This is a genomic window from Crenobacter sp. CS_VA4 (genome assembly GCF_055597485.1).
The window spans coordinates 55,684-111,631 of record NZ_JBVMAE010000006.1; the positions used below are offsets into that span (position 1 = coordinate 55,684).

The 55,948-nt window shown below is 65.9% G+C and carries 49 protein-coding genes, 1 tRNA gene and 2 pseudogenes (2 of these 52 running past the window's edge); 21 read left to right on the plus strand and 31 right to left on the minus strand.

Annotated features, from left to right (window positions below; all coding sequences use genetic code 11):
* The 4 genes in view from recD to recC are tightly spaced (at most 23 nt apart) and all read right to left on the minus strand, a layout consistent with a single transcriptional unit that may run on beyond the window.
* A protein-coding gene (gene recD, locus ACZ2IA_RS07425) for an exodeoxyribonuclease V subunit alpha (RefSeq protein WP_470291935.1) crosses the window boundary here: on the minus strand, window positions 1-192 show its 5' portion. It extends 1,521 nt beyond the left edge of the window; 192 of the gene's 1,713 nt are visible here — the first part of the coding sequence; the start codon lies at window positions 190-192; its stop codon lies beyond the left edge, outside the window.
* The gene (gene pap, locus ACZ2IA_RS07430; protein ID WP_470291936.1) at window positions 185-1,669 is read right to left on the minus strand and encodes a polyphosphate:AMP phosphotransferase; all 1,485 of its coding nucleotides are present in this window, start codon (window positions 1,667-1,669) and stop codon (window positions 185-187) included. The genes recD and pap overlap by 8 nt, the downstream gene beginning before the upstream one ends.
* Window positions 1,670-1,692: 23 nt before the next feature.
* Window positions 1,693-5,268: an exodeoxyribonuclease V subunit beta gene (gene recB / locus ACZ2IA_RS07435; RefSeq protein WP_470291937.1), complete on the minus strand. Its 3,576-nt coding sequence runs from the start codon at window positions 5,266-5,268 to the stop codon at window positions 1,693-1,695.
* Window positions 5,265-8,480: an exodeoxyribonuclease V subunit gamma gene (recC, locus tag ACZ2IA_RS07440; RefSeq protein WP_470291938.1), complete on the minus strand. Its 3,216-nt coding sequence runs from the start codon at window positions 8,478-8,480 to the stop codon at window positions 5,265-5,267. The genes recB and recC overlap by 4 nt, the downstream gene beginning before the upstream one ends.
* 116 nt (window positions 8,481-8,596) lie before the next feature.
* Here recC and ACZ2IA_RS07445 point away from each other — a divergent pair, with 116 nt between their 5' ends.
* From ACZ2IA_RS07445 to ACZ2IA_RS07455, 3 genes are all read left to right on the plus strand, one after another.
* Window positions 8,597-9,760 carry a low temperature requirement protein A gene (locus ACZ2IA_RS07445; protein ID WP_470291939.1) on the plus strand — a complete coding sequence of 388 codons (1,164 nt, stop codon included), beginning with the start codon at window positions 8,597-8,599 and terminating at the stop codon, window positions 9,758-9,760.
* A 202-nt stretch (window positions 9,761-9,962) separates the two neighbouring features.
* Entirely contained in the window at window positions 9,963-10,343 is a 381-nt protein-coding gene (locus ACZ2IA_RS07450; protein WP_470291940.1) for a SirB2 family protein, read from the plus strand.
* Between the two features lie 106 nt (window positions 10,344-10,449).
* The gene (locus ACZ2IA_RS07455; RefSeq protein ID WP_470291941.1) at window positions 10,450-10,935 is read left to right on the plus strand and encodes a hypothetical protein; all 486 of its coding nucleotides are present in this window, start codon (window positions 10,450-10,452) and stop codon (window positions 10,933-10,935) included.
* A gap of 830 nt (window positions 10,936-11,765) precedes the next feature.
* Here the strand turns inward: ACZ2IA_RS07455 and ACZ2IA_RS07460 are convergent.
* Window positions 11,766-12,278 carry a GNAT family N-acetyltransferase gene (locus ACZ2IA_RS07460; protein ID WP_470291942.1) on the minus strand — a complete coding sequence of 171 codons (513 nt, stop codon included), beginning with the start codon at window positions 12,276-12,278 and terminating at the stop codon, window positions 11,766-11,768.
* 40 nt (window positions 12,279-12,318) lie between these two features.
* On the opposite strand from ACZ2IA_RS07460, the gene ACZ2IA_RS07465 reads away from it, so the two are divergent.
* Complete coding sequence (locus ACZ2IA_RS07465; RefSeq protein WP_470291943.1) at window positions 12,319-12,609, plus strand: N-acetyltransferase; 291 nt, start codon at window positions 12,319-12,321, stop codon at window positions 12,607-12,609.
* A 75-nt stretch (window positions 12,610-12,684) separates the two neighbouring features.
* On the opposite strand, the gene ACZ2IA_RS07470 is transcribed toward ACZ2IA_RS07465, so the two are convergent.
* Together ACZ2IA_RS07470 and ACZ2IA_RS07475 are read right to left on the minus strand one after the other, a co-directional pair.
* Window positions 12,685-13,974: an NAD(P)/FAD-dependent oxidoreductase gene (locus ACZ2IA_RS07470; protein ID WP_470291944.1), complete on the minus strand. Its 1,290-nt coding sequence runs from the start codon at window positions 13,972-13,974 to the stop codon at window positions 12,685-12,687.
* Window positions 13,975-14,102: 128 nt separating this feature from the next.
* The gene (locus tag ACZ2IA_RS07475; RefSeq protein WP_470291945.1) at window positions 14,103-15,068 is read right to left on the minus strand and encodes a LysR family transcriptional regulator; all 966 of its coding nucleotides are present in this window, start codon (window positions 15,066-15,068) and stop codon (window positions 14,103-14,105) included.
* Window positions 15,069-15,462: 394 nt separating this feature from the next.
* Here ACZ2IA_RS07475 and ACZ2IA_RS07480 point away from each other — a divergent pair, with 394 nt between their 5' ends.
* A complete protein-coding gene (locus tag ACZ2IA_RS07480) occupies window positions 15,463-15,684 on the plus strand; it encodes a hypothetical protein (protein ID WP_470291946.1) in 222 nt (73 codons plus the stop codon).
* Window positions 15,685-15,943: 259 nt separating this feature from the next.
* Here the strand turns inward: ACZ2IA_RS07480 and ACZ2IA_RS07485 are convergent, their stop codons facing one another.
* Window positions 15,944-16,180, minus strand: a complete 237-nt coding sequence (locus ACZ2IA_RS07485) for a hypothetical protein (RefSeq protein WP_470291947.1) — start codon at window positions 16,178-16,180, stop codon at window positions 15,944-15,946.
* A 118-nt stretch (window positions 16,181-16,298) separates the two neighbouring features.
* On the minus strand, window positions 16,299-16,478 hold the full coding sequence (locus ACZ2IA_RS07490; RefSeq protein WP_470291948.1) for a hypothetical protein: 180 nt from the start codon (window positions 16,476-16,478) through the stop codon (window positions 16,299-16,301).
* Window positions 16,479-16,570: 92 nt separating this feature from the next.
* Between ACZ2IA_RS07490 and ACZ2IA_RS07495 the strand changes: the two genes are divergently transcribed.
* The 3 genes from ACZ2IA_RS07495 to ACZ2IA_RS07505 all read left to right on the plus strand — a co-directional run bounded on the left by ACZ2IA_RS07495 (window position 16,571) and on the right by ACZ2IA_RS07505 (window position 20,114).
* Window positions 16,571-17,812: an ATP-binding protein gene (locus ACZ2IA_RS07495; protein ID WP_470291949.1), complete on the plus strand. Its 1,242-nt coding sequence runs from the start codon at window positions 16,571-16,573 to the stop codon at window positions 17,810-17,812.
* The gene (locus tag ACZ2IA_RS07500; RefSeq protein ID WP_470291950.1) at window positions 17,812-18,339 is read left to right on the plus strand and encodes a response regulator transcription factor; all 528 of its coding nucleotides are present in this window, start codon (window positions 17,812-17,814) and stop codon (window positions 18,337-18,339) included. The genes ACZ2IA_RS07495 and ACZ2IA_RS07500 overlap by 1 nt, the downstream gene beginning before the upstream one ends.
* A gap of 143 nt (window positions 18,340-18,482) precedes the next feature.
* Window positions 18,483-20,114 (plus strand): 3-(methylthio)propionyl-CoA ligase, encoded by a 1,632-nt coding sequence (locus tag ACZ2IA_RS07505; RefSeq protein ID WP_470291951.1) that lies wholly within the window; start codon window positions 18,483-18,485, stop codon window positions 20,112-20,114.
* On the opposite strand, the gene ACZ2IA_RS07510 is transcribed toward ACZ2IA_RS07505, so the two are convergent.
* Window positions 20,083-20,457, minus strand: coding sequence for a hypothetical protein (locus ACZ2IA_RS07510; RefSeq protein WP_470291952.1), 375 nt, complete (start codon window positions 20,455-20,457; stop codon window positions 20,083-20,085). The two genes, ACZ2IA_RS07505 and ACZ2IA_RS07510, sit on opposite strands and share 32 nt — an antisense overlap.
* Before the next feature lie 964 nt (window positions 20,458-21,421).
* On the opposite strand from ACZ2IA_RS07510, the gene ACZ2IA_RS07515 reads away from it, so the two are divergent.
* The gene (locus ACZ2IA_RS07515) at window positions 21,422-23,299 is read left to right on the plus strand and encodes a methyl-accepting chemotaxis protein (protein WP_470291953.1); all 1,878 of its coding nucleotides are present in this window, start codon (window positions 21,422-21,424) and stop codon (window positions 23,297-23,299) included.
* Window positions 23,300-23,359: 60 nt separating this feature from the next.
* Here ACZ2IA_RS07515 and ACZ2IA_RS07520 read toward each other — a convergent pair whose 3' ends face one another.
* The 14 genes and pseudogenes from ACZ2IA_RS07520 to ACZ2IA_RS07585 form a co-directional block, all read right to left on the minus strand.
* Window positions 23,360-24,745 carry an FAD-binding oxidoreductase gene (locus tag ACZ2IA_RS07520; protein ID WP_470291954.1) on the minus strand — a complete coding sequence of 462 codons (1,386 nt, stop codon included), beginning with the start codon at window positions 24,743-24,745 and terminating at the stop codon, window positions 23,360-23,362.
* Window positions 24,742-25,383, minus strand: coding sequence for a glutathione S-transferase family protein (locus ACZ2IA_RS07525; RefSeq protein WP_470291955.1), 642 nt, complete (start codon window positions 25,381-25,383; stop codon window positions 24,742-24,744). The genes ACZ2IA_RS07520 and ACZ2IA_RS07525 overlap by 4 nt, the downstream gene beginning before the upstream one ends.
* 18 nt (window positions 25,384-25,401) lie before the next feature.
* Window positions 25,402-26,895, minus strand: a complete 1,494-nt coding sequence (locus tag ACZ2IA_RS07530) for a sodium:solute symporter family transporter (RefSeq protein ID WP_470291956.1) — start codon at window positions 26,893-26,895, stop codon at window positions 25,402-25,404.
* The gene (locus tag ACZ2IA_RS07535; protein WP_470291957.1) at window positions 26,892-27,104 is read right to left on the minus strand and encodes a DUF485 domain-containing protein; all 213 of its coding nucleotides are present in this window, start codon (window positions 27,102-27,104) and stop codon (window positions 26,892-26,894) included. Before ACZ2IA_RS07535 ends, ACZ2IA_RS07530 begins: the two co-directional genes overlap by 4 nt.
* Before the next feature lie 33 nt (window positions 27,105-27,137).
* Window positions 27,138-28,493 (minus strand): aldehyde dehydrogenase family protein, encoded by a 1,356-nt coding sequence (locus tag ACZ2IA_RS07540; protein ID WP_470292096.1) that lies wholly within the window; start codon window positions 28,491-28,493, stop codon window positions 27,138-27,140.
* A gap of 987 nt (window positions 28,494-29,480) precedes the next feature.
* Entirely contained in the window at window positions 29,481-30,659 is a 1,179-nt protein-coding gene (locus ACZ2IA_RS07545; protein ID WP_470291958.1) for an NAD(P)H-dependent flavin oxidoreductase, read from the minus strand.
* 155 nt (window positions 30,660-30,814) lie between these two features.
* Window positions 30,815-30,913 carry a cytochrome bd-I oxidase subunit CydX gene (gene cydX, locus ACZ2IA_RS07550; RefSeq protein WP_470291959.1) on the minus strand — a complete coding sequence of 33 codons (99 nt, stop codon included), beginning with the start codon at window positions 30,911-30,913 and terminating at the stop codon, window positions 30,815-30,817.
* 15 nt (window positions 30,914-30,928) lie between these two features.
* Window positions 30,929-31,696: pseudogene (locus ACZ2IA_RS07555) on the minus strand (cytochrome ubiquinol oxidase subunit I); the annotation flags it as partial.
* A 111-nt stretch (window positions 31,697-31,807) separates the two neighbouring features.
* Window positions 31,808-33,166 (minus strand): quorum sensing histidine kinase QseC, encoded by a 1,359-nt coding sequence (gene qseC, locus ACZ2IA_RS07560; protein WP_470291960.1) that lies wholly within the window; start codon window positions 33,164-33,166, stop codon window positions 31,808-31,810.
* Entirely contained in the window at window positions 33,163-33,825 is a 663-nt protein-coding gene (locus tag ACZ2IA_RS07565) for a response regulator (protein WP_470291961.1), read from the minus strand. The genes qseC and ACZ2IA_RS07565 overlap by 4 nt, the downstream gene beginning before the upstream one ends.
* A gap of 22 nt (window positions 33,826-33,847) precedes the next feature.
* On the minus strand, window positions 33,848-34,249 hold the full coding sequence (locus ACZ2IA_RS07570) for a hypothetical protein (protein WP_470291962.1): 402 nt from the start codon (window positions 34,247-34,249) through the stop codon (window positions 33,848-33,850).
* A gap of 6 nt (window positions 34,250-34,255) precedes the next feature.
* Window positions 34,256-34,531 carry a PepSY domain-containing protein gene (locus ACZ2IA_RS07575; protein WP_470291963.1) on the minus strand — a complete coding sequence of 92 codons (276 nt, stop codon included), beginning with the start codon at window positions 34,529-34,531 and terminating at the stop codon, window positions 34,256-34,258.
* An 82-nt stretch (window positions 34,532-34,613) separates the two neighbouring features.
* A complete protein-coding gene (xth, locus tag ACZ2IA_RS07580) occupies window positions 34,614-35,396 on the minus strand; it encodes an exodeoxyribonuclease III (protein WP_470291964.1) in 783 nt (260 codons plus the stop codon).
* Window positions 35,397-35,781: 385 nt separating this feature from the next.
* Entirely contained in the window at window positions 35,782-37,827 is a 2,046-nt protein-coding gene (locus tag ACZ2IA_RS07585) for a M3 family metallopeptidase (RefSeq protein ID WP_470291965.1), read from the minus strand.
* 92 nt (window positions 37,828-37,919) lie between these two features.
* Here ACZ2IA_RS07585 and ACZ2IA_RS07590 point away from each other — a divergent pair, with 92 nt between their 5' ends.
* Window positions 37,920-38,468: a gamma carbonic anhydrase family protein gene (locus ACZ2IA_RS07590; protein ID WP_470291966.1), complete on the plus strand. Its 549-nt coding sequence runs from the start codon at window positions 37,920-37,922 to the stop codon at window positions 38,466-38,468.
* 72 nt (window positions 38,469-38,540) lie between these two features.
* On the opposite strand, the gene tpx is transcribed toward ACZ2IA_RS07590, so the two are convergent.
* Together tpx and ACZ2IA_RS07600 are read right to left on the minus strand one after the other, a co-directional pair.
* Window positions 38,541-39,038, minus strand: coding sequence for a thiol peroxidase (gene tpx, locus ACZ2IA_RS07595; RefSeq protein WP_470291967.1), 498 nt, complete (start codon window positions 39,036-39,038; stop codon window positions 38,541-38,543).
* A 275-nt stretch (window positions 39,039-39,313) separates the two neighbouring features.
* Window positions 39,314-39,709: a carboxymuconolactone decarboxylase family protein gene (locus tag ACZ2IA_RS07600; RefSeq protein ID WP_470291968.1), complete on the minus strand. Its 396-nt coding sequence runs from the start codon at window positions 39,707-39,709 to the stop codon at window positions 39,314-39,316.
* Between the two features lie 217 nt (window positions 39,710-39,926).
* On the opposite strand from ACZ2IA_RS07600, the gene ACZ2IA_RS07605 reads away from it, so the two are divergent.
* Window positions 39,927-40,700 (plus strand): CDGSH iron-sulfur domain-containing protein, encoded by a 774-nt coding sequence (locus tag ACZ2IA_RS07605; RefSeq protein ID WP_470291969.1) that lies wholly within the window; start codon window positions 39,927-39,929, stop codon window positions 40,698-40,700.
* Window positions 40,701-40,931: 231 nt separating this feature from the next.
* Entirely contained in the window at window positions 40,932-41,624 is a 693-nt protein-coding gene (locus ACZ2IA_RS07610; protein ID WP_470291970.1) for a hypothetical protein, read from the plus strand.
* A gap of 41 nt (window positions 41,625-41,665) precedes the next feature.
* On the opposite strand, the gene obgE is transcribed toward ACZ2IA_RS07610, so the two are convergent.
* From obgE to rplU, 3 genes are all read right to left on the minus strand, one after another.
* A complete protein-coding gene (gene obgE, locus ACZ2IA_RS07615; RefSeq protein WP_470291971.1) occupies window positions 41,666-42,835 on the minus strand; it encodes a GTPase ObgE in 1,170 nt (389 codons plus the stop codon).
* 127 nt (window positions 42,836-42,962) lie between these two features.
* Entirely contained in the window at window positions 42,963-43,238 is a 276-nt protein-coding gene (gene rpmA, locus ACZ2IA_RS07620; protein ID WP_470291972.1) for a 50S ribosomal protein L27, read from the minus strand.
* 13 nt (window positions 43,239-43,251) lie between these two features.
* Window positions 43,252-43,563 (minus strand): 50S ribosomal protein L21, encoded by a 312-nt coding sequence (rplU, locus tag ACZ2IA_RS07625; RefSeq protein ID WP_470291973.1) that lies wholly within the window; start codon window positions 43,561-43,563, stop codon window positions 43,252-43,254.
* 190 nt (window positions 43,564-43,753) lie between these two features.
* Here rplU and ispB point away from each other — a divergent pair, with 190 nt between their 5' ends.
* The 9 genes from ispB (at window position 43,754) to ACZ2IA_RS07670 (ending at window position 54,685) form a co-directional block, all read left to right on the plus strand.
* The gene (gene ispB / locus ACZ2IA_RS07630; protein WP_470291974.1) at window positions 43,754-44,725 is read left to right on the plus strand and encodes an octaprenyl diphosphate synthase; all 972 of its coding nucleotides are present in this window, start codon (window positions 43,754-43,756) and stop codon (window positions 44,723-44,725) included.
* An 8-nt stretch (window positions 44,726-44,733) separates the two neighbouring features.
* A tRNA-Arg gene (locus ACZ2IA_RS07635) sits at window positions 44,734-44,808 on the plus strand.
* 168 nt (window positions 44,809-44,976) lie between these two features.
* Window positions 44,977-46,356 (plus strand): type I restriction-modification system subunit M, encoded by a 1,380-nt coding sequence (locus ACZ2IA_RS07640; RefSeq protein WP_470291975.1) that lies wholly within the window; start codon window positions 44,977-44,979, stop codon window positions 46,354-46,356.
* A gap of 110 nt (window positions 46,357-46,466) precedes the next feature.
* On the plus strand, window positions 46,467-47,663 hold the full coding sequence (locus tag ACZ2IA_RS07645; RefSeq protein WP_470291976.1) for a restriction endonuclease subunit S: 1,197 nt from the start codon (window positions 46,467-46,469) through the stop codon (window positions 47,661-47,663).
* Window positions 47,657-48,385 carry a DUF6933 domain-containing protein gene (locus ACZ2IA_RS07650; protein WP_470291977.1) on the plus strand — a complete coding sequence of 243 codons (729 nt, stop codon included), beginning with the start codon at window positions 47,657-47,659 and terminating at the stop codon, window positions 48,383-48,385. Before ACZ2IA_RS07645 ends, ACZ2IA_RS07650 begins: the two co-directional genes overlap by 7 nt.
* Window positions 48,386-48,460: 75 nt before the next feature.
* Entirely contained in the window at window positions 48,461-49,834 is a 1,374-nt protein-coding gene (locus tag ACZ2IA_RS07655) for an AAA family ATPase (RefSeq protein ID WP_470291978.1), read from the plus strand.
* On the plus strand, window positions 49,818-50,489 hold the full coding sequence (locus ACZ2IA_RS07660; RefSeq protein WP_470291979.1) for a retron system putative HNH endonuclease: 672 nt from the start codon (window positions 49,818-49,820) through the stop codon (window positions 50,487-50,489). The genes ACZ2IA_RS07655 and ACZ2IA_RS07660 overlap by 17 nt, the downstream gene beginning before the upstream one ends.
* A gap of 156 nt (window positions 50,490-50,645) precedes the next feature.
* A complete protein-coding gene (locus tag ACZ2IA_RS07665; protein ID WP_470291980.1) occupies window positions 50,646-53,936 on the plus strand; it encodes a type I restriction endonuclease subunit R in 3,291 nt (1,096 codons plus the stop codon).
* On the plus strand, window positions 53,933-54,685 hold the full coding sequence (locus ACZ2IA_RS07670; protein WP_470291981.1) for a M48 family metallopeptidase: 753 nt from the start codon (window positions 53,933-53,935) through the stop codon (window positions 54,683-54,685). The genes ACZ2IA_RS07665 and ACZ2IA_RS07670 overlap by 4 nt, the downstream gene beginning before the upstream one ends.
* Before the next feature lie 73 nt (window positions 54,686-54,758).
* Here the strand turns inward: ACZ2IA_RS07670 and ACZ2IA_RS07675 are convergent.
* A pseudogene (locus ACZ2IA_RS07675) lies at window positions 54,759-54,843 on the minus strand (IS5/IS1182 family transposase); the annotation flags it as partial.
* 628 nt (window positions 54,844-55,471) lie between these two features.
* Window positions 55,472-55,948, minus strand: partial view of a cellulose biosynthesis protein BcsS gene (gene bcsS / locus ACZ2IA_RS07680; protein ID WP_470291982.1) — the 3' portion only. Its footprint extends 249 nt past the window's final position; the window shows 477 of its 726 coding nt (coding positions 250-726); the start codon falls outside the window, past its right edge; the stop codon is at window positions 55,472-55,474.

Genomic DNA, 55,948 nt, shown 5'->3' on the forward strand with positions numbered 1-55,948 from the left:
GGGCCGGCCGACCAGAGGGCGCGCCTGGGCGAGCGCGCGCGCCTCGCCGGGCGGCAGCGTCAGGCAGACGTGGCCGGCCTGGTTGGCCGCGACGAGGCGCGCGAGATACGGCGCGACCAGCGGCGCGGCGGCTGGCGCGAGCCGGGCGAACAGGCCGGCGAGCTTGTCCGGCAGCCGAGCCTGCTCAGCCATCGAGCGCCGCCTCGAGTGCGTCGCACACCGTCTGCAGCACCTTGAGGCGCGCGTAGTACTTGTTGTTCGCCTCGACCAGCGTCCACGGCACCCGGCTGGTGCTGGTGCGGTCGATCATGTCGGATACCGCCAGCTTGTAGTCGTCCCAACGATCGCGGTTGCGCCAGTCCTCGTCGGTGATCTTGAAGCGCTTGAAGCCGGTCTCCTCGCGCGCCTTGAAGCGCTCGAGCTGCTCGTCCTGGCTGATCGCGAGCCAGAACTTCACCAGCACCGCGCCGTTTTCGTGCAGCTGGTGCTCGAAGTCGTTGATCTCGTAGTAGGCGCGGCCCCAGTCGGCCTCGCTGGCGAAGCCCTCGACCCGTTCGACCAGCACCCGGCCGTACCAGCTGCGGTCGAACACGGTGATGCCGCCCTTGCGCGGCACCTGGCGCCAGAAGCGCCACAGCCACGGCTGCGCGCGTTCGACGTCGTTCGGTGCGGCGATCGGCACCACCCGGTACTGGCGGGCGTCGAGCGCCTGGGTGATCCGGCGGATGCTGCCGCCCTTGCCGGCCGCGTCGTTGCCCTCGAACACCAGCACCAGCGAACGCTCGGCGAAGCGCGGATCGCGGGTCAGCCGGTTGAGGCGCGCCTGCAGCTTCTTCAACTTGCCCTTGTAGCCGTCCTTGTCCTGCTTCTGGTCGAGCTTGAGCGTGTCGAGGAGCAGCTTGTTGTCGATCGGCGCGAGCGGCGGCGGCACGTCGCTGTGGACGAGCTGCGGCGCGTCGCTGTCGATCCGGCTACGCAAGGCGTTGAGGATGGCGCGCGCCACCGTCAGGTTGCGGTAGTACGGGTCTTCGCCCTCGACCACGATCCACGGCGCGTGCGCGGTGTTGGTCAGGCGCAGCATGTGCTCGCCGTGCTTGCGGATCTTGTCGTAGCGGTCGAAGTGCTTCCAGTCCAGATCGGTAACGCGCCAAGCGGTGTCCGGGTCGCTCTCAAGCGTCTTCAACCGCGCCAACTGCTTGCCTTTGGACAGGTGGAACCAGAACTTCAGCACCAGCGCGCCGTCGAGCGTCATCATCCGCTCGAAGCGCAGGATGTCGAAGATCTGCTTGTCGAAGGTGTCGCGGTCGTTCTTGCCGTAGACGCGCGGGAACAGCGCGTCCGAATAGTAGGACCCGAAGTACATGCCGATCCGGCCCCGGGCAGGCAGCTCGCGCCAGTAGCGCCACATCCACGGCCGCGCCTTCTCCTCGTCGTTCAGCCCGGAGAACGCGACGTTGTGGATCAGCCGCGGGTCGAGCCATTCGTTGATCAGGTTCATCGTGTCGCCGCGGCCGGCACCGTCGAGGCCGTGGATCAGGATCAGCACCGGAAAGCCGCCTTGCTCCTTCAGGTCGTACTGCGCATCGAGCAAGGCCTCGCGCAGCGCCGGCACCTCGTCCTGGTAGACCTTCTTGGCGATGGCGTGGCCGATTTCGGCGGATTCGAACATCGCGGGCTCCTTGTTGATCGTCGTTATTGGAACAGCTCGTCGAGCGCGGCGAGCAAGGCGTCCGACGGCGCGTCGCGCCACACCCCGCGGCCTTCGGCATCGAGGCCGCGCAGGAACAGGTAGCGCACCCCGCCGAAACGTTGGCCGAAGTCGATGCCGCGCGCGGCGAAATAGCGGTGCAGCGCCACCGTGTAGATCAGGTACTGCAGGTAATAATGCTCCCGGGCTATCGCCTCGGCCAAGTGGGCCTCGCCGTAGTCGTCGGGGCTATCGCCCAGATGGTTGGACTTGTAGTCGACCAGATAAAGCTTGCCGTCGACCTCGGCGACCAGGTCGATGAAGCCCTTGAGGTAGCCCTCGACGCTGCGAAAATCGAGCGTCGCCGCCGCGGCGCGGCAGGCCGGGTGCAGGCCGTGCGCCGGATCGCTCAGGATCGCGCGCAGGCGCTCCACCTTCAGCACGGACAGCGGCAGCAGGAACTCCAGCTCGACCAGCCGGCGCGCGTTCGGCACCGACGCGAGCGTGGCGCCGGGGGCCAGCGGCGCGGCCAGGGTGCGCGCGACGATGTCGCAGGCGGCGTCCTGCCACTCGGGGCCGAAGCCGCCGCGCGCCAGCTGCTCGGCGACCACCCGGGCGTGAGCGTCGGGGCTGTCGGTGAAGGCTATGTTCTCGAAGATCGCGTGCAGGCAGGTGCCGGGGCGCGCGCCGCGCGGGAAGCTGAAGCGGTCGAGGGCTGGTTCAAGGGGCTGCTCGACCGCTTCGGCCGCCGGCCGCTGCAGCCGGTCGTGGTCGGGCGCCTCGGCGGCGTGGCGGCTGCCGTGCTGCGCGAGACCGGTGAAGCTGGTGACCCGCCACGGCGTGTAGAGCGGCCGATCCAAGGTCGCCACGCGCAGCTCGGCGCGGCCGGCCTCGGCGCGCGGCAGCCAGGCCGGGGCCGGCGGCTCGCTGACGAGCCTCACCGCCGCCGGGTTGGCTCCAGCGAAGCGGTGCAGGTCAGCGACCAGCCGGTCGTGGCTCAGCTCGTCCTTCAGCTCGCGCAGGCTCTCGAGCGAATCGGCACCGGCGCCGTGCAGCAGCCAGGTCAGCGCGGCGGTCTCCATGCCGCTGGCGCGGGTCCAGCTGATGACTAATCTATGTTCGGCGCGGGTCAGCGCGACGTACAGGAGCCGCAGCTTTTCGGCCAGGGTTTCGCTGTCGCTCGCCAAGTGGTCGGCGGCGCCGGCCAGCTCGTCCGGCACCAGCCTTGTGGTGTCGCCGTCGCGGTAGCGCCAGAACGGCGTCTCCTTGCGCGACAGCGCGCCGTCCCACAGGAAGGGGCAGAACACCAGCGGGTACTGCAGGCCCTTGGACGCGTGGATGGTGACGATCTTCACCAGCGCCGCGTCGCTCTCCAGCCGCATCATCGCCTCCTCGCCGGACGGCGGGTTGGCGACGCAGGCCTCGAACCAGGCGAGCAACGGCACGGGACCTGCCACCTGCTCGGACTGCTGCTGGATCAGCTCGGTCAGCTGCGCCAGGTTGGTCAGCCGGCGCTCGCCGTCCGGCAAGGGCAGCAGGCGCTCGGCGATCCGTTCGCGCACGAAGGCCTGGCGCCAGGCGGCCATGAAGCCGGCGTCGCGCCAGCGCGCATGGTCGGCGGACAGCGCGCTCTGGCGCGTCTCCCAGCCGGTCTCGTCGTCGATCAAGGCGGCCAGCTCGGCGGCGGACAGGCCGATCAGCTCGGTCGCGAGCGCGGCGCGCAGCCGGCCCTCGTGCGCCGGATCGACCCAGGCGCGCAGCAGCGCCGCCAGCTCGCGCGCCTCGGCGCTGGCGAACACGCTCTCCTGCGTCAGCGCCACGCTGGCCACGCCGCGTTCGGCCAGCGCGGCGCGCACCAGCTCGCCCTGGCGGTGAGTGGACACCAGCACCGCCAGATCCCCGCCCTTCAGCGGCCGGCTGGCACCGTCCTTTGTCAGCGCCGCGCCGCCCTGCCCGGCCGCCACCAAGAGGCCGGCGATCGCATCGGCGGTCTGCGCGGCGGCGAGGGTCGCGGCGCGGTCCTTGGACAGCGGCTTGTCCTGCTCGGGCGACAGCCACTGCAGGGTCAACGGCGCGAGCGGTTCGGCCAAGGTCAGCGCGCCGCGCCCGCCGGCGCTCGCCACCGGCTGGTAGGGGATGTCGAGCAGGAAGGCCTGATCGCGCGCGAACAGCGCATTCACCGCCGCGACCAGCTGGTCGGTCGAGCGGTGGTTGGTCGACAGCGTGTAGCGCGCGCCGGCGTCGTCGCGGGCGGCGAGGTAGGCGAAGATGTCGGCGCCGCGGAAGCTGTAGATCGCCTGCTTCGGGTCGCCGACCAGGAACACCGGCCGGTGGCGCTCGATGAAGCCGGCGCGGAAGATCGCGTACTGCACCGGGTCGGTGTCCTGGAACTCGTCGATCAGCGCCAGCTGCCAGCTGCGCGCCATGTGTTCGGCCAGCAAGGGGCCCGACACCGGGTCCTGCAGGCCGCTCGCGAGATCGGTCAACAGGTCGTCGAAGCGGCGCTGCCGCGCGGCGCGGCGCCGTGCGGTGAGCTCCGTATCGATCCAGCCGATCAGCTCGATCTTCAGCCGCGCCACCTCCTGCGTCACCGCGTCCTGCCAGTTAAGCTCCGCCGCCAGCCAGTCGGCTATCCGCGCGAACAGCGGGTGCGCCGGCGGGGCCGCGCCCTTCTTCACCCCGTCGGCGAGGCCGTTCGGCGTCAGCCGCGCCAGCGCCTTCAAGGTGTCGCTGCCCAGCAGCGGCGGCGCGGTGTCGGGCAGCGCGCAGCCGGCGAGCCACGCGAACAGCCGCTGGTAGGTCGGCTGCTTGTAGAGATTGCCCTTGAGAACGCCGAAGCCGTCCCAGAACGCCGCGGCGCCGGCCGCTATGCTTTCAGGCTCGGCGCACAGCGCCTGCCAGGCCGAAAGTCTGGCCGCCTCGCGTTCGGCCAACTGGCCGGCCGGCGGCGTCACCAGCGTCAGATAGTCCTTGGCGAGGTACGGCTTCACCGCGGCGAGCCAGGCGTCCGGCGTGTCGCCGTGAGCGGCCAGCAGCCGCGCGTACAGCGGGTCGCCGAGCACCCGGCGGCGCCAGAAGTCGTCGGCCAGCTCCAAGAGCGGCGCCTCGTCGTCGGCGACCAGTTCGGCGTCGAACGGCTGGCCGGACTCGAAGGCCGCATCGGTCAGCACCCGCTGGCAGAAGCCGTGGATGGTGTAGATCGACGCGGCGTCGAAGCCGGTCAGCGCCGCGGTCAGCCGCGCGCGCGCCGCCGCGCACTGCTCGGGATCTTCGCGGTACGGCGCCAGCAGCTCGGCGAGGAAGCCGTCTTCGACCGACTCGGCGTCGAGCGCCGCCAGCGCTTCGGCGAGGCGGGCGCGCAGCCGCGAGCGCAGCTCGGCGGTGGCCGCCTTGGTGTAGGTGACCACCAGTATCTGCTCGACGCTGGCCGGCGCCTCCTCGCCCGGCTGCGCCTCCAAGAGCAGGCGCACGAACAGCGCGGCGATGTTCCAGGTCTTGCCGGTGCCGGCCGACGCCTCGACCAGGTTCACCCCGGTCAGCGGCGCGCTCAGCGGCGAGAAGGCGTGCAGGATGTCGCTCATGCTGAGCTCTCCTCTGCCGCCGCCAGCGCCGCCATCAGCGGCAACAGCAGCCGCTCGGCCCAGGCGAGAAACGCCGGGTCGGCCAGCGGGTCGAGATGGCGGAACGCCAGCGCCAGCGCCGGGTCGTCGCGCTGCGCGACCTTGCCGTTGCCGTCGAACGCCGGCGCCCACTCGTTGCGCGCGGCGACCAGCGCCGCCTCGCGGGCCAGCTTCGCGTCGGCGAGCGACGCGGCCGCCGCCCAGCTGGTGCGCGGGAAGAACGGCAGCGGCGACTCCTGGCCGGCCAGCCAGCCGTCCAGCCACGGCGCGAGCAAGGCCCGCGCCTCGGTCGTCGGCAGCGGCGCCAGGGTCAACCGGCCATCGTCGTCGAGCAGCGTCGACTCGGTCGCGACGCCGTCCGGCCTCACCGCGTTGAGCAGCAGGTGGTGCAGCCACAGCGAGATCTTCTCGCCGGCGTAGGCGCGCCGCACCCTGACCTGAAACAGGCCGTCGCGGCGCAGGCCGGCCAAGGTGCCGGTCAGGGTCAGCCCGGCGACGTCGAGCGAAAATGGCTGGGGCGGCAAGGGCGGCTCGAACAAGGCCGTCGGCAACTGGCGCAGCAGGCGGCGCGTGGCGTCCTGCTCGGCAGAAAGCCACGCCTCGCCGAGTTCTCCGGGCGGCAGGGCGCCGCCGGCGCGCAGCCGCGCCGCGGTGGCAGACGGTGCGGTTCCCGACAGCCGGCCTTCGAGCAAGGCGCCACGCACCCGCTCGCGGCCGTCGCGGTCGAGCGCGAACGGCTCGCGTTCGGGCAGCTCGTCCTCGTCGCGCGCGACGCGGATGCCGAGCCGGTCGGCGAGCCAGGCGCGCGCCGGGTTCTGCCAGAAGCGCAAGAGGTCCGGCCAGGGCAGCACGCGCGGCGTTTCGGCCAACGCTAGAGCTGTGGCGAACGGCGCCGGCGGATGGCGCTCGGCGGCGAGCGCGGCGGCGTAGGCCGGCTCGTAGCTGAACAGCGCCGGGTCGCTGCCGTCGTAGTAGCGCGGCGAGAACGGCTGCAGCGGGTGGGCGGTGACGAGGCGCGCACGCACCTTGTCGCCCGCCATCGCGGCGAAGGTGTCGAGCAGCTCGGACAAGAGCGCCGACGGCGGCAAGGGCTCGTCGCTGCGCGCGCTTCGACCAACGTAGGACAGATACAGCGCCTCGCGCGCCGACAGCAGCGCCTCGAGGAACAGGTAGCGGTCGTCGTAACGGCGCGAGCGGTCGCCGCGGCGCGGGTGGCGCGCGATCAGGTCGAAGCTGACCGGGCGCTCGTCGCGCGGGTAGACGCCGTCGTTCATGCCAACGAGACACAACACCCGGAACGGCAGGCTGCGCATCGGCACCATCGCGCAGAAGGTCACCCCGCCGGTCAGGAAACCCGAGTCGACCGACAGCGTCAGCCGCCGCGCCAGCCAGTCGCGCAGCACCGCGAGGCCGACCCTTCGCCCGAAGCCGGCGAGCTCGGCGTCGCCTGCCAGCTCCGCCAGCGCGTCGCGCAGCAGCGACAGCGCCGCCTCGTCCTCGTCGTCCGGCTCGAACAGCGCCTCGATCGCCGCATGGCAGCGCGCCACCCAGTCGGTAGGGCTGGCCGGCTCGGCCCAGCGTTCGGCCAAGCTCGCCAGCGTGTCGAACACGTCGGCGAGCGCGGCCAGCGTGCCGGTCAGGCCGCCGCTGGCGCCGGCGAGCGGCAGCAGGCCCTCGAACAGCGGCGCGTCGTCGCCGAGCAACTCCGGCGGCAGCACCGTGCCGAGCAGCAGCCGGTCTATCCCCTGGCGCCAGCTGAACGCCGGATCGGCAGGCAGGCCGAGGCTCGCCTTGTGAGCGGCGTCGCGCCCCCAACGAATCGCCGCATCGCGCACCCAGCGGCGGACGAACGGCAACTCGTCGGCGGTGAGACCGAAGCGGCGCAACAGTGCGGCGCAGTCGAACAGCGCCAAGAGCGCATCGGCCTCGAAGCGGCTGTCGGCGAGATCCAAGAGCGCGGCGAAGGTGGCGAGCAAGGGATGCTCGCGGCTGACGCGGCGGTCGGCGACGCTGTACGGCAGGCTCGGCGCGTCGTCGCGGCGGCCGAACACCGCGTGGATGAACGGCGCGTAAGTATTGATGTCCGGGGTCAGCACCGCCACGTCGGCCGGGGTCAGGGTCGGGTCGGCGGCGAAGCGGGCGAGCAGGCGGTCCTTGAGGATTTCCAGCTCGCGCATCGGACCGTGCGCGACGTGGACCTCGACCGAGTGGTCGTCGTCGCTGATCACCAATGGTTCGTAGTCGGGCGATTGCGGGTTGCTCAAGGTCAACAGGTCGTGCTGCAAGCGGCCGAGCAGGGTCGCCGGGGCCGGCTCGACGAACAGGTCTTTCAACTCGTTGGCGCACTCGGCGACCAGCAGGTCGAAGAAGTCGCGCCCCTGCTTGCCGAGCGAGGCGAGCAAGGGATGGCCGGCGGCGTCGGCCGGGTTCTCGCCCAGCGCCAGCGCGCGGCGCGCGTCGACGATGTCGCCCCAGGCCATCTCGGACGGGTTGAGCGCGAACATCAGCACGTCGGTGATCTCGGCGAGGCGCTTCACCAGCGCGAGATACATCGGCGCGAGGCTGGCGATGCCGAACAGCACCACCCGCTCGGGCACATGCTCGGGGCGCAGCCCGGCCAGCACCTCGTCGAGCATCCGCACCCGGTGGCGCGCGTCGTCGGCTTCGGCCAAGCGCTTCCACAGCGCGGCCTGCCAGGCCTCGTCGTCGCCGAGGTCGAGCAACTGGCCCTCTTCCCAGGCGCGGATCCAGTCGGGGCGGAACACCAGGTACTGGTCGTAAACGTCGGCGATCTTGCCGGCCAGCTCGAACGCGGCCGCCTCGCCACCGGCGAGGTAGCGCTGCAGCGGCGCGAACACCGGGTCATCCAAGCCCGGCAGCCACTCCATCAGCCGCCACGCGAGCACGTCGGGCGAGAAGAACGACTTCTTCGGCAGGCCGGGGATCACCTGCTGCATCAGCCGCCAGGCGAACGCCGCCGGCAGCACGAAGCGCAGGTTCGCCGCCACTCCGTTTTTCTTGGCCAGATCGAGGCTGATCCAGCGCCCCATGCCGCGGCTCTGCACGATCACCGTCTCGGCCTCGAACGGGTCGGACAGCGGCACCGCTTGGCTGAAGGCGGCGAGGAATTCGGACAGCGCTTCGAGTCGGTTGGACTGATAGAGGTACAGCATGGGCTCGGCCGCAAGGGTGGACGTCAGCGCAGTGTACCACCGGCCCCACACACCGCCTTTCCCGATCCCGTCGGGATATGCCATACCGCAAAGATACCGCCCGCTAAGGAGTGCCCATGCCCCGCTCGTTCCACCACCTGCTGCGCGCCCGCGACGGCCACGAGGCCAGCGTGTCCAACGCCGAGCTGTTCTTCGACCTGATCTACGTGTTCGCGGTGACGCAGTTGTCGCACCGCCTGCTCGGCGATTTGACCTTGCCCGGCGCGCTCGAGACGCTGCTGTTGTGGTTCGCGGTGTGGCTCGCCTGGCAGTACACCGCCTGGATGACCAACTGGTTCGACCCGGAGAGCAAGCCGGTCCGGCTCGTGCTGTTCGCGATCATGGCATTGGGGCTGGTGCTGGCGGCGGCGCTGCCGCAGGCCTTCGGTGCGCGCGCACTGGTGGTCGGCGCCTGCTTCGCCACCATCCAGATCAGCCGAACGCTGTGCATCCTGGTCTTTCTCGGCGGCTCGCATCAACTCACCGCCAACTACCGGCGCATCCTCGGCTGGCAGACGCTGTCGGCGCTCTTGTGGCTGGCCGGCGGCGTCAGCGGCGACCGCGCCCGGTTCTCGCTGTGGACGCTGGCGGTGTTGGCCGAGTACGTGGCGCCGATGGTCGGTTTCTGGCTGCCGGGGCTCGGCCGCTCCGACAGCCGGCGGGAGTGGACGATCGAGGGCGGCCACCTGGCCGAGCGCTGCCAGCTGTTCGTGATCGTGGCGCTGGGCGAGGCGATCCTGATCACCGGCGCCACCTTGAGCGGCCTGCCCGCCTGGGATACGCCGGTGCTGATCGCCACCCTGGTCGCCTTCGTCGGTAGCCTGGCGATGTGGTGGGTGTACTTCGACACCGGCTGCCGCGCCGCCACCGAGGCGATCGCCCACTCCGGCGACCCGGGCAAGATGGGCGCGCGCTTTCATTACGTGCACGTGGCGCTGGTCGGCGCGGTGATCGTCAACGCGGTCGGCAACGAGCTGGTGATCGCCCACCCGGACGGCCACATCGACCCGGCGTCCCAGATCGTGCTGATCGGCGGCCCGGCGCTCTATATCCTCGCCAACGCGATCTTCAAGAACCTGGTCTACCGCCGGCTGCCGCTGTCGCACCTGATCGGGCTGGGCCTGTTGGCGCTGCTGATTCCGTTCGCCCCGCACACCGACCTGTTGATGGTCGGCGGCCTGACCACGCTGATCCTGGTGGTGGTGGCGAGCTGGGAGAGCGTGTCGCGGGCCCGCGCTTAGAGCCGCCAACAAAACGAGGCATTGCCGAGTTTCTGCGTAGCTAAAACCCTCCCGGCGTTGTTGCCCTGCCTTGCCGTACTACTTGTACTGTCTGCGGCAGGGCGCCTAGCCGGGATTGCTTCGCTGGGTTTTGTCCGCGGCTCTTAATCATGACGTGGGAATCGCCGGTAGAATCGGGCTTCGGCCAACCTAGGACTCGCCCATGCCCGCCTACCCGATCCTGAAACACGCCCACGCCGGCTTCGCCTACCTGGCCGTGCTGTCGTTCGCCGCGCGCGGCGTGCTGATGGCGGCCAAGCCCGCCTGGCTCGCCGCCCGACCGGTGCGCATCGCGCCGCATATCATCGATACGCTGCTCTTGGCCTGTGCGATCGCGCTGTTGGTGGTCGGCCAGCTCAACCCGCTGCACATCCCGTGGCTGCAGGCGAAGATTGTCGGGCTGATTGTCTATGTCTGGCTGGGGACGGTGGCGCTCAAGCGCGGCAAGACGCCGACGGTACGCTGGGGGGCGTTCTTTGCGGCGCTGGCGACGGTGCTGTATATCATCGCGGTGGCGAAGACCAAGCTGGTGTGGCCGTTTTGAACCGGGCTTCGGTCGTTAGATCTACGCTCTCCCGCTCCACAATCTATTCTTGCGTGCCCTCGGCAGGAGATTTTCCATAATCTCGCCATTGTTAGGCATACATCCTATGCAAGCGATTACGCGTCACTCCATCACCGTCGCAACCGACGAAGCAGTCCGACTGTGGGCTCTCGCGAGCAGCGAGTATCCAAAGCGGCACGAACCATTGATCACGGCTTTGGTGACAAACATCATTGAAGTTGCGAGTAATTTCGCACTTAACGCCAGACGGGCAATGGAGGTTCTACCAAAAGGAATGAAGTTCAGCCTGAACTCACCACGCTGGAAATGGCAGCCTGCAACGGGTGAAAAGCTGATCGACGATCTGTGGGAGGCGACCAATAGAATTATCCATGCAAGACAACTTCTCGTCGGTCTGGAGTTGTTACCAAAACATCTCTCAGTGATCGAGGGAGAGGGGGTCTTCATTCCATACATCATGACCGAAACCGATCGGAAGCAACTTGCGTTCATCGATCCATTTGCAATGGCGCATGCATACTTATACGGTGCACTGCCTGAGCTTCAAACTCTCATGCAAAGTGGTCGCTGAGCCCTAACAACTTCCTTCGAGCGGACATGTCCCGGCACCGCTCATGTCAAACGTTGGGCCTTGATAATGAGATCACGCCATAGCCAGCATCAGTAGACACTGCGACTTTGTCGGTCTCGCCCGACCGGCGAGTTCCTTTTCTTGTCTCGCCAAGAAAAGGAACCAAAAGAAGGCGACCCCGATGCGCTGGCCTTCGACTTCCCTCACGCCTGCCAAGCGGCCAGGCGCCGCCGAACTCGCGGGCGGCTAACGTCCGCCCGCTCGAACAAGCGGCGGCTTAAAACCTGGCCGCTTGACGATCGCTCGGCAGCGCAAAGGGGGATGGGTAGGACGAATGTGACGTTACAGAAACGGCAAAATAAGGCGTCGTAAATCTGGGATGACTCGTTAACGTTGGCCGAAGACGACTTTCGTCGACTTGATCTAGCATCCGGTGCTTTCGGCCAACCTTGCGTTTATCCACAGCAAAGCGCCAACCATCGCTTTTATCCACAGCCAGCAACTACCCAAACAGTCCGCTGGTTTTTCAAACCCAATTCACGACCGCGACCAACGACCACCCATCCCCCTTCGACGCCGCCGAGGACGTCACGGCCAACGGGGGAAGTCGGCGAGCACTGTCCGAGTGCCGGCTTTAGCCGGCGCGAGTTGCGCAGCCGCCCGTTGGCCGGGGCGCCCGCAGAGCAGCCCGCAACGCGGGCCGGCGTCGTGGGGTCGCCTTTTCTTTGGGTACTTTCTTTGGCGAAGCAAAGAAAGTACCTCGCCGGTCGGGCGAGACCGACAAGGCAACAGTCCTCACCAACGTTGGCCGAAAGAGCAATGCCCCCCGTCTACCCCCCAAAAGCCGGGTGATACCCCACCTCGCCGCACGGCAACGGCATCTCGCTCAACGCCAGCACCATGAAGTACTCTGCCGGTACGCCGGGGTACGTCAGCTCCGGCCGGGCGCGGAAATCGAAGCGCTGATAGAACGCCGGCCAGCCCAGCACCACCAGCCCCGCCGCGCCCTGTTCGGCCATCAGCTCGCAAGCTCGGCGCATAAGTCCCGAGCCTATCCCCTGCTTCTGTTGCGCCGGCCGCACCGCGACCGGCCCCAGCCCGTACCAGCCGCAGTTTCGGCCGGCCACCGTCACCGGCGAGACGGCCAAGTGGCCGACCAGTTCGCCGTCCTGCTCGGCCACCAGCGACAACGTCAGTGCCCCCTGCTCGCGCAGTGCCTCGACGATGCCATCCTCGACCGGCTCGCTACCCGGCGCGTGGTGTGGGTGGTTGAGAAACGCCTGGTAGAGCAGCGCCGCGATCGCGGCTTCGTCACCGATGCGTTCGCTTCGGATCGTCAACATTGTGGTTCCTTAGTCTCTTAGCCATTTCGGCATCGCCGCCATGCTAGCCCAGACCATGTGTTTGGGGCAGCCACCCGCGCCGGCGCTGCTGATCCACCGGCTCTGCCTCACCCCCGCCTGCCAGGGCCGGGGACTCGCCCGGCCGCTTGCTCGAGTTGGCCGAAACGCAGGCCCGCACTCAGGGCCTGACGGTGCTGCGCACCGACGTGCACGCGACAACCCGGCGGCGCAGGCGGCGTTTGCGCGCCAGGGTTACCAGCGCCGCGGCGAGCTGTACTTCCCACGCCGCAGCGCGCCGTTCGTCTGCCTGGAAAAGACGCTGGCCGCCTGACCTCGATCATTCGGCCAACCTTGAAAACGACAACGCCGCGAAAAATCGCGGCGTTGTGCCATCAGCGTCGAGGACTCACACCCCGAGCTTGTCGCGCACCCCGTAGTACCAGGCGCCGGCGGTCAGCATCGGCACGCGCAGCAGCCGCCCGCCCGGGAACGAGTAGTGCGGCAGGCCGGCGAAGGCGTTGAAGCGTTCCGGCTTGCCGGCGATCGCCTCGGACAGCAGCCGACCGGCCAGATGCGTGTAGGTGACGCCGTGGCCGCTGCAGCCCTGCGAGTAGTAGATGTTGTCGGCGAGCTTGCCGACCTGCGGCAGCCGCGACAGCGTCAGCGAGAAGTTGCCGGTCCAGGTGAACTCGACCTTCACGTCCGCCAGTTGCGGGAACGTTTTGAGCATCTTCGGCCGGATCAGCCGCTCGATCTCGCCCGGGTCGCGCGCGCCGTAGACGGTGCCGCCGCCGTACAGCAGGCGGTTGTCGGCGGTGAGACGGTAGTAGTCGAGCAGGAAGTTGCAGTCCTCGACGCACATATCGGTCGGCAAGAGCTCGCTTGCCAGCGATGCCGGCAGCCGCTCGGTGGTCAGCACCTGGGTGCCGCAGGGCAGCGACTTCTCGGCCAGCTTCGGCACCAGCTCGCCGAGGTAGGCGTTGCCGGCCACCACCACGAAACGCGCGCTGACCTCGCCGTGGGCGGTCGACACCTTGGCCGGAGTGCCCTCGCCGATCTTCAGCACCGGCGACTGTTCAAAAATCTTGCCGCCGAGCGACTCGAACGCCGCCGCCTCGCCGAGCGCCAGGTTCAGCGGGTGGATGTGGCCGCCCCAGTGGTCGATCAGCGCGCCGACGTAGCGGTCGCTGCCGACGTGCCGGTGGATGCCGGTCGCATCGACCAGCTCCAGCGCGGTGTGGCCGTGGCGCTCCCACAACGCCTTCTTCTCTTCCAGCTCCGTCAGCTGCTTGTGCGTCATCGCGGCGAAGATATTGCTGTCCTTCAGGTCGCATTGAATGCCGTACTGCTTCACCCGCTCGCGGATGATCCGGCCACCCTCGAACGCCATGCTGCCGAGCGTCGCGGCGGCACCCTTGCCGTGCCTGCGCTCGATCACGTCCATGTCGCGGCTGTAGCTGTTGATGATCTGGCCGCCGTTGCGGCCGGACGCGCCCCAGCCGACCCTGGCCGCCTCGAGCACGATCACCGAATAACCCTGTTCGGCCAGGTGCAACGCGGTCGACAGGCCGGTGTAGCCGGCGCCGATCACGCAGACGTCGGCGCGGTGCGAACCGCTCAGCTCGGGACGTTCGGGCGCGGGGTTGGCCGAAGCGGCGTAGTAGGAGGTGGTGTGCGGAGTCTTTTGGGTAGCCATAACGTGGGTCCAGATCAATTCAGCCGACAAGGTGTCAATCATATTAAACACACGTCCCGGCTTTTGTCACACCGTGGGCACAAAAAAACCCGGCCGGGGCCGGGTTTGTGGCGACGAACGGTACTGAACTACACCTCGGAGGCGGCCAGTTCGCGGCGTTTGCCCGAGAAATCGATGCCCGGCAACTCGGCGACGATGTCCGGATGGTCGAACAGCCTCTCGACGATGAAGTCGACGAACGCCCGGGTACGCGGCGCGATGTGCTCGCGGTGCGGGAAGCAGATGGTGATGTTGCGCTGCAGCGACACGAACTCGGTCAGCACCACCTCCAGCTCACCGCTGCGCACGAACGGCATCACCTCGTGGCCGGGCAGCTGCGCGACGCCGAGACCGAGGCGCGCCAGCTCGCTGACCGCCTCGATGTCGTTGACGGTATAGGTGCCGGACACCTCGAGCGGCAGCCGCTCGCCGTCGCGGTCGAACTCCCACTTGTAGAGCCGCCCCGAGGTCGGGAACTGGAAGTTGATGCAGTCGTACTGCGCCAGCTCTTCCGGCTTGTTCGGCCGGCCGTGCTTGTCCCAGAATGCCGGGCTCGCCACCACGTACTGCGGGATCTGCGCCAGCGGCCGCGCCGCCATCCGGCTGTCCGGCAGCATGCCGACCCGCACGCCGACGTCGTAGCCGTCCTCGATCAGGTCGCTAAAGTGGTCGTCGAGGCCGAAGAACACCTTGATCTTCGGATACTGCTCGCAGAACTCGCCCATCAGCGGCAGGATGAAGCGGCGACCGAAGGAGTTGGGCAGGCTCACCCGCAGGTGGCCGGCCGGCTCGTCGCGGCTTTCCTTGAGCTGATTGATCGCGGTGTCCAGATGGGTCACCGGGCCGCGGCACTGCGCGTAGAAGCGCCGGCCATCCTCGGTCAGCGTCAGTTGGCGGGTGGTGCGGTTGAACAGCCGCACTTCCAGCTCCTGCTCCAGCCTGGCAATGCTCTGGCTGATCGCCGCGGGCGACACGCCGAGCTTGCGGGCGGCGTCGGAAAAACTGCCGTTTTCCGCCGTGGTCATGAAAACCAGTAGTGCTTTGAGTGTATCCATTGGCTCGTTCCAGGGTGGGGCGGGAAGACCCGGCCAGGATCCTTATAAATTTAGTAGCAATTTATAGTTTGTATTACAAAACGATACACGAATATGCGGGGCAATAGTAGAAGAAACCGATTTAGCAAAATGCCATTTTCACGATTCCGGCTTCGATTTTGCCCTGCCCATATTTCCTCCTGCTCCGCGCAAAGCCCCGCCGGATAAGGCTTGGCTCGGCTTTGCGACCAAGCGCTCGCTTGCCCCTAACGGGCTTTATTATTTTCACCATTATTACCTCGTTTCATGACGTGACGATGGTTATTTCATTGGCATCGACACCATCCGATGGCTGGAGCGATCGCCCCCCTGCCGGCCGGCGCTGACCAAAAAATTAAACAGCCAGGTCGCCGGCGTGGCCACGCTCTTTGCCGCCACCGATCGGCTGCTCGACCCGGGCCGACCATCGCTCGAGATCAAGCGCATCGAGGTGCGGCGGATCGACGCCGGCCTTTATCCGTATACCAAGCGCCTTCTCGGCAGTCTGCGCAACCACTTCCCGACCATCGGCGTGAACGGCGTCAACGATGATCCGCAACTTCAGCGCCGACGCCGACGGCATCACCAGCGACTGTGACTACGCCTTCGTCGCCGAGTTTCTCGAGCTTATCCGTGCGCGGAGGGTGGCGTTCCAGGAGGAAACCGGTACTTCGACAAGCTGGAAAAGAAAACGAAGTTTCTGCGAAGCATAAAGACCGCCCCTGCTGCGCTGGCCTTCGGCTTCCCCCGCCCACTCGTCGACGCGGTTGGCGAACAGCGCCAGCGAGCCGGTCAGCGCGTCGCCGCCGTACAGCAGGCCCAGGTCGAGCTGGTCGCTTTGCTCCGGCCGGACGTTCTTAATTGGCGCGGTTGCGCTCCCAGTAGTCGGGCGCGCGCTCGGTGTGGACGAAGCCGGCGTACGCGGTCAGCGCGCCGCGTTTTTCCTCGAAGCGGACGAAGCCGGCAGACAGCTCGTTGCGCGGCGTGCCGGGTTTCATCATGCCGGCCGGCTGCGGCCCGTACACCGCCCGGGTGCGATCCTGGCGCAGGCCGGCGATCAGCGTGCCGCTGCCGCGGTCGAACGCCGAGTGCACCTTGTTGCCGGCGCCGCCCTGATAGTCGCCGCCCTCGTTGTGGCTGCCGATCAGGCGCAGATAGCCCAGGGCCCGGCCGCGGCCCGCGTCGACATAGCCGTCGAGCCGGGGATGGTCTTCAGCAGGTCGGCGCCGTCGGCGGCGGGTCGCGCGGGTCGATGTCCTGCACCAGCAGCCGCACGCTCTTCGGCGCGGCGGCGATGATGGCCTCGCCCTGGTATTCGGGCAGCTCGGTGGCGACGGCTGGCCGGCGAAAGCGAGATAACAACGGTGCAGCGGCGACATGCGAGCCTGTCATACAAAAAGGCCGCCACCTTAACCCCGTCGGTAACAGGGAAATGCGACATAGTGTCGCAGCCGCCGCGTCCGCCCGGGTGGTAAAGTCGCGCCATGACTTCCGACCCCTCCACCGCCGCTTCGGCCAACCTGGCGCGCGCGCTCGCCGGCCTCGCCCGGCTGCGCTGGGCGATGCTGGCGTTCGCCGCACTGACGCTGGCGGCGCTGACGCTGTCCGGCTGGCAGCTGCCGTTGCCGGCGCTGGCCACCGCGCTGCTAGCGCTCGCCGCGTTCAATTGGCTAGGCGGCCGGCTGGCGATGCCGCCGCTCTGGACGCTGCGCTTCGGCCTCGCCGCCGACACGCTGGTGCTGTCCGCCCTGGTCGCGCTGACCGGCGGCGCCGCCAACCCGATCGCCTCGCTCTATCTCGGCCCGGTGCTGTTCGCCGCGCTGCTCTCGCCCGGCTGGTTCGCCTGGGCGCTGGCGCTGGCGGCGATGGCGGGCTACGGCACCTTGTTCTTCTGGCACGCGCCGTGGCCGCTGTTCGGCGACGACGCCGCCTACGCCTTCCACCTGCACCTGACCGGGATGTGGTTCACCTTCGCGCTGTCGGCGCTGTTGATCGCCGGGGTGGTCGCGCGGCTCGCGCGCGGCCTGTCCGAACGCGAGGCGGCGCTGGCGAGCGCGCGCGAGACGCAGCTGCGCAACGAGCAGCTGGTCGCGCTCGGCGTGCAGGCGGCCGGCGCGGCGCACGCGCTGTCGACCCCGCTCAATACGCTGACGCTGCTCGCCGACGAGCTGGCCGCCAGCCACCGCGACGACCCGGCGCTGGCCGACGACCTGGCGCTGATGCGCGCGCAGCTCGCCAGCTGCCGCGACGCGCTCGCGGCGCTGAAACGCGGCGGCGAGCCGGCCCCCGAGGCGGCGCCGCTATTCCCGACCCTGGCAGAACGCCTCGCCGCCTGGGCAACGCTGCGCCCGCAGGTGCAGCTGCAGCAGCGGCTGCCGTGCGCGCCGGGGCCCACGGTCGCGCTCGACGCCACCTTCTGGCCGGCGCTGTACAACCTGCTCGACAACGCCGCCGACGCCGGCGGCGGCCGGGTCGAGCTGGCCGCCACGCTCGCCGACGCCACGCTGACGCTCGCCATCGTCAACCCGAGCGGCAACCTGTCGGCCGAACAACTGGCGCGCGCCGGCCTCGCCGAACTGCCGTCGGAAAAACCGGCCGGGCTGGGCCTCGGCGTGCTGCTGACGCACGCGACGCTGTCACGGCTCGGCGGCCGCGTCACGCTGACCAATAGGCCGCAAGGCGGAGTGCACGCCGAGCTGACGCTACCGCTACCGAAGGACGCCTGATGGACAACACGCTGCTGATCATCGACGACGACGCGGCGTTCGCCGCGGTGCTCGCGCGTGCGCTGGCGCGGCGCGGCGTCGCCAGCCGCCACGCCGCGAACCCGGCCGCCGCACTCGCGGCGCTCGACCCGGCCCCGGCGCGCATCCTGCTCGATCTGAACCTCGCCGGCGACAGCGGCCTCGCGCTGCTGCCGCAGCTGAAGGCGCGCTGCCCGGGCAGCCGCATCGTGGTGCTGACCGGCTTCGCCAGCATCGCCACCGCGGTCGAGGCGGTGAAACTCGGCGCCACGCAGTATCTGGCCAAGCCGGCCGACGCCGACGCGATCCTCGCCGCCTTCGGCCAACTGGAGCCCGACCCGGCGCTGCCGGTCGCCGCGCAGCCGATGTCGGTGCGGCGGCTGACCTGGGAGCATGTGCAGCGGGTGCTGGCCGAGCACGAGGGCAACGTGTCGGCGACCGCCCGGGCGCTGAACATGCACCGCCGCACCCTGCAGCGGATGCTGGCGAAGAAGCCGGTGGCGCGTTAAGCAACGAGCTGTCTCCCTCCCCCTGCCGAATCAACACGGCGCACCGCCATCGCCCTGTCATTCCCCCCGCCGCTTTCCTACGATTCAGAGTCGGCGGCGCACCGGCGCCGACCGACTCGTCACGACAAGAAAAGGGGACACAGATGCTGGGACAGATGATGGACGCGCCGCTCTTGATCAGCGACCTGCTGCGCCACGCCGAGGCCTATCACGGCGACACCGAGATCGTGTCGCGCAGCGTCGAGGGACCGATCCACCGCTACAGCTACCGCGACGCCGCGCGGCGCGCCCGCCGGCTCGCCAACGCACTGACCCGGCTCGGCGTCGAACCCGGCCACACCGTTGGCACGCTGGCATGGAACGGCTACCGCCACTACGAGCTCTACTACGCGATCTCCGGCATGGGCGCGATCTGCCACACCGTCAATCCGCGGCTGTTCGCCGAGCAGATCGGCTACATCGTCAACCACGGCGAAGCCAGCGTGCTGTGCTTCGACGCAAGCTTCCTGCCGCTGGTCGAACAGCTGGCGCCGACGCTGGCCGGGGTGCGCCGCTACGTGCTGTTGACCGACCGCGCTCACATGCCGGCGACGAGCAGCCTAGCCGGCCTGCTCTGCTACGAGGAGCTACTCGCCGCCGAGGACGACGACTACGCCTGGCCGAGCTTCGACGAACAGACCGCGTCGAGCCTGTGCTATACATCGGGCACCACCGGCCACCCCAAGGGCGTGCTGTTCAGCCACCGCTCGACCGTGCTGCACGCGCTGTCGAGCTCGCTGCTGGACGCGTTCGGCGTGTCGGCCGACAGCTGCATCCTGCCCGTCGTCCCGATGTTCCACGTCAACGCCTGGGGGCTGCCGTATAGCGCCACCTTGAACGGCGCCAAGCTGGTGCTGCCGGGCCCCAAGCTCGACCCGGACAGCCTCTACGAGCTGATCGACGCCGAGGAGGTCACCGTCGCCGCCGGCGTGCCGACGGTGTGGCTGGCGCTGTTGCAGCACTGCGAGCAGCGCGGCCTGGCGCTCGCCTCGCTCGAGCGGGTGATCGTCGGCGGCTCGGCCGTGCCCGAGGCGATGATCGAGCAGTTCGCCTGTCACGGCGCCGAGCTGCGCCAGCTGTGGGGGATGACCGAGCTGTCGCCGGTCGGCACCACCAGCACGCCGAAGTTCAAGCACCGCCAGGCCGATGCGGCGACACGGCGCCGCCTGCAGCTGACGCAGGGCCGGCCGATCTACGGCGTGGCGCTGCGCATCGTCGACGCCGCAGGCCAGGCGCTGCCGCACGACGGCGTTGCGTTCGGCCGGCTGCAGGTCAAGAGCCCGTGGGTGCTGTCGCGCTACTTCCGCCGCGAGCGCGACGCCAGCCACAGCGACGACGGCTGGTTCGACACCGGCGACGTCGCGACGATCGACGCGGACGGCTATATGAAGATCACCGACCGCACCAAGGACGTGATCAAGTCGGGCGGCGAGTGGATCAGCTCGATCGAGCTGGAGAACATCCTGATCGGCCACCCGGCGGTGGCCGAGGCGGCGACGATCGGCGTGGCGCACCCGAAGTGGGACGAGCGGCCGCTGATGGTGGTGGTGCTGAGGCCGGGTGCGACCGCCAGCCGCGAGGAGCTGTTGGCGTTCTACGACGGCAAGATCGCCAAGTGGTGGACGCCAGACGATGTGGTGATCGTCGACGAGCTGCCGCACACCGCGACCGGCAAATTGCAGAAGATGACGCTGCGCGAGCGCTTTAGTGCTTATCGCTGGCCGGAAAGCGTTTAGAACCAAGAAGCCCTGTACAAATTAGAGCAATTACCTTAAATTGTGCCCCGCACAGAAACTGAAAGGTTTTTGTGGTGTTAGCCCCTCGAAACGTCGCTTCGCCTACCGGCGGACGATGTTTCTTCCTCGTGTTGGCCCCTGTCGGAATCCCGTCAGGGGATTTTTTTGGCTGGCGCTGACGGTTTCGCTCCGGCACTTCACGTCCCTCTCCTCCTTCATCCTTCGGCCGACCTCTTTCAATACCGAGTACAGGTTTATCGGCAACATGGGTGATGACTGCGGCCTTGTCGGTCTCGCCCGACGGGCGACTTCCTTTCTTTGCTTCGCCAAAGAAAGGAAGCAAAGAAAGGCGACCCCTGCTGCGCTGGCCTTCGGCTTCCCTCGCGCCTGCCAAGCGGCCAGACGCCGCCGAACTCGCCCCGCGCTAACGTCGCGGTGCTCGAACAAGCGGCGGCTTAAGACCTGGCCGCTTGACAATCACTCGGCAGCGCAAAGGGGACGGGCAGGATGATTGCGGCGGATGTGGATTCGGAAGATTAAACATGCAGGCCATCTTGCAGGCTCATTTACCAAGGTAGGCCGAAGTCGACCTTAGCCAGCTTGCTCAAGCATCAGCTCTTTCGGCCAACCTTGCCACTTATCCACAGCACCACCACCACCTGCGGTTTTATCCACAGCTACGGCCCCAACCCTCAAAACAGGGTTATCTGCCTGATTCACAACTGCCTCCCACGACCACCAAATCCCCTTCGACGCCGCCGAGGACGTCACGGCCAACGGGGGGTGTCGGCGAGCACTGTCCGAGTGCCGGCAACGCCGGCGCGAGTTGCGCAGCCGCCCGTTGGCCGTGGCGCCCGCAGGGCAGCCCGCGAAAGCGGGCCGGCGTCGTGGGGTCGCCTTTTTGCTTCGCAGAAACTCCGTTTTCTTTGGGTCCTTTCTTTTGGCGCGGCAAAAGAAAGTATCCCGCCCCGCCGGGTGAGACCGGCGCAGCTACAGCCCCCATCAACGTTGGCCGAAGAGAACCGATGGGTTACGGCATAGGCGCCTCCACCCATCCTACGAGCTACCGGCTGGCAAACCCGCAACACCTCCCGCCGCCCTAACGTTTACCCAAGCGACATTTTCTTCCACTTCCTCCCCACTACCCCGCTATCACCCTATCGAAATAAGCAAGCAATCTATTGAATGTTAATATGCCGATTTGCAATAAAAATACAAAAAACAGTCGACACAGTTAATACAGACGAATCCGCATGGCCGAACGGCCAGACGACGGAACAGAGAACGGAACCAAGGAGGAATCGGACGTGAAAACTCTCAGAAGCAGACTGATCGGCCTCACCATACTGATCACCGCACTATTCGGCCTGACGCTCGTCGCGTTTGCCTATGCCCATATGCGCAGCGAAATCCAGAAGGGCATCGAGCAGGAGTTCCAGAGCGTCCTGTCGGGCCAGGGCAGCGTGTTGCGTACCTGGCTGGATGAAAAACGCTTGCTGATCGCCAGCGAGACGGCGATAGTGCAGCGCCCCGACGCGCTCGAGTTCCTGAAGCAAGCGACGAAGGGCGGCCGCTTCTCCGATACGTACATCGGGTATGCGGACAAACGCACCCTCTTCTCCGACGGCTGGGTGCCCCCGGCCGACTACGTGGTCACCGAACGGCCCTGGTTCAAGCAGGCGCAAGCCGCCGGCAAGCCGGTGGTCACCGACCCCTATGTCGATGCCCAGAGCAAGAAACTGACCGTCACCGTCGCCGCGCCGTTCCAGACCGACGGGAAATTCGGCGGCGTGGCCGCCGGCGACGTGTTCGTCGACGATGTGGTCAAGTCCGTGCTGTCCCAGAAAGTCCGCGGCGACGGTTACCCGTTCATCATCGGCCGTGACGGCACCATCATCGCCCACCCGCAGGCCGACCTAACCTTGAAACCGATCACCCAGATTGCCCCGGCACTGTCGGTCGACGCGCTGGCCGCTCTCGCCAAGCAAGAGACACCCGGCGATGTGGATATCCAGGGCGAGGGGATGCTGGTTTCGCTGCAACCGATCGAGGGCACCAACTGGTATATCGGCGTGGCCGCTAAGAAGGCCGAGCTGATGGCGCCGCTGTCCACTCTGCTCTATACGCTGATCGGCATTTCGCTGCTCGCCTTCGTGCTGATGGCGGCACTGGCGAGCGTGGTGATCGGCCGCATGCTGCAGGGCCTGAACCGTCTGCGTGACGCGATGGCCGACATCGCGCAGGGCGACGGCGACTTGACCCTGCGCCTCAACGACCAAGGCAGCGACGAGATCGCCGCGACCGCGCGCGCGTTCAACCAGTTCGTCGGCCAGCTGCGCGGCCTGTTCGGCCAACTGCAGGGCGAGGCGCACACGCTGATCGGCGGAGTGCGCCAAGCGAGCGGGCAGCTTGCCAACCTGGCCGAGGGCTCGCGGCAGATGGCCGACGTGTCCTCTTCGAACGCCGCGACGCTGGAGGAGATCACCGTCAGCATCGCCCACATCGCCGACAGCGCCGGCCAGGCCGATCAGCTGGTCAAGACCACCCACGAGGAGCTCGCCGACAGCTCGACCAAGATGCAGCAGCTGTCCGACGGCATGGAGGGCACGGTGAGCGGGGTGCGCTCGCTGGAGAGCATGCTGGTATCGCTCGACCGTCGCTCGCAGGACATCAGCAGCATCACCAACGTGATCCGCGACATCGCCGACCAGACCAATCTGCTGGCGCTGAACGCCGCGATCGAGGCGGCACGCGCCGGCGAACAGGGCCGCGGCTTCGCGGTGGTCGCCGACGAGGTGCGCAAGCTCGCCGAGCGCACCGCGCAGGCGACGCTGGAGATCGCCCAGCAGGTCGACACGATCCGCAGCGAGACCGGCCGCGCGGTCGGCGACGTCAATCAGACGGTGCAATCGGTCGACAGCGGCGTCGCGCTGACCCAGCAGGCGGTCGGCGACATCCGGGCGATCCGCGCGTCGATGCAGTCGGTGGTCAGCAAGATGAACGACATCACGCTGTCGACCACCGAGCAGCACAACGCCTCGACGCTGATCGCGCAGAGCACCGAGGCGATCAACAGCCGGGTGCTGGAGAGCGACGACCAGCTGCAGAGCGTCAGCGGCACGCTGCAGGGCCTGGCCGAATCGGCGTCGCGGATGGACGCGGCGTTCGGGCGCTTCAAGCTCTGAGCCTGGCTTCAACCATGAAAAAAGCGCCCCGCGGGGCGCTTTTTGTTTCAGCCGACGAACTCAATAGAGCTTGCCCGGGTTCATCAAGCCCGCCGGGTCCAGCAGGCCCTTGATCCGGCGCATCAAGGCGAGCGCCGCCGGGTCCTTGTAGCGTTCCAGCCAATGCGCCTTCAGCTGGCCGATGCCGTGCTCGGCGGCGAGCGTGCCGCGCTGCGCGTACACCGCGTCGTAGACGATCGTATTGACGCGCTCCTCGTCGTCGAACAGCTCGGCGTTTCCGGGCCGGGTGAACGACACGTTGTAGTGCAGGCTGCCGTCGCCGACGTGACCGAAGGCGACGATCTGCACGCCCGGGAAGGCGGCCTCGAGCCGCGCCGCCGCGTCGCGCATGAACGCCGGGATCGCCGACACCGGCACCGCGATGTCGTGCTTGATGCTCGGCCCGACCGCCGCCTGCGCCTCGGAGATCGCCTCGCGCACCGCCCACAGCGCCAGCCGTTCGGCCTCCGACTGCGCGATCACGCCGTCGAGCATCGCCCGTTCGGCCAGCCAGCTAACCAGTCGCTCGTTCAGGTCGGCCGAATCGCCGCCGTCGGACAGCTCGATCAACAGCGCCCACGGCGTCGTGAACGGCACGCGCGCCTGCGGCTGGTATTGATCGACCAGCTCCAGGCAGCGCTGCGAGATCAACTCGAAGGTGGTTAAGCGATCGCCGAACGCCGCCTTCAGGTCGGCGAGCCAGCTTACCGACTCGGCCGAGTCGGCGATGCCGACCAGCGCGGTCGCCCGTGCGGTCGGCCGCGGGAACAGCTTCAGCGTCGCCGCGGTGATCAGGCCGAGCGTGCCCTCGGCGCCGATGAACAGCTGCTTAAGGTCGAGGCCGGTGGTGTCCTTGCGCAGGCCCGACAGCAGGTTCAGCACCTCGCCACTCGGCAGCACCACCTCCAGCCCCAGCGCCAGCTCGCGCATCGTGCCGTAACGCAGCACCGCGAGGCCGCCGGCGTTGGTCGACAGGTTGCCGCCGATCTGGCAGCTGCCCTCGCTCGCCAGCGACAGCGGGAACAGCCTATCGGCCGCGGCGGCCGCCTGCTGCGCCTCGGCCAGCGTGACGCCGGCCTCGACCGTCATCGTCGCGTTGGCCGCGTCGACCTCGCGCACCCTGTTTAGCCGCCGCATCGCGATGAGCAGCGCCTGGCCCGACTCGTCCGGCGTCGCCGCGCCGCAGGTGCCGGTGTTGCCACCCTGCGGCACGATCGGGATGCTGTTGGCCGCGCAGAACCGCACCAGCGCGGCGACCTCGGCGGTACTGCCCGGCAGCGCGACCGCCAGCGGCTGGCCTCGGTAGCGCTTGCGCCAGTCGAGGCAGAACGGCGCGACGTCGGACTCGGCGGTCAACAGGTGCGCGTCGCCGACGATGGCGGCCAGTTGCGCGAGCAGCGGGTTCATTCCTCGTCCTCTTCCTCTTCGGCCAAGTCCGGCGCCATCAGCGTGTCCGGATGCGTCCAGCCCGGCAGCGACTCGATCCGCGCGAGCCAGGCGGCCACGTTCGGCCAACGCTGCAGGTTCAGCCCGGCGTCGGGCAGCCACCACAGGTAAGCGGCGCAGGCGATGTCGGCCACCGTCGCGTGCTGGCCGACCAGCCACGACCGTTCGGCCAGGGTTGCATCGAGCAGGCTCAGGTCGTCGCGCAGTCGCGCCGCCAGCCAGTCGCACACTTCCTCGCCGGCACCGCCGAAGAGACGGATGTAGCGCAGGTTCGGCAGCGAGATGCCGATGCGGTTCGCCTCCCAACCTAGCCACTCGCGCACCGTCTGGCGTTCGCCCGGAGCGGCGGCGAGCACGCCCTCGCTTTCGGCCAGCCACTGCAGGATCGCGTTCGACTGCACCAGGGGCACGCCGTCGACCAGCAGCACCGGCACCTCGCCCCAGCGGCTGGCGGCGCGGAACTCGTCCGGACGGGCGCCGCGCGCGACGGCGAGGTCGACATGCTCGTAGTCGTGCGACAGGTCGCCCAGCATCAGCGCCAGGCGCACCTTGTAGCTGTGGCCGGAAAGACGGTTGCCGTAAAGCAGCAGGCGGGACATAGGCAGGACTTTCGAAAGTTAGGAAAACAGCGCGGCGCGCTGGCGCGAGCGGTCGGTCACCGAGGCGAACCAGGCGGCGGCAAACGCCAGGCTCACCGAGAACAGCGCCGGGTTGGCGTAAGGGAACAGCGGCGTCTTGAAACCCAGCACCGCCACCCACACCGCCGGACCTGCGACGATCAGGCCGACCGACGCGACGATGCCGGCGGCACCGCCGGCGATCACGCCGCGTGACGTCAGCTTAGGCCAGAACAGGGTCAGCAGCAGCAGCGGAAAATTGCTCGACGCGGCCAAGGCGAACGCGAGGCCCATCAGGAAGGCGATGTTCTGCTGTTGGAAACGCAGCGACAGCCCCACCGCCAGCACACCGAGCACGACGACCGACAGCCGCGCCAGCCGCAGCTCGGTCGCGGGCTTGGCCGCATCGCGGCGCAGCAGCCCGGCGTACAGGTCGTGGCTGATCACGCTCGCACCGGCGAGCGCGAGGCCGGCGACCACCGCCAGGATCGTCGCGAACGCCACCGCCGCGACGAAGCCGGCCAGCGCCTCGCCGCCGATCACCCGTGCCAGCTGCACCGCCGCCATATTGCTGCCGCCGAGCAGTTTGCCGGCTTTGTCGAACAGCTCGGCGTGCGGGGCGAGCAGCGCCACCGCGCCGTAGCCGAGCAGCAGGTTGATCACGAAGAACAGCGCGATCAGCCCGGTCGCCCACACCGCCGAGCCGCGCGCCGCGCGCGCGTCCGGAACGGTGAAGAAACGCATCAGCACGTGCGGCAGCCCCAACAGGCCCAGCGTCAGGCCAAGGCCGAGTGACCCCACCTCGACCGGGTCGGCCAGCGCGCGGCTCGGCAGGAAGATCGCCGCGCCCGCGCGAGACGCCGCGTCGGTGAACAGTCCACTCGCGCTGCCGCCGTGCGCGGCCAACACCCCGGCCGCCAGCGCGCCGCCGCAGCCGAACATCAGCACCGCCTTGATCATCTGCACCCAGCTGGTCGCGAGCATGCCGCCGAGGGCCGCGTACAGCACCATCAGCACGCCGACCACGCTGACCGCCGCCGCGTACGGCAGGCCGAACAGCAGCTCGATCAGCTTGCCGGCGCCGACCATCTGCACGATCAGGTAGAACAGCGTCACCGTCAGCGACGAGGCGGCGGTGAGCACCCGCACCGCCTGCGTGTCGAAGCGCTTCGCCAGCACTCCGGTCAAGGTGTACTCGCCCTCGGCGCGCAGCCGCTCGGCGAGCAGGATCAGCAGCAGCGGCCAGCCGAACAGGGTGCCGACCGCGTACACCGCCGAGTCGTAGCCGCTGGTGAAATAGAGCCCCGCCGCGCCGAGAAAGGCCGCCGCGGACAGATAGTCGCCGGCCAGCGCCAGGCCGTTCTGCCAGCCGGACAGCCGGCCGCCGGCCGTGTAGAACGCCGTCGCGGTCGTCCCCTGACGCCGTGCCGCCCAGCTCGTCACCGCCAGCGTCAATAGCACGAACAGCACGAAGAACAGCGCCGCCGGGCTCATCGTTCAGACTTTCGGCCAACATCGCTACGGTTGGCCGAAGCGGCGTACAGGATGGTGATCGCGAAGCCGAGCGCGAACAGCGCCAGCGTCAGCACGATCGACAGCGGCCAACCGGCCAGCGTACCGGCGAGGGCAGACGGCGCGAACGCGATCACGCCGTAGTAGCCGGCCACGGCGGCCAGCAACAGAACGAGGCAGAAACGGGTCATCGGAGACTCGGAAAAGGTCGGATTATTGACGGCTCACTTCTGCCAATAGGTCTTCACGTTGACGAATTCGTACAGGCCGAACTCGGACAGCTCGCGGCCGTAGCCGGACGCCTTCACCCCGCCGAACGGCAGGCGCAGGTCGGAGCTGGTATGGCGGTTCAGGAACACGCTGCCCGCCTCGATCTGGCGCGCCAGCTGCCAGCCGCGCTCGGTGTCGGCGGTGTAGATCGCCGCGCCGAGGCCGAACGGGGTGTCGTTGGCGAGGCGGATCGCGTCGGCTTCCGACTCGGCGCGCAGGATGCTCGCCACCGGGCCGAACACCTCCTCGTGGTAGACGCGGCAGGCCGGGTTCACGCGGTCGAGCACGGTGGCCGGGTAGAAGAAGCCGGCGCCGGCCGGCATCTGGCCGCCGAGCAGCACCGTGGCGCCGTTCGCCTGCGCGTCGAGCACCTGCGCGTGCAGCGCCTCGCGCAGGTCGGCGCGGGTCAGCGGCGCCAGCGTCGCGGCCGGGTCGCGCGGGTCGCCCGGCTGCAGCGCGGCCGCCTCGGCGAGAAAGGCCGCGACGAAGGCGTCGGCGATCTCCGGCACCACGATCAGCCGTTTCGCGGCGTTGCAGCTCTGGCCGGCGTCGCGGAAGCGCGAGTGGCACGCCTCCTTCGCCGCCGCGTCGATATCGGCATCACGCAGGACGATGAACGGATTGCTGCCGCCCAGCTCCAGCACGGTCTTCTTCAGGTGCCGGCCGGCCAGGCCGGCGATGTGGCGGCCGGTGCCGGTCGAGCCGGTGAACGCCACCGCGTCGCACAACCGGATCGCCTCCTCGACCTGCTCGTTGTCAAGCCAGCCGATGTCGAGCACCGCGAGGCCCGCCTGGTGCGCGAGCGCGAGCAAGGCGGCGCTCGCCTGCGGCACCGACGGCGCCGGCTTCACCAGACAAGCGTTGCCGGCGAACAGCGCCGGCACCGCGAAGCGCAGCACCTGCCAGATCGGGTAGTTCCACGGCATCACCGCCAGCACGATCCCCAACGGTTCGAACGCGACGCCGCTCTTGCTCGCGCCGGTGGCGATCGGCTGCGGCGCGAGCAAGCCCGGCGCCAGCTGCGCGTAGTAGCGGATCAGCTGCGCCGACTTGTCGATCTCGGCCAGGCACTCGGCGGTTCTGCGGCCGACCTCGAGCGTGACCAGGTCGGCGAGCCGCTCGCGCTCGGCTTCGAGCAGGTCGGCGAGCTTCAGCAGCGACGGGATGCGCTGTTCGACGGTCAGGCCGCGCCAGTCGCGCTGCGCATGCTGCAGCGCGGCGACCTGTTCAGACAGACGGGCGTCGGATTCGGTGGGGCGGGTGAAGACGACCTCGCCGGTGGCGGGGTTGCAGCTGGTGTAGGCGGTCATGTCCCAAGGGTAGCAAAAACGGGGGATGGGCGTCATGAGGGGTGATGTTTCCGATGGCGGGGTTTTGCGACGAATTGTTATGTGGTGGGGACAGGGGTTTGGTTGGGCGTGTCTGGGTGGGCGCGCAACCCGGTTCTCTGTAGGTAACACTCGTCAGCATTGTGGCTTTGTCGGTCTCGCCCGACAGGCGAGATCCTTTCTTTTGTCTCGCCAAAAGAAAGGACCCAAAGAAAAGGCGACCCCGATGCGCTGGCCTTCGGCTTCCCTCGCGCCTGCCAAGCGGTCAGCCGCCGCCGAACTCGCGGACGGCTACCGTCCGCCCACTCGAACAAGCGGCGGCTTAAAACCTGGCCGCTTGACGATCGCTCGGCAGCGCAAAGGGGGCGGGCAGGATGATTGCGACGGCAGTGGATTTGAAAGTTTAAAAAGCGACGGCAGGTTTGTGGGCTTGCTCGCCAACGTTGGCCGAAGCTCGCCTCATCCAGTGGGATCACGCATCAGGCGCGTTCGGCCAACCTTGAGGTTATCCACAGCAGAACATCGGCAAACGACCTCATCCACAGTCACTAACTGGTCTAGCAACCTACTGATTTTCCAGACTCATTCACGACGGCCACCTACAACCTCCCATCCCCCTTCGACGCCGCCGAGGACGGCACGGCCAACGGGGGAAGTCGGCGAGCACTGTCCGAGTGCCGACGCAGTCGGCGCGAGTTGCGCAGCCGCCCGTTGGCCGTGGCGTCCGCAGGGCAGCCCGCGCAGCGGGCCGGCGTCGCGGGGTCGCCTTTTCTTTGGCTACTTTCTTTTGGCGAGGCAAAAGCAAAAAAGTAGCCCGCCTCGCCGGGCGGGACCGGCGCTGCCACAGCCCCCACCAACGTTGGCCGAAAGACGCGATGGGTTACGACGCAAGCGTCTCCACCCATCCTATGGCGAAGGCGGATTACTCCGCCGCCGAGCCTCAAGGCAACAGGGGGCGCCGAACCGCCCTCACCCCAACTGCAACCCCACCGGCTTCTCCCCGGTCAACAGGTAATGAATCGTCTCCTTCGCCGAACGCATCGCCTCGCCGAACGGCAACGGATCCGCCCCGCGAAAGAACAGCCCCTTGCTCACCTCGCCGCGGAACGCCGCCGAGAGCTTCAGGTCGATGCAGAACTGCCCGACCTTCCCCAAGCCATCACGCAGCCCGCACACCGACAGGCAGTTCAGCCCCTGTGTGCAGCGGCGCGGGTCGGCGCGCGCGACGGCCTGCAACTTCTCCTCGCGTTTCAGGTAGTTCCGCAGCCACGGCGTCAGCACGCCTCGCGCCGGCAGGCCGGCCACCGACATGAATTCGGCGATGTCCTCCGGACGCGCTTCGGCCAGGGTGAGTTTGAAATTGGCGTGCGCGTCACCCTCGCGGGTGACGGCGAACGCGGTGCCGACCTGCACCGCCGCCGCGCCCCAGTCGCTCAGTGCAGTCCTCACCCGGTCGAAGCGGCTCATCCCTCCGGCGACGATCAGCGGGATTCGCTCGCGCTCGAGACCCAGGCCGCGGAACAGCTCGAAGGTCTCGTCCAGCACCCGCCTGAAGTCGAACTTGGCGTCGACGAGGTCGGCGATCTTCGCCGCGCCGAGGTGGCCGCCGGCGTGGTTCGGATGCTCGATCACGATCGCGTCGGGCAGGAGATTCTTCTTCATCCAGCGTTTCAGCACGATGCCGATGCCGCGCGACTCGGACAGGATGGGGATCAGCGCGACGTCGGGGTGCTCGACGGTCAGCTCCGGCAGGTCTAGCGGCAGGCCGGCGCCCATCACGATCGCGTGCGCGCCCGATTCGCACGCCTGGCGCACCAGCGCCGGGTGATCGTCGACCGCCTTCATCACGTTGACCGCGACCAGGCCTCGGCCGTCGGCGCGCTCGAGCGCGCCACGCACCTCGCGGTCGAGCGCGATGCGGTTCAGACGATTGAGTTCGTCGACATCGGCCGAACGAGACCGGGCTACCAGGTCCTCGTGCAGGTGGCGCAGATCGACGCTGGCGATGGTGCCGACGGCGTTTTCAAAGGCGACCGCGCCGGCAAGGCTCTTCGCCGAGATGCCGACGCCCATGCCGCCCTGCACCACGGGCACGAGTTCGCGCCCTCTCAGGCGCAACGGGGGGAATTCGGTGGGGGTGGTGGTCATGACGGATGCTTTCGAGTGGAAACTCTAGAAAAAACGCCATTGTCGACCAATGACCGGACCGCGGTATTGACGCGCATCAAGCGGGCGCGCATTCGCCTGTGGCAGCACGACGCCCGGCACCGGGCCGGGCGTGTCGGGGAAACGATGAAACCGGCTCAGTCGATGTCGTGATGGAGGTTTTCCTCGATCACCGCGTTGATGATGGCGAGCGCCAGCGCCAACGGCAGTCCCAACATCCAGGCGAAGTACCACATGATCGAAATCCTTTCTCAGTAAGCGCTCTTGCTGTTGCTCTTGATCTGGTCCTCGGTCACCGTGCCGCGCATCACCCGGTAACACCAGCCGGTGTAGCCGATGATCAGCGGGGTAAGGAGGATCGCCGCCCAGAACATCAGGTTCAGCGTGAGCCGGCTCGAGGTAGCGTCCCAGGCGGTCAGGCTGCGCGTGCCGATCAGGCCCATCACGTACGGAATCTTCAGTTCGTAGTGGTTCACGTGTGCCGCCTGGTCCGGAATGCTGAACACGCTGATCGGCGCCGGCGCCGGCTCGGTGTTCCAGATCGCCTCGATCGCGGCGATCTTGGTCTGCTGCGCCTCGGTCACGGTGTGACCCGACTCGTCGCCGAGCACGATCACCGACAGCGCCGAGGCGAAGCCGAAGCCGGCCGCCACCCGGAAGCTGCGCCGCGCGAACGCGATGTCGCGCCCTTTCAACAGGTACCAGCTCGAGATGCCGAGTACAAACAGCGCGCCGCACACGTAGTCGGCGCTCACCGTATGCACGAACTTGGCCTGCGCGGTCGGGTTGAAGATGATGTCGTAGAAGTCGGACATCTCCATGCGCATGGTCTGGTAGTTGAAGTGCGCGCCGACCGGCTCCTGCATCCAGCCGTTGGCGATCAGGATCCACAGCGCCGACAGGTTGGAGCCGACCGCCATCAGCATCGTCACCATCAGGTGCTTCATCTTCGATAGCCGCTCCCAGCCGAAGAAGAACAGGCCCACGCGCAAGCGGAGGGAAAACAGGCAAAAAAAAAACCCCGCCGATGCGGCGGGGGCAACCTTTGGATACCGTACTCAGCACGGTAGTACGCCAGCGTAAGCCAGCCGGCCACGGTCGACCATGCGACACGATGTCGCAGCCCGCGCTCAGCCGCGCTGCAGGCTGGCCGCGAGGCCGCCGCCTTGCCGGTTGGCGAGCGTCAGCGTCAGGCCGTGCAAGGCGGCGACCCGCTCGACGATAGACAGGCCCAGGCCGCTGCCCGGCTCACTCTGCCCGGGCGGGCGGAAGAAGCGCTCGCGCACCCGCGGCAGGTCGTCCGGCGCGATGCCCGGGCCGTCGTCCTCGACGCGGATCGCGTCCGGCGCCAAGGTCAGCGTCACCCGGCCACCGGGCGGGCCGTAGCGCAAGGCGTTATCGAGCAGGTTGCGCAACAGCAGCGTCAACAGCGTCTCGTCGCCCGCCAACGGCAGCGCCGTGGCGGCGTCGCCGGACCGGGCTATCGTCACGCCACGCTGTTCGGCCAACGTTGAGACGTCGGCGCAGGCGGCGTCGGCCACCCGCCGCCAGTCGACCGGCCGGGTATCGGCCAGCCCGGACAGCGGGTCGAGCCGCGACAGCGCCAACAGCTGCTCGAGCAGCCGGGTCGCGCGGTCGATGCCGGTCGACAGGTTGGCCAGCGCACGCTGTCGCGCCGCCGGTTTGTGTTCGGCCAGCTGCGCCACCTCGGCCTGCACCTTCAGTGCGGCGAGCGGGCTGCGCAGCTCGTGCGCGGCGTCGGCGGTGAAGCGGCGCTCGCGCGCCAGCATGTCGGCGGTGCGGGCGAACAGCTGGTTGAGCGCCGCGACCAGCGGCGCCACCTCGGATGCCAGGCCTGCGACCGCCAGCGGCGTCGCGTCGTCGGTGCGACGCGCGGTCAGCTGGCGTGCCGCGGCGGTGAGCGGCGCCAGCTCCCGGCCGATCGCCCACACCAGCACCAGGAGCAGGATAGGCAGCGCCGCCAGCCACGGCGCCAGCTGCACGCCGACCACCTCCCAGACCAGTTCATCGCGGTAGTCCTCCTTCTGGCCGACCACCACCGTGCTTTGCCCGTCCGGCGCAGGCAGGTAGAGCAGCCGCCAGCGCGCGTCGTGCTTGACGGTATCGCCGACGAAGCCGCGCCGCGCCGGGTCGATGCGAAAATGCTTGCCCTCGCCGCCGCTGAACAGCAGCCGGCCAGTGTAGTCGAACACCGCGAACGACAGCGCGTCGTCCTCGAACGCGCCGTGCTCGCCGCCGTGGATCAGTTGTTTGGTCTTAGGCAACGCCGGCGTCGGCGCCGGGCCGGTCGTAGCGGCCAGCTTGGCCGACAGCAGCTGGCGTGCGAACAGCGTCTGCTGGGTGTCGAACAGCTGGTTGATTTCGTGGCGGGTCTGGAAATAGGCGCTGACGGTGGCCAGCGCCCAGACGATCGGTGCGACCAGCAGCAGGATCAGCGACAGCCGCAGGCGCAGACTGTTCACCCTCACGCGTCGTCCCCCAGCGTGTAACCGACGCCGCGCACGGTGCGGATGAAGCCGCTGCCGAGCTTCTTGCGCAGATGGTGGATATGCACCTCGATCGCATTGCTGTCGACCTCGTCGCCCCAGCCGTACAGCTTTTCCTCGAGCAGCGCGCGCGGCTGCACCCGGCCCTTGCCGGCGAGCAGCACCTCGAGCAGTGCCAGCTCGCGCGCGGTCAGCTCGAGCGGTTCGCCGTCGAGGGTGGCGCGCCGCGCGGTCGGGTCGAACACCAGCTTGCCGTGACAGAGCAGCGGCGCGCCCTGCCCGTGGCTGCGGCGGATCAATGCGCGCAGCCGCGCGGCGACTTCTACGAGTGCAAACGGTTTGGTTAGGTAATCGTCGGCGCCGGCATCGAGGCCGCCGACCCGGTCGGCCAGCGCGTCGCGCGCGGTCAGCACCAGCACCGGCACCTGCTGGCCGGCACGGCGCCAGGCGGCGAGGATGTCCAGGCCGTCGACGCCGGGCAGGCCCAGATCGAGCACCACCGCGTCGTACGGCGCGGCGGCCAAGGCGGCTAAGCCATCGCGGCCGTTCTTGAACCAGTCGACCGTGAAGCCGAGCTGGGCGAGGCCGGCCTGCAGGCCGTCGCCGATCAGCGCGTCGTCTTCGACTACCAGGATCCGCATCGCTCCTCCGCAGGTTGCCTCGTCACGGCTCGTCGCGCCGGTGCAGCAGGCCGATAGCGAGCAGCACGGTCAGCCCCAACGGTAGCGCCAGTGCCAGGCCTAGGTGTACGCGCTCCAGCCACTGCGTTTCACGCAAGGGATCGGTGGCGAGCAGCGTGCCGCTCACCAGCAGCAAGGCCAGCAGCGTCAAGAGCAGCGCCGCACCGCGGCGACGCCAGCGCGGCCCGGCTGCGGCCAGCCCGCTGAACCGATACAGCAGCCGCGCCAGCAGCAGGCCGGCAGCGAGGTAGCCGATGATCCGGTGCGGCATCGCCGCGGGGACCATCAACGTCAGGTTGAGCAGCACGCAGCCGGCCAGGCAGCAGTCGAGCAGCCGCAGGTAGGGGTCGATGCCCGACTCGTCGGGCCGTGCCACGTCGCTCATCGCGCTTTAGTGTTCCTGCTTGCTGGAGAGCGGCTGGCCGCTGACGGTGTCGAAGTACACCTTCACCCGCTGGCCGGCCTTGTCGGTGCCCTCGATCTTGTAGCAGTTATGCGAGGCCTTAAATTCTCGCACCTGATAGCCCTGGTTCTCCACCTTCTTCATGAAGTCGGACGGCTTGAGCCACTGCGCCTGCGGGTGGGTCGGGCAGGTGACGTCGGCGGCCAGCGCCGGGACGGAGGCGCCGACGGCGAGCAGCGCGCCCAGTAACAGTTGCTTGTTCATCTCGCGGTTCCTCCAAGAATGTCGTGACTTTATGCCACGCTGCCATTAAAGACCGTCCCGCTTAAGTCAGCCTTAACCGCGCTCAAGCCACTCCGTCGGCGACCGACAGCACCACCGGCGCATGATCGGACGGCCGCTCCCACTTGCGCGGCACCTTGTCGATCAGGCAGTCGGTCGCGCGCGCCTTCAGCGCGTCGCTGACCAGCACGTGGTCGATGCGCATCCCGAGGTTGCGGCGGAACATCGCCATCCGGTAGTCCCACCAGCTGTACGCCACCTCGTCGGGGTGGAAATGGCGGAAGCTGTCGGTCAGGCCCAGATCGAGTAGGCCGGTGTACGCGGCGCGTTCCGGCACCGAGCACAGCACCTTGTCCTGCCAGGCGGCCGGGTCGTAGACGTCGGCGTCGGCCGGCGCGATGTTGAAGTCGCCCATCAGCACCAGCTCCGGGTAGTTCGCCAGCTGGTCGCGGACGAACTCGGTCAAGCGCGCGTACCACTCGAGCTTGTACGGGTACTTTTCCGAGTCGACCGCCTCGCCGTTGACGCAGTAGGCGCCGATCACCCGCACGCCGTTCACGGTGGCGGTGATCACCCGGCGCTGCGGGTCGTCGTAGCCAGGGATGCCGAGCTTGACGTCGGCGAGCTCCAGCGGCGCGCGCGCCAACAGCGCCACGCCGTTGTAGGTCTTCTGGCCGAACCAGGCCGCGCGGTAGCCGGCCGCCTCGATCTCCTCGAGTGGAAACTTGTCCTGGTCGAGCTTGAGCTCCTGCAGCGCCAGCACGTCGACCGGGCTGTCGGCCAGCCATTGCAGCACCTGCGGCAGGCGTACTTTCAGCGAGTTGACGTTCCAGGTGGCAAATTGCATCGCGGCTTCCTTGGTTGATTCCGATGCGGCGCATCGTAGCAGGTCGGGACGGCAGCACAAACCGTCACGCCGCCGCGATCGACGCTCGGCGGGATAGAGAGCCGCGTTTGCAACGTGTCTTCCGGCTTACGGTAGCTACGGTTTGCGGGCCTGGTCGGCCCCGCCCGGCAACATACCCTCCCACCCCAATATTGGCCGAACCGCTCCCACAGACAAAAAAAACCCTCCGGGATCACCGGAGGGTATTCAACGACACATGAATGTCCACACAAAGGGGGAAATGCGTCTAGCTCGCTTGCTACTGCTGCTCTGGAGAAAGCAACACGGATAAGAGTTGAACCCCCGGCCTGAAGTTCCGACCGCTAGGATTTTTTTTTGCAGAAATTTACGCGGCCACCGCCTCGCCCGCCTCCACCATGCCGTTATGGCGCAGCAAGGCGTCGATCTCGGGGTCGCGGCCGCGGAAGGCGCGGAACGAGTCGATCGCCGGACGGCTGCCGCCGACCGCGAGAATCTCGTCCCAGAACTTCTGACCGGTCGCCGGGTTGGCGCCGCCGGCTTCCTCGAACGCCGCGTACGCGTCGGCCGACAGCACCTCGGCCCACTTGTAGCTATAGTAGCCGGCCGCGTAGCCGCCGGCGAAGATGTGGCTGAAGCTGTTGGCGAAGCGGTTGTACGCCGGCGGGATGTTCACCGCCACCTCGGTGCGCACCGCGTCGAGCAGCGCCAGCCAGTCGCCGGCCGGGTCGAAGTCGCCGTAGAGCTGCATGTCGAACAGCGCGAACTCGATCTGGCGCACCGTCACCATGCCGCTCTGGAAGTTCTTCGCCGCCAGCATCTTGTCGAACAGCACGCGCGGCAACGTCTCGCCGGTGTCGATGTGGCGGGTCATGCCCTGCAATACGTCCCATTCCCAGCAGAAGTTCTCCATGAACTGCGAGGGCAGCTCGACCGCGTCCCATTCGACGCCGTTGATGCCGGCGACGCCCAACACGTCGACGCGGGTCAGCATATGGTGCAGGCCGTGGCCGAACTCGTGGAACAGCGTGGTCACCTCGTCGTGGGTGAACAGCGCCGGCTTGTCGCCGACCGGGCGGGTGAAGTTGCAGGTCAGGAACGCCACCGGGGTCTGCACGCTGCCGGCCTTGACGCGGCGGCCGCGCGCGTCGTCCATCCAGGCACCGCCGCGCTTGCCCTCACGAGCGTACAGGTCGAGGTAGAAGCCGCCGATCACCGCGCGGTCCTTCACCAGCTCGAAGTAGCGCACGTCCGGGTGCCAGACCGGCGCCTCGGCTGGGCGCACCGCCACGCCGTACAGCGTGTCGACCACGCCGAACAGGCCGTCGAGCACCTTCGGCTCCGGGAAGTACTGCTTCACCTCCTGGTCGGAGAACGCATAGCGGGCGACGCGCAGCTTCTCGGCGGCGTAGGCGATGTCCCACGCTTCCAGGCTGTCGAGGCCCAGCTCGGCCTTCGCGAACGCCTCCAGCTCCTTGCGGTCCTGCGCCGCGAACGGCTTGGCGCGGCCGGCCAGCTCGCGCAGGAACGCGCTCACCTGCTCCGGGCTGTCGGCCATCTTGGTCACGAGCGACAGCTCGGCGAAGTTCGGGTAGTCGAGCAGCTGCGCTTCCTCGCGCACCAGCGGCAGCCGGGCACGGATCACCGGGGTGTTGTCGAGCTCGGCCGGGCCGAATTCGGACGCGCGGGTCACGTAGGCACGGTACAGCTGTTCGCGCAGCGCGCGGTTGTCGCCGTACTGCATCACCGGGAAGTAGAACGGGAACTGCAGCGTGATCTTGTAGCCCTGCTTGCCGTCGGCCTCGGCGACCGCGGCGAACATCTCCAGCGCGTCGTCCGGCACGCCGGCGAGCTCGGCCTTGTCGGTGATGATCAGCTCGAACGCGTCGGTGGCGTCGAGCACGTTCTGCTCGAACTTGGCGCCGAGTTCGGCCAACTCGGTCTGGATCGTGGCGAAGCGCGCCTTCTCGGGCTCGGGCAGCTCGGCGCCGGACAGGCGGAAGTCGCGCAGGTCGTTCTCCAGCAGCTTCTTCTGCGCCGGGCTCAGCGTCGCGAACTCGGCGCTCGCCGCCAGCGCCTTGTAGCGCTCGAAGAGCGCCAGGTTCTGGCCCAGCTCGGTCCAGAACACCGACAGCTTCGGCAGGTTGGCGTTGTACGCGTCGCGCAGCTCCGGGGTGTTGACCACGCTGTTCAGGTGCTGCACCGCACCCCAGGCGCGGCCGAGCCGCTCGGTGGCGTCGGTCAGCGGCTCGAGGGTGTTGGCCCAGCTAGGCAGGGCTACGTCGCCGGTGACGCGTTCGACGGTGGAGCGCGCGTCGGCGAGCAGTTGGTCGATCGCCGGGGCGATGTGCTCGGGCAGGATGTCGGCGAAGCGCGGCAGGTCGGTAATGGCGAGGAGCGGATTGGAGGTCATGGGGCGTCCTTGGTCGGGCGGGGCATAACGGCCCGCGGGTTCGCCTGTATCATAGGCGCTTGAAGTCAGACCGATTAGATAAGGACGTTCCGATGAATCGCAATATCCGCCGCTACGACGGCCACAGCCCGGTGGTGCCGGACTCCTGTTTTGTCGACCCGAGCGCCGTGGTGATCGGCGAGGTGACCTTGGCCGAACACGCGTCGATCTGGCCGTGCGCGGTGCTGCGCGGCGACGTCAACAGCATCAGCGTCGGCGAGGGCAGCAATGTGCAGGACTTCGCGATGCTGCACGTGTCGCACAAGCGCGAGTCCGACCCGGAAGGCGCGCCGCTGGTGATCGGCCGCCACGTCACCATCGGCCACCATGTCAGCCTGCACGGCTGCACGATAGGCGACGAGGTGCTGGTCGGCATCGGCACCACCGTGCTCGACCGCGCGGTGGTCGAGCCGCGGGTGATGATCGGCGCCGGCAGCCTGGTGCCGCCGGGCAAACGGCTGGAGTCGGGCTGGCTGTACATGGGCAGCCCGGTGAAGCCGGTGCGCAAGCTGACCGAGGCGGAGCTGGCCAACTTCGAATACTCGGCGCAGCACTACATCCGGCTGGCGGCCAAGCACAAGGCGAGCCTGGCCGAGGAATAAGCCGACGGATCACACCGTCGGCCAACAAAAAACGGAGCCCGCAGGCTCCGTTTGTCGTGACGCTTTGGACGCTTACAGCGCGGCCAGCGCGGCGTCGTAGTTCGGCTCGTCGGCCACTTCGCCGACCAGCTCGGTGTGCTTGACCACGCCATCGGCACCTACCACCACCACGGCACGGGCGGTCAGGCCGCGCAACGGGCCGCCGGCGAACTTCACGCCGTACGCTTCGTCGAAGCCCGGGCTGCGGAAGGTCGACAGGGTCTTGACGTTCTCCAGGCCTTCGGCGCCGCAGAAACGGCCCTGGGCGAACGGCAGGTCGGCCGAGATGCACAGCACCACGGTGTCGGCCAGCGCCGACGCTTTTTCGTTGAACTTACGCACCGAGGTGGCGCAGGTCGGGGTGTCGATGCTCGGGAAGATGTTCAGCACCAGTTTCTTGCCGGCGAACGAGGCCAGCGACACGTCGGCCAGGTCGCCGCCGGTCAGGGTGAACGCCGGGGCCTTGCTGCCGACGGCCGGCAGGTTGCCGATGATCTCGAGCGGGGTGCCTTTCAGGGTAACGCTTGCCATGGGTGTGTCTCCTTGTTGGTCATGGTAGATGCAGCAGTTTGCCGCAGCGGTGTGACATTTCAACCCTGCCAGCAGAAGGGTCGGCCGAAGCCATTGATTGGAAAAGAGAAGCGCTACAAACCGTCGCGAGCATTCCGCAGGCAAGGCGGACGGAGCGCAGAAACCGGAATGGACTCAATGTCCATGAGGATTTCTGATCGCTGAGCGTCTCACGGAGACGCACGCCGACCGCCCAACGAAGCATCCGGAATGCGCAGCAGGTTTGAGCGTTTCTCTCAGGGTTGGTCCGGCAGCGTCAGCCCCTGTTCGGCCAACACCTCGCGCGCGGCGCGGAACGCCTCGACCGCACACGGCGCGCCGGCGTACACCGCCGAGTGCAACAGCACCTCGCGCAGTTCGACCAGGCTCACGCCGTTGTTCAGCGCGCCGCGGAGATGGCCCTTCAGCTCGGTGCTGCGCCCGAGCGCGGCGAGCATGCCGCAGGTGACCAGGCTGCGCGTCTTCAGGTCGATGCCATCGCGCTGCCAGGTACTGCCCCAGGCATGCTCGTTCAGCCATTCCTGCAGCGGCCGGTTGAAGCCGTCCAGATCGCCCATCGCGCGCTCGACAAACGCCTCACCCATCACGGCGGTACGGGTGGCAAGGCCCTGCTCTCGGTCCTGCTCGCTCATCACGGCTCCTTTCACGGCTAACAACACGTCATCACGACCATGCCATGATAGCCCGGGGCCGGCAAGGCCGGGCCGCCTCCGATTGGCACGCTTCGGGACAGCGTCGAGGGCCCGGATCATCAACACGCCCGACCCCCGGTCGGCCGTCTTGATGTTTTCGGGGGCGACGACTAAAGCTAGGGGTGAATCCCCCCCTGCATTCTCCCGAGGCCCTGTCATGTCCAGTACACTCCCAGCCGATACCGATGCGGCGGTCTCGCCGGGATCGCATGCTGCGCCAGCCCGTTTCCGCATCGTGATCACCGAGAATGGCCCCTTCATCGTCCACGGCCAGCCGCCCCTGGTACAGCAGTTCATCACCCCGGACAGCACCACCGGGCACTCGTGGACCTACCGCGCCGGACAGCGCTTCGAGCTGGAAGAACCGGCGGAGCTCTGTCGCTGCGGCCATTCGCAGCACAAGCCGTTCTGCGACGGCAGCCATCAGCGGGTCGGCTTCGACGGCACCGAAACCGCCTCTCTCCAGCCCATCCTCGACGGCGCGAAAGTCTTCGACGGCCCGACCCTGGCCGTAAGCGACAATCCCGACTACTGCGCCAACAGCCGCTTCTGCGACGGGCACGGCAGCGTGTGGAAGCTGGTGCTGCGCAGCGATGATCCGAAGACCGCCGAATACGTGCTGCACGAGACGCACCATTGCCCTTCCGGGCGCCTGCTCGCCTGGGACCGGGCCAGCGGGGAGCCGCTCGAGGCGGTCGATGCCCCGGAGCTGGGCCTGATCGAAGACCCGCCCAGCCAGTCCAGCGGCCCCTTATGGGTGCGCGGCGGGATCGCCATCGAATCGGCGGACGGCAGCGTCTACGAGATCCGCAATCGCGTCACGCTGTGCCGTTGCGGCCATTCGCAGAACAAGCCGTTCTGCGACGGCAGCCACGTCACGGCGAACTGGCAAGACGGCTTGCCCGACGTGGCCGATGGCCCTAAAAACTAGCCGCGGCAAGGCTGACCAGGCTTACCCGCCCGACAAAACGGCCCGCTTGCGAGCGGGCCGTTCCTATCGTTGAAAAACCGCTTGGCCGCGCACGTCGGCCAGCCTGGCCGCCGTCAGCGGCGTCGCCTCGCGCTGCCGCCGGCGCCTTCACTCGACCCGCCCAGACTGTCGGGCAAATGCTACACTCGGCCGCTTCGGCCGCCTGACGTCGGTCAACCCCCAGCCAAAGCCATGTTCATCCTGACCCGCCCCCTGCTTGCCCTACTCTGCGTCAGTCTCAGCCAGATCGCGCTGGCCGACGAGCCCGACGCGCTGGCGATCACCGTCGATGCACTGTCGCGCAAGGTGCCGGACGGCGTCACCACCCGGCTGCAGACGATGATCGAAGCGCACCACGACACCGCCTGGGGGCGCGGCTACATCGACAATGGTGAACTGGGCTGGGCGATCCCGGCGCCGGCCGGCTGGGTGGCGCTGGCGGTGGCCAACGAGCGGTTGTGGGGCTACGGCGGGCCGACCTCGTCGAATATGGCGCTGCTGCGCTACGGCATCGACCTGCCGAAAGGCGGCACGCTCAGCGTCGGGCTGGCCGACCGGATCGGCAACAGCACACCGGGCAAACTCGCCGTATTCGGCCTCGACCAGCCGATCACCACCTGGCGCAACACCGAGCTCGGTTTCAGCTACTGGGGCAGCGCCGCCGACCGCACCCGCCGCGACAGCCTCGGCAACGCCAGCAACGGCGGCACCTACCGGCTGGAACAGGGCAACTGGATGCTCACCGCCACTTATCCGAGCGGCGCCCACTGGCAACTGGTCGCCGGTGCCGGCACCCGCTGGGAGGCGCGCCCGAACAACGGCCACCAGAGCGGCTGGCAGACGCTCGTCGGAGTGCGCTGGCAAGCAAAAAGCCAGCACGACTGAGCGTGCTGGCTTTTGCGGGTCATCGCTAGTAACGGTACGGCTTACTCGTCGGAGCTGGCCGGGCGGATCACCAGACCAGAACGCACCGGTTCGGCCGCCGGAGCAGGGGCTGCCGCCGCGGCCGCAGCCGCCTGCTCGGCCTTCTCCTTCTCGGCGGCGCGCCACACGTCCAGGTATTCCTGGATCGCGAAGGTCAGCTCGCGGGTGCCGTCGCCGGTCAGCGCCGAGATCACGAACACGCGCGGTGTCTTGATGTCGAAGCCGAAGCGATCGTCCGGCAGCTCTTTCGGCCAACCGTAGGCCTCGAGGAAGGCCGACACGGTCAGCTCACGCTCCTCGTCCGACAGCATGTCCACTTTATTGAGCACCAGCCAGCGCGGCTTGCTGTACAGCTCCTCGTCGAACTTGCGCAGCTCTTCGACGATCGCGCGCGCCTCGCGCACCGGGTCGACGCTCGGATCGAACGGCGCCACGTCCACCAAATGCAGCAGCAGGCCGGTACGCGACAGGTGCTTAAGGAAGCGGTGCCCCAGTCCGGCGCCGTCGGCGGCGCCCTCGATCAGCCCCGGAATGTCGGCGATCACGAAGCTCTTGGTGTCATCCATCCGCACCACACCCAAGTTCGGGTGCAGGGTGGTGAACGGGTAGTCGGCCACCTTCGGGCGTGCCGCCGACACCGAGCGGATAAAGGTCGACTTGCCGGCGTTCGGCATGCCGAGCAGGCCGACATCGGCCAGCACCTTCAATTCCAGCTTCAGCGCGCGAATTTCGCCCTGCTCGCCCGGCGTGCACTGGCGCGGCGCGCGGTTGGTCGAGGTCTTGAAGTGGATGTTGCCGAGGCCGCCCTTGCCGCCGCGGGCCAGGCAGACGCGCTGGCCGTGGTGGGTCAGGTCGGCGACCAGCTCGTCGGTGTCGGTATCGACGATCACCGTACCGACCGGCATGCGCAATTCGACATCGTCGCCGCCCTTGCCGTAGCGGTCGGCGCCGTGGCCCTTCTCGCCGTGCTGTGCCTGATAGCGCTTCACGAAGCGGTATTCGACCAGGGTGTTGATGTTCTCGTCGGCGACCGCATAGATGCTGCCGCCCTTGCCGCCGTCGCCGCCGTCCGGGCCGCCGCGCGGCACGAACTTCTCGCGACGGAAGCTGGCGGCACCGTTGCCGCCCTTACCCGCCACCACTTCGATGCGGGCTTCGTCGATGAATTTCATGATTTCTCCTGCCTTGCCTGAGGAGCGAGGTGTGAGGGGTCGTTCGGCCAACCCGCCACACCTCGCGCCTCAATACAAACAAAAAAGCCCTATCCCGAGGACAGGGCTTTTTCCAGACGTTCGGGAATTACTCGCCGTCGACGCCGGTGTACGGAACCACGTTCACGGTCTTGCGCTTCAGGGCGCCCTTGACGGTGAACTGAACGTAGCCGTCAACCTTGGCGAACAGGGTGTGATCCTTGCCCTGACCAACGTTGTCGCCTGCGTGGAACTTGGTACCGCGCTGACGCACGATGATCGAACCAGCCGGAATCAGTTCGCTGCCGTAAACCTTGACGCCGAGGCGTTTCGATTCGGAATCGCGACCGTTGCGGGAGCTACCGCCTGCTTTTTTGTGTGCCATAGCTAGTTACTCCTTACTTCGAAATCGCGTCGATGCGGATTTCGGTGTAGTTCTGACGATGACCCTGGTGCTTCTGGTAGTGTTTACGACGACGCATCTTGAAGATGCGGATCTTATCGCCACGACCATGGGCAACCACAGTAGCCTTGACAGTAGCGCCAGCCACCAGCGGGGCACCAACTTCAACCTGTTCACCGTCAGCAACCATCAGCACTTCTTCAAGTACAATCTGGCTATCGATGTCGGCAGGTATCTGTTCTATTTTGAGTTTTTCGCCAACGGCAACTTTATATTGCTTGCCGCCGGTTTTTACGACCGCGTACATTCGATTGAACTCCTAATGAATTGATCCTCACGCAAGATGCGCGCGAAGAGCCCGTGATAGTACGCAAGTACCTGATAGCTGTCAACTTTTCACCCGCTCCGCCCCGGCACGCCGCGCGCCTTGGCCGCAATCGGTTCCGATCTGTTATGATCGCCGCTTTATTGGCTCGTGCTTTTACTGGTTTCCCACCGTGTCCACCGCCCCGCTTTTTCGCTCACTGATTACCGAAGACATGCAGGCCGTTGATCGCGTCATCCGCGAGCAACTGCACTCCGACGTGGTGCTGATCCGCCAGGTGGCGGAATACATCATTTCCGCTGGCGGCAAGCGCATGCGCCCGGCCGTGGCGCTATTGGCCGGCAAGGCACTGGGTTACGACGGGCCGCACCTGCACTCGCTGGCCGCGATGATCGAGTTCATCCACACCTCGACGCTGCTGCACGACGACGTGGTCGACGAGTCCGAGCTGCGCCGCGGCCGCGACACTGCCAACGCGCTGTTCGGCAACGCCGCCGCGGTGCTGGTCGGCGACTTCCTGTACACCCGCGCGTTTCAGATGATGGTCGCGCCACAGGACATGCGCATCCTGCAGGTGATGGCCGACGCCACCAATGTGATCGCCGAGGGCGAGGTGCTGCAGCTGTTGAATATCGGCAACACCGATATCGACGAGGCCGCCTACCTGCAGGTGATCCAGTACAAGACCGCCAAGCTGTTCGAGGCCGCCTGCCGCGTCGGCGCGCTGATCGCCGGCGCCAGCACCGAACAGGAACAGGCGCTCGCCACCTACGGCATGCACCTGGGCACCGCGTTCCAGATCATCGACGACGTGCTCGACTACTCGGGCGACGCCGAGACCATCGGCAAGAGCCTCGGTGACGACCTGGCCGAAGGCAAGCCGACCCTGCCGCTGATCTACACGATGCGCCAGGGCGACGAGGCGTCGGCCCAGCTGGTCCGCCACGCGCTGGAACACGCCAGCCGCGAGCATTTCAACGCGGTACTCGCTGCGGTACAATCCTGCGGCGCGCTCGACTACGCCCGCGGCGCGGCCGAAGCGGCCGCCCGACGCGCGGTCGACGCGCTGACCGTTCTGCCGGACAGCGCGGCCAAGAACGCGCTGGCCGAGTTGGCACTGCTGTCGGTACAGCGCGCCGCCTGATTACCGTCGTCTCCGTAGTTAAATGGATATAACGGCCCCCTCCTAAGGGGCAGTTACAGGTTCGATTCCTGTCGGGGGCACCACATTTCAATACCCAAGCAGTCCGCAACAGTCCTGAAACCCCGCACAGCGTAACGCTCTGCGGGGCTTTTGTTGCCCTAAACATGCCTATGATTACCGGTGAAAACCGGGAGAAACTTGGGAATATATTCGGGGTATCTCCGAGCAATCCTGATTTGGAACCGATCACCATGAACACACCCGTCAATCAGGACACCATCAACAAGGCCGTGTGGGCGGCCTGCGACACCTTCCGCGGCACGGTAGACCCCAGCATCTACAAGGACTACGTGCTGACCATGCTGTTCGTGAAGTACCTGTCCGACGTCTGGCAGGACCACTACGACACCTACCAGAAGCAATACGGCGACCATCCCGAGCTGATCGAAGAGATGATGGCCAACGAGCGCTTCAAGCTGCCCAAGTCCGCCAGCTTCTACGCGCTGCACGAAGCGCGCCACCAGCCGGGCAACGGCGAGCGCATCGACAAGGCGCTGCACGCCATCGAAGACGCCAACATCAGCAAGCTGGCCGACGTGTTCCAGGACATCAGCTTCAACGCCAACAAGCTGGGCGACGAGAAGCAGAAGAACGACATCCTGCGCCATCTGCTGGAAGACTTCGCCAAACCGGAACTGAACCTGCGCCCCAGCCGCGTGGGCAAGCTCGACATCATCGGCAACGCCTACGAATTCCTGATCAAGAACTTTGCCGCCACCTCCGGCAAGAAGGCCGGCGAGTTCTACACCCCGCCGGAAGTGTCGCAACTGATCGCGCGGCTGGTGGAGCCGGAAGAAGGCGACGAAATCTGCGACCCCACCTGCGGCTCGGCGTCCTTGCTGCTCAAGTGCGCGGCGCAGATCGGCTCCAAGAAATTTGCGCTATACGGCCAGGAAGCCATCGGCAGCACCTGGGCGCTGGCCAAGATGAATATGTTCCTGCACGGCGTGGACAACCACCGCATCGAATGGGGCGACACCATCCGCAACCCCAAGCTGCTGGATGGCGACAGCAAGCTCAAGCACTTCGACATCGTGGTCGCCAATCCACCGTTTAGTTTGGAAAAATGGGGCGTGGAAGTGGCCGAGAACGACCCGTACAGCCGCTTCCGCCGCGGCACGCCGCCCAAGACCAAGGGCGACTACGCGTTCATCCTGCACATGGTGGAAACGCTCAAGCCCGGCCACGGCCGCATGGCGGTGGTAGTGCCGCACGGCGTGCTGTTCCGTGGCGCGTCGGAAGGACAAATCCGCCAGAAGCTGATCGAAGAAAACCTGCTCGACGCGGTGATCGGCCTGCCGGAAAAGCTGTTCTACGGCACCGGCATCCCGGCCGCCATTCTGGTGCTGCGTAAGGACAAGAGCGACAACAAGGTGCTGTTCATCGACGCCAGCCGCGAGTTTGTTTCAGGCAAGAACCAGAACCAGCTGGGCGAAGCACAGCTGGACAAGATCTTCGCCAGCTACAAGAACGGCGTCGATATCGACAAGTACGCCCATCTGGCAACGTTGGCCGAAATCCGCGACAACGACTACAACCTGAACATCCCGCGTTACGTCGATACCTTATGAGGCAGAGCAAGAAATCGACCTGCTGGCGCTACGGCGCGAGCGCGAGCAGCTCAAGGCGCAACTGGCCGAGCTGGAAACCGAAATGGCCAAGTACCTAGAGGAGCTGGGTTATGGTGCCTAAGGGGTGGTCAATTCGCCAACTAGAAGAAATAGCCTCTGTTGAGCGTGGCAAATTCTCAGCCCGGCCTCGTAACGATCCTCGTTATTTCGGAGGACTAATACCTTTCGTTCAAACTGGGGACATTAGTGCGGCAGGTACATTTTTGACCCAATTCCACCAGACCTTAAATAACGAGGGATTGAAGGTTAGTAAAGTGTTTCCAAAAAGCACAATACTGCTAACCATAGCTGCCAATATTGGCGAAACCACAATAACAACTTTTGATGTTGCCTGCCCCGATAGTGTTGTTGCAATTCAGCCTTATCCGGACTTGGCTAACTGCTTATGGTTGAAATGGGTTCTTGAGACCTATAAAGATGAGCTTGACTCACAAGCATCGCAGAATGCTCAAAAGAATATCAATCTACAAGTATTAAAGCCCCTAAAGCTGCGCACCCCACCAATAGCCGAGCAAACAAAAATCGCTCAAATTCTATCAGCTTGGGACCAAGCTATTACCACGACCAAAGCTTTGCTGACCAACAGCCAGCAGCAGAATAAGGCGCTGACGCAACAGCTGTTGAGCGGCAAGCGGCGGCTGCCCGGCTTTGGCAACTGGAAAAAGAGCAAGATAGTTGATCTTATCGTAGAAAGCCGCATGCCCGGCTCGACTGGTGACGTAGCCAAGAAAATCACCATCAAGCTGTACGGCAATGGCGTGACTGCCAAGGACGAAAAACGTCAAGGCAGCGAATCGACTAAGTACTTCCGGAGAAAAGCTGGACAATTTATTTACAGCAAGTTGGACTTCCTGAATGGAGCATTCGGTCTTGTCCCTCCTGAGCTGGATGGTTACGAATCCACGCTCGACTTGCCCGCATTCGATTTCAAAAATAATGTTGACCCGAAATGGTTTCTGGCTTTCGTGTCACGGGAAGAATTTTACAAGGCCAACCTTGGACTGGCTAACGGTGGAAGAAAAGCACGGCGAATAAACCCGTTAGATTTGATGGAAATTGAAATCAAGGTGCCGTCCTTTGAAGAGCAACAACATATTGCAGCGATACTCTCTTCCGCCGACCGAGAAGTTGAAGCCTTGCAACAACAACTCGACTGCTTTAAGCAAGAGAAAAAAGCCCTGATGCAGCAGCTGCTTACCGGCAAGCGCCGAGTGCAGGTCGATGCGGTGGAACCCGCCACATGCTGATCTTCAACTGCAGCCGCGCCTTTGCCGACTTCATCGAGTCCAAGCGTGCGGCCAACGCTGCACCGCTGGTGGCATCACCGCCGTCCAAAACCTTGGCCGAAGACGCGGCGCTGCTACGCGACGCCAACGGCGAGCCGCCCGCGCACCTGCAGCAATGGCTGGTGCATCTGGTCAAGCTGCAACGCAAGCCGTGCGTGCTGGCGATGGAGGTGAATACCCGTTTCTCTATGGTGTTTACCGGCCTGAAAGCCGGCGACCCGGAAGGTTTCATCAATCAGCTGATCGAGCGGCTGGCCAATCTGCAATGCTTTTCCGCGCAGCAGCTGGGCGTGGCGAACGACGCCGAGTTTGCGGCGATGATGGACAACTTCGTCGCCCAGCACGGCGAGTTCCGCTTCTTTTTGCGCTCCGACCGCAGCGTGCAGGCGCATCTCAACGAGGTGGCGCGGCACTTTGCCGACCAGGTGGCCGAGGCCGGGTGCCTGCCGCAGGGGCATGACGAGTGCGCCAGCTTCGACGAATGGGCCAACCAGATCATCCGCCGCAGCAAGGCCGCCCCGGATTGGTTTGTGCCCGCCGAGGCGATGCTGTGCGACTGGATGGCCGAGTACGGTGGGCTGACGGCGGAAGGCGTGACGCGTTTGCAGGCGCAGATTCAGGCGCAGCGCAAACAGGCTTGGGCCGAACAGATAGCTGGTATTCAAGCGCGGCTGGATAAGTAGACAATCAGCGCCGAAATCGAGTGGCATAATGCGTAAACAACCATTCAATCAAGCTCACCCTTAAAGGGTACTGTGATGGAAATTAAAAAATTCAGGCTCAGTCATGTCGGTCGATTTGCCGACTTAGAGGTTGTGCTGGCGCCTACCGAACAGCATTCTTCGAACGTGACCGTGCTGGTTGGCAATAACGGGGCGGGCAAAAGTACGCTATTGCAGTCGCTGGCGATTTCTCTCAGCTGGCTAGTGGCGCGTATCCGCGCCGAAAAAGGCAACGGCAGCCCGATTCCAGAAGAAGCCATCCTCAACGGCGCTGCGTCTGCGGCCATCGCCATTGAAGTGAACGATGCGATAGGGCAAGCGACGGAATCCAACGCCGAGCCTGAGATCAGCCTGTTCCAGTGGTCGCTGACCCGCGCCCGCAAGGGGCGGAAAACGGATGCGCACAGCGCGCTCGCGGATGCCAGCCGCTTGGCCGATTTTTACCGTGCCCGGCTGACGACTGACGACCAGGACTCCTTGCCGCTGATCGCGTTTTACCCGGTGGAACGCTCAGTTCTGGAAATTCCGCTCAAAATCAAGACTAAACATACCTTCAGCCAGCTGGATGGCTACGACAACTCGCTGAACCGGGGGGTAGACTTCCGCCGCTTTTTCGAGTGGTTCCGTGAGCGCGAAGACAGTGAGAACGAGTCTGGGATATCTGACGAGGTTTTAGCATCCGTTGCCGAACTGTTTGGGCATGACAGCGATGTATGGAAACTGCTATCGCAACAGAAAGCGTCGTCACGCGACCGTCAGCTAACCGCCGTACGTTCCGCCATTGCGGCGTTCATGCCCGGCTTCAGCGGCCTGCGTATAAAGCGCAAACCACGCCTGCACATGGCGATCGACAAGGGCGGCGTCACGCTGAATGTCTCGCAGCTATCCCAAGGCGAGAAATCCATGATGGCGCTGGTGGGCGATATTGCCCGCCGCCTGGCCATGATGAACCCGGCGCTGGAAAACCCCCTGCACGGCAACGGCATTGTACTGGTTGATGAAGTGGACCTTCATCTGCACCCTAAGTGGCAACGTTCCTTGATCAGGCAATTGACTAGCACCTTCCCCAACTGCCAGTTCGTGCTGACCACCCACTCCCCGCTGGTAATCAGCGATGCCAAGGATGTGCTGTGCTACGCGCTGCACGATGGGGAGCTGGAGATTGAGCATGGTCTTTACGGGCTGGATGCCAACCAGGTGCTGTTGCAGGCGATGGATACCGACTATCGCAATAAGGAAGTTCAGGGGCAGATAAACCAGCTGCTGGAATTGCTGCAAGACAGCCGACTGAATGAAGCTAAGGCTCTTTTTGCCAGACTGAGCACCGAACTGCCTCCGGAACACATTGAGCTGGCCAAGGCAGCGCTATTGATCCGCAAGTTGGAGCTGCGTCATGCGCAAAATCACTAAAGGCAATGAGCCGGAAGCTTTGCGCGATTGGAAACGGCGGCATTCGCATGCGCGCTATCGTGATTTACCTAAAGATGGTGAAGTACGCCGAGCGATCCGTGAAACCTGCATAACCGAACAACACGGCCTATGCGGCTACTGTTGCGAAGCAATCTTCGTTAGCAGCTCACATAACGAACATGTAGAGCCGCAAGATCTAGCCCCTAACCGCACGTTGGATTTTTCCAATATCGTGGCCAGCTGCAACAACAAGAACCAGTGCGGCGACGCGCACGGTAGCCAGCCATTGCCGCTGACCCCGTTAATGGCAGAGTGTGAAACCGAACTGAAATTCCATCTATCTGGACGGATAACAGGGCTGACTGACCAGGCCAGCACCGCCATCGATGTGTTGAATCTCGGCGGCAGTGACGACAAGAATCGTGGCCTGATCGGCAAGCGCAGGCAAATGATTGATGCGCTGCTGTACAGCTGTGGAGTTCAGCCCGATGAATTACTGCAAATTGAAGATGACGAGTTGCTGCTGATGCTGACGGGGGAGTTGCAACAACTCGACGCCGAGCAGCGCTTACAAGCCTATTCTCCTGTGCTGGTCAACGTACTCCGCAGCTTATTGACGAACACTGCACCACCGGCTGAGATCCAGCTTGGCTGAAATGCGAGTGACCTAGCTTCGAAATACGAGTGACCTACCGGCAAATACAAGTGACCTCGCCCCAATAAGTCTGCAAATACGAGTGACCTCTTCCTACCCAGGCCACCAAATACGAGTGAGCTGCCGTAGAGCTATCAAGAACAAGGATTGTGCACTATGGCGTTGACCCCCAATACCAAAGAACAATACAGCAGCCACATTCCTGCGCTGGCCACCCTGATCAACCTGGGCTGGTCTTTCTTGCCGCAGGCGCAATGCCTGGCGCTGCGCGGCAGCAACCGCGAGGTGGTGCTGCAGCCGGTACTGGTCGAGGTGCTGAAGACGCGGCGCTTCGAGTACAAGGGGGAGCAGTATCCGCTGTCGCAGCAGGCGATAGATCAGATCGTGCGCGAGCTGACCACGCCGGGGCTAAATCAGGGCCTGCTGTCCGCCAGCGAGCGTCTGTACGACAAGCTGACGCTGGGCGTGACGGTGACCGAGTTCATGCCGGACGGCAAGAAGCACCAGCCAACCATCGTGGTGATCGACTGGAAGACACCCGGCAACAACCGCTTCGACGTGACCGAAGAGTTCGAGGTACTGGGCAGCCAGGGTACGCATACGCGGCGGCCGGACGTGGTGGGCTTTGTCAACGGGCTGCCGCTGGTGGTGATCGAGGCCAAACGGCCGGATTCGGGCAACCCGAACAAGTCGATGGTGGACGAAGGGGTCAGCCAGACCATCCGCAACCAAAAGCCGGACGAAATTCCGTTGCTGTTTGCCTACGCCCAGCTGATGCTGGCGATCAGCCACAGCGAAGGCCGCTATGGCACCACCCATACGCCCGCCAAGTTCTGGGCGCGTTGGCATGAAGAAGATTTCACCGAAGCTGACTTCAGCCAGATCAAGAATGTCCCGCTGTCGGCGGCAAGTCGTGAGGTGCTGTTTGCCGACAAGCCGGGCAAGCTGCGCGACTATTTCGAGTCGCTGTGGAGCCAGCCGCTGCTGCCCAGCGATCAGGACCGCTTGCTGATCAGCCTGCTCACCCCAGCGCGGCTGCTGGAATTTATCCGTTTTTTCATCCTGTTTGACCGCAAGGCCGGCAAGATTGCCGCACGCTACCAGCAGGTGTTCGGCATCAAGGCCCTGCTGTCCCGAATCAGCCAGATCCGCCCGGACGGTGGGCGCGAAGGCGGGGTAATCTGGCACACCACCGGCTCGGGCAAGTCGTTCACCATGGTGTTTCTGTGTCGGGCGCTGCTGCTGGAAGCGGGCCTGCAGGAGTGCCGCGTCATCGTGGCGACCGACCGGGTGGATCTGGAAAAGCAGCTGTCCAAGACCTTCCTCAGCGGCGGTGCGTTCGGCACCGAAATTGCCGGCAAGAAGCACGGCGACGACGTGGCGCGGGTGAAGTCCGGCAAGCAGCTGGCCAACCGTATCGGCAGCGGCAACGAACGCATCATCTTTACCATCATCAACAAGTTTGCCTCCGCCACCAAGCAGCCCGAGTGTCACAACCTTTCGTCCAAGCTGATCGTGCTGATCGACGAGGGGCACCGCAGCCAGGGCGGCGAAAACCACGAACGCATGCGCCAGGCGCTGCCCAACGCTTCTTATATCGCGTTTACCGGCACCCCACTGCTCAAGGACGACAAGACCACCAACAAATTCGGTCCCATCGTGCACGCCTACACCATGAAACGGGCGGTGGACGATGGCACAGTCACGCCGCTGCTGTATGAGGAGCGCCAGCCGGAACTGGACGTCAACGCGCAGTCGATCGACAACTGGTTCGACAAGATCACCCACAACCTGTCGGATGCACAAAAAGCCGACCTGAAGAAAAAGTTCGCCAACAAGGGCGCAATCTACGGCGCGGCGCGACGTATCGAACTGATTGCCTGGGACATTTCCCTGCACTTTGAACAGAACTTCAAGATGCTGGGCTTGGGGCTGAAAGGACAGCTTGCGTGTGACAGCAAGCTCTCGGCCATCCGCTACAAGAAGGCGCTGGACGAGATCGGCAAGGTAAGCAGCCGCATCGTGATCTCACCGCCCGATACCCGCGAGGGGCACGAGGCGGTGGACGAGTCGGAGTTGCCCGAGGTGCAGCAAGGGTGGAAAAACAATGTACCGGGTGACGCCGAAGCGTATGAAAAGCAGGTGATCGAGGACTTTGCCACCGCAGGTGCGCCGGACATCCTGATCGTGGTGGATAAACTGCTTACCGGCTTTGACGAGCCGAAGAATGCGGTGCTGTATATCGACAAGCCGCTTGAGGCGCACAACCTGATCCAAGCGATTGCGCGGGTGAACCGCCTACACGAAGAAAAGCAGTATGGGCTGCTGATCGACTACCGTGGCATCCTGCGCGAGCTGGATACCGCGATCAAGGATTATCAGGATCTGGAGCAGCGCACCCAAGGCGGGTTCGACCTGGACGATCTGGCGGGCTTGTACGCCAACGTCGACACCGAATACAAGCGTCTGCCCACGCTGCACAGCCGGCTCTGGGCGATCTTCGCCGGTGTGGTCAACCGTGGAGACATCGAACAGTACCGGCAGATTCTGGTGCCCAAATACACGACGGACGAAGACGGCGTGGAAGTGGATACCCGCCAGCCGCTGCGTGAAGACTTTTACGCCGCGCTCACCGAGTTTGGCTTGTGCCTGAAGATAGCCCTGTCGTCGCGCAGCTTCTTCGAAGACAAGTCGTTCAGCGAACAGGACATTGCTGACTATAAGCGGGACCTGCGCTGGTTCGTGAACCTGCGCAAGATGGTGCGCCAGGATGCACAGGAAACTGTCGACTACTCCGCCTACGAAAAGCAGATTCGCAAGCTGGTGGACAAGGATGTAACAGCCAACACCATTCGCGAGCCGGATGGGCTGTATATCGTCAGCGAGTTGGGCAAGGAAGATCCGCAAACGTGGAACGAGGACAAGACCCGCAACGAGACGGATATCATCCGTACCCGCCTGAAGAAAACCATCGAACAGGAACTGGCCGACGATCCTTACGCGCAGAAGGTGTTCTCCGAACTCCTGAAACAGGCGATCGAGGAGGCCGCTGCCTTATTCGATCACCCGTTCAAGCAGTACGCACTGTTCAAGGACGTTGAGGCGCAGGTCAACGCACGCGAAGTACCGGACACACCCGATGCGTTTACCGGCAACAAGCACGCGCAAGCCTATTTCGGCGCCATCCGTCTGGCACTGGGCGATGAGTTGTTTGCGACGCTTGGCGATGTCGAGCGACAGGCCTATGTCGATGAGGCCTTCTCCATCCAGCAGACAGTGGACACGGCGGTCGCCGAAAACTCGCTGAGCCCGCAAAGCATTGAGGCCGAAATCCGCAAGGGGCTGCTGCCGCGGCTGTTCGGCCTGCTGGGGCTGGACAAGGCCAAGGAGGTCATCGAGGAAGTGATCCGCATCACCCGGGTGGGTCTGGGCAGGAGTAGCCGATGACCGGGCCGGAAGCACCTGCCAGGCTGTACACGGTGCATTACGGTGAGCGGCAGTTTGCCTACCAGCTGTGCCATGTGGACGCGTCAGCCAAACGGCGCAAGGTGGCCATCCACGTGCACCCCAACGGGCAGGTGCAGGTCGACGCCCCGCAGGGCGCCACGCCTGCCGAGGTCAAAAGCGCGGTGCTCAAACGCGCGCGCTGGGTGCTGGAGCATTTGGACGCCATCGCCGCACGCAACGAACATGTGCTGCCGCGCGAATACACCGGCGGTGAAAGCCTGTTTTATCTTGGGCGACGCCATGTACTCAAGCTGCAACCTGGCAATGGAAAGGGCGAGGTCAAACTCTATCGTGGCCAACTGTGCGTCACTGGCCACGACCTGTCTGCCCCCGCGGTCAGGGCGCTGTTGTGGCAGTGGTACCGGCAGCGGGCGGAACACGTCTTTGCCCGTCGGCTGGCCGAAGTCCAGCCCAGACTGACCTGGCTCAAGCAGTTACCACCCTATAAGCTGCTGACCATGAAAAAACAGTGGGGCAGCTGCTCCCCCTCCGGCGCGCTGCTGCTGAATCCGCATCTGGTGAAAGCCCCGACCGAGTGCATCGACTATGTGCTGCTGCACGAGCTTTGCCACCTGATGGAACACAACCACAGCTCCCGCTTCTACGAGTTGCTCAGCCACCAGATGCCGCACTGGGAGGCCGTTAAGGGGCGCCTGGATGGAATGGCTGAAATGCTCTTGAATGAGTAACAGATAAAAGCTTGGCTTGATAGCTAGGTTGCTGTTTTTGCTGTTTCTCTCCCGATACCACCGAAAACAGCACTTCAGGCAGCAGGACCAGATAAGAGGCGACGAAGTGCCATTCTTCGTCACTCACGTCCGAGGGGGTAGGGCTTGCGGGTTGTCATCTCCAGAATCTGACTGATGCCGGCTCAGCTTCATGACAGCCTCTCGCAGAAGTTGCGCATTGAAGACCAAAACAGCACCACCATCGAGAGTCTGGGGGTATTTTTTGGGGGGTACATTTACAATTACCAATGACAAGACCATTATCTGGCGTGGCTTACAGACCACACTTCGACTCCTGTCTGGCCAAATTCAGCACCAAAGCAGTCCACCAAACCCGCACAGTGCAAGGCTTTGCGGGTTTTTTGTTGCCCCAGGCAGTCCCCCCATTCTTTGGCATACCGTAGAGACAGGCTTCGACTCCAGTCGAGGACATACCCCGTCCCTCCTGCTGTCTCCCCAACTAACTGGCAGGCTCGGCACGCTTTTCCCCAGCGCGTCGCCCATCTGGTACTGCACACCGCCGCCTCCTCAAGCCCCCACCCCGCCATGCCCTGACCAACCCGGTCAGGCCTCCCGAGGGCGGCATCAGGGGTGCGGACATGGCTCCCCGATAGTGAGCTGCAGCGGCGATAGGATGAGTGCAGATGCGCAGAAGGATGAGGCTGGCGCAGGATGACACAAGCCGGCCCCGACGACGGTGCCCCCGGCCTCGCCGCCTGGCCCGCTCGGGCAGCAGGCCCAGACGGGTCAGAACCCGTACGTCAGATCGCCGCCGCCGTAAAAGGCCCGCGGCTCGCCGTTGGTTTTCTTGACCCCGGTGTTGAACCCAAGGTAGAGCGTGTCGGCCAGCCGTATCTTCGTTACGACCAGCCCCGCTTGGCTGGCATGGTAGCTGGGGTCGCCCTGCTTGACCCCCTCCAGGCCCGCCCAGGCTTCGCCGACGACACGGTGCAGCAATCGGACCCGCCCCCAGTAGGACGCCGGTCCGAAGGTGTAATTGGCCAGGCCGTTGATCGCCCAACCCTGGCCAAAGCGTTGCTCGCCCTGCACCCCCACTTCGAAGCCGAGCTCGCTGCCGTCGGCACGCGGGTCGGCCCCGTCCGGCGTGACGCGGTTATCGCGATAACGCGGCCCGGCAAACACCTCCCCGTCACCCGACTCCCAACCGGTGCGAACGCCCAGTGCCGCCTCGACCGCCTGGCCTCGGACCTGCACGCTGACGCC

What these genes read in the sequence shown, in the direction of transcription:
- ACZ2IA_RS07445 (WP_470291939.1), top strand. Translation starts at nt 8,597, where the DNA reads ATGCCCCGCTCGTTCCACCACCTGCTGCGCGCCCGCGACGGCCACGAG.
- obgE (WP_470291971.1), bottom strand. Translation starts at nt 42,835, where the DNA reads ATGAAATTCATCGACGAAGCCCGCATCGAAGTGGTGGCGGGTAAGGGC.
- cydX (WP_470291959.1), bottom strand. Translation starts at nt 30,913, where the DNA reads ATGTGGTACTTCGCCTGGATGTTGGGACTGCCGTTGGCGCTGGCGCTC.
- ACZ2IA_RS07455 (WP_470291941.1), top strand. Translation starts at nt 10,450, where the DNA reads ATGCAAGCGATTACGCGTCACTCCATCACCGTCGCAACCGACGAAGCA.
- ACZ2IA_RS07495 (WP_470291949.1), top strand. Translation starts at nt 16,571, where the DNA reads ATGACTTCCGACCCCTCCACCGCCGCTTCGGCCAACCTGGCGCGCGCG.
- ACZ2IA_RS07460 (WP_470291942.1), bottom strand. Translation starts at nt 12,278, where the DNA reads ATGTTGACGATCCGAAGCGAACGCATCGGTGACGAAGCCGCGATCGCG.
- ACZ2IA_RS07540 (WP_470292096.1), bottom strand. Translation starts at nt 28,493, where the DNA reads ATGACCGCCTACACCAGCTGCAACCCCGCCACCGGCGAGGTCGTCTTC.
- tpx (WP_470291967.1), bottom strand. Translation starts at nt 39,038, where the DNA reads ATGGCAAGCGTTACCCTGAAAGGCACCCCGCTCGAGATCATCGGCAAC.
- ACZ2IA_RS07475 (WP_470291945.1), bottom strand. Translation starts at nt 15,068, where the DNA reads ATGGATACACTCAAAGCACTACTGGTTTTCATGACCACGGCGGAAAAC.
- ACZ2IA_RS07500 (WP_470291950.1), top strand. Translation starts at nt 17,812, where the DNA reads ATGGACAACACGCTGCTGATCATCGACGACGACGCGGCGTTCGCCGCG.
- ACZ2IA_RS07565 (WP_470291961.1), bottom strand. Translation starts at nt 33,825, where the DNA reads ATGCGGATCCTGGTAGTCGAAGACGACGCGCTGATCGGCGACGGCCTG.
- ACZ2IA_RS07605 (WP_470291969.1), top strand. Translation starts at nt 39,927, where the DNA reads ATGTCCAGTACACTCCCAGCCGATACCGATGCGGCGGTCTCGCCGGGA.
- ACZ2IA_RS07600 (WP_470291968.1), bottom strand. Translation starts at nt 39,709, where the DNA reads ATGAGCGAGCAGGACCGAGAGCAGGGCCTTGCCACCCGTACCGCCGTG.
- ACZ2IA_RS07465 (WP_470291943.1), top strand. Translation starts at nt 12,319, where the DNA reads ATGCTAGCCCAGACCATGTGTTTGGGGCAGCCACCCGCGCCGGCGCTG.
- recB (WP_470291937.1), bottom strand. Translation starts at nt 5,268, where the DNA reads ATGAGCGACATCCTGCACGCCTTCTCGCCGCTGAGCGCGCCGCTGACC.
- ACZ2IA_RS07640 (WP_470291975.1), top strand. Translation starts at nt 44,977, where the DNA reads ATGAACACACCCGTCAATCAGGACACCATCAACAAGGCCGTGTGGGCG.
- ACZ2IA_RS07505 (WP_470291951.1), top strand. Translation starts at nt 18,483, where the DNA reads ATGCTGGGACAGATGATGGACGCGCCGCTCTTGATCAGCGACCTGCTG.
- ACZ2IA_RS07645 (WP_470291976.1), top strand. Translation starts at nt 46,467, where the DNA reads ATGGTGCCTAAGGGGTGGTCAATTCGCCAACTAGAAGAAATAGCCTCT.
- ACZ2IA_RS07665 (WP_470291980.1), top strand. Translation starts at nt 50,646, where the DNA reads ATGGCGTTGACCCCCAATACCAAAGAACAATACAGCAGCCACATTCCT.
- pap (WP_470291936.1), bottom strand. Translation starts at nt 1,669, where the DNA reads ATGTTCGAATCCGCCGAAATCGGCCACGCCATCGCCAAGAAGGTCTAC.
- ACZ2IA_RS07570 (WP_470291962.1), bottom strand. Translation starts at nt 34,249, where the DNA reads ATGAGCGACGTGGCACGGCCCGACGAGTCGGGCATCGACCCCTACCTG.
- ACZ2IA_RS07535 (WP_470291957.1), bottom strand. Translation starts at nt 27,104, where the DNA reads ATGACCCGTTTCTGCCTCGTTCTGTTGCTGGCCGCCGTGGCCGGCTAC.
- ACZ2IA_RS07575 (WP_470291963.1), bottom strand. Translation starts at nt 34,531, where the DNA reads ATGAACAAGCAACTGTTACTGGGCGCGCTGCTCGCCGTCGGCGCCTCC.
- ACZ2IA_RS07530 (WP_470291956.1), bottom strand. Translation starts at nt 26,895, where the DNA reads ATGAGCCCGGCGGCGCTGTTCTTCGTGCTGTTCGTGCTATTGACGCTG.
- ACZ2IA_RS07655 (WP_470291978.1), top strand. Translation starts at nt 48,461, where the DNA reads ATGGAAATTAAAAAATTCAGGCTCAGTCATGTCGGTCGATTTGCCGAC.
- ACZ2IA_RS07490 (WP_470291948.1), bottom strand. Translation starts at nt 16,478, where the DNA reads ATGACAGGCTCGCATGTCGCCGCTGCACCGTTGTTATCTCGCTTTCGC.
- ACZ2IA_RS07450 (WP_470291940.1), top strand. Translation starts at nt 9,963, where the DNA reads ATGCCCGCCTACCCGATCCTGAAACACGCCCACGCCGGCTTCGCCTAC.
- ACZ2IA_RS07590 (WP_470291966.1), top strand. Translation starts at nt 37,920, where the DNA reads ATGAATCGCAATATCCGCCGCTACGACGGCCACAGCCCGGTGGTGCCG.
- ACZ2IA_RS07585 (WP_470291965.1), bottom strand. Translation starts at nt 37,827, where the DNA reads ATGACCTCCAATCCGCTCCTCGCCATTACCGACCTGCCGCGCTTCGCC.
- ACZ2IA_RS07650 (WP_470291977.1), top strand. Translation starts at nt 47,657, where the DNA reads ATGCTGATCTTCAACTGCAGCCGCGCCTTTGCCGACTTCATCGAGTCC.
- ACZ2IA_RS07520 (WP_470291954.1), bottom strand. Translation starts at nt 24,745, where the DNA reads ATGAACCCGCTGCTCGCGCAACTGGCCGCCATCGTCGGCGACGCGCAC.
- ACZ2IA_RS07545 (WP_470291958.1), bottom strand. Translation starts at nt 30,659, where the DNA reads ATGACCACCACCCCCACCGAATTCCCCCCGTTGCGCCTGAGAGGGCGC.
- ACZ2IA_RS07470 (WP_470291944.1), bottom strand. Translation starts at nt 13,974, where the DNA reads ATGGCTACCCAAAAGACTCCGCACACCACCTCCTACTACGCCGCTTCG.
- rplU (WP_470291973.1), bottom strand. Translation starts at nt 43,563, where the DNA reads ATGTACGCGGTCGTAAAAACCGGCGGCAAGCAATATAAAGTTGCCGTT.
- ACZ2IA_RS07670 (WP_470291981.1), top strand. Translation starts at nt 53,933, where the DNA reads ATGACCGGGCCGGAAGCACCTGCCAGGCTGTACACGGTGCATTACGGT.
- ACZ2IA_RS07610 (WP_470291970.1), top strand. Translation starts at nt 40,932, where the DNA reads ATGTTCATCCTGACCCGCCCCCTGCTTGCCCTACTCTGCGTCAGTCTC.
- xth (WP_470291964.1), bottom strand. Translation starts at nt 35,396, where the DNA reads ATGCAATTTGCCACCTGGAACGTCAACTCGCTGAAAGTACGCCTGCCG.
- rpmA (WP_470291972.1), bottom strand. Translation starts at nt 43,238, where the DNA reads ATGGCACACAAAAAAGCAGGCGGTAGCTCCCGCAACGGTCGCGATTCC.
- recC (WP_470291938.1), bottom strand. Translation starts at nt 8,480, where the DNA reads ATGCTGTACCTCTATCAGTCCAACCGACTCGAAGCGCTGTCCGAATTC.
- ACZ2IA_RS07525 (WP_470291955.1), bottom strand. Translation starts at nt 25,383, where the DNA reads ATGTCCCGCCTGCTGCTTTACGGCAACCGTCTTTCCGGCCACAGCTAC.
- ACZ2IA_RS07660 (WP_470291979.1), top strand. Translation starts at nt 49,818, where the DNA reads ATGCGCAAAATCACTAAAGGCAATGAGCCGGAAGCTTTGCGCGATTGG.